The organism is Pseudoalteromonas sp. MIP2626, from assembly GCF_013414205.1.
Lineage (GTDB): Bacteria > Pseudomonadota > Gammaproteobacteria > Enterobacterales > Alteromonadaceae > Pseudoalteromonas > Pseudoalteromonas nigrifaciens.
Genome location: NZ_JAATTW010000018.1, coordinates 1 through 57,671, shown reverse-complemented (window position 1 = coordinate 57,671; position 57,671 = coordinate 1). Strand labels below are relative to the sequence as shown.

At 40.9% G+C, this 57,671-nt stretch carries 50 protein-coding genes, 1 other RNA gene and 1 pseudogene (1 of these 52 running past the window's edge); 17 read left to right on the top strand and 35 right to left on the bottom strand.

Annotation, left to right across the window (positions count from 1 at the left end; translation table 11 throughout):
* The 4 genes from HC000_RS09715 to HC000_RS09700 form a co-directional block, all read right to left on the bottom strand.
* Positions 1–1,425 carry the 5' portion of a Mu transposase C-terminal domain-containing protein gene (locus HC000_RS09715; RefSeq protein ID WP_087530672.1) on the bottom strand. 399 nt of this gene lie to the left of the window's left edge, so the window shows 1,425 of its 1,824 coding nt (coding positions 1–1,425); the start codon lies at positions 1,423–1,425; its stop codon lies off the left edge, out of view.
* Positions 1,418–2,047 (bottom strand): TnsA endonuclease N-terminal domain-containing protein, encoded by a 630-nt coding sequence (locus HC000_RS09710; RefSeq protein ID WP_087530673.1) that lies wholly within the window; start codon positions 2,045–2,047, stop codon positions 1,418–1,420. Before HC000_RS09710 ends, HC000_RS09715 begins: the two co-directional genes overlap by 8 nt.
* A 133-nt stretch (positions 2,048–2,180) precedes the next feature.
* Positions 2,181–2,277: signal recognition particle sRNA small type (gene ffs / locus HC000_RS09705), an RNA gene on the bottom strand.
* A gap of 138 nt (positions 2,278–2,415) precedes the next feature.
* Positions 2,416–3,285: a DUF3014 domain-containing protein gene (locus HC000_RS09700; RefSeq protein WP_179807551.1), complete on the bottom strand. Its 870-nt coding sequence runs from the start codon at positions 3,283–3,285 to the stop codon at positions 2,416–2,418.
* A 172-nt stretch (positions 3,286–3,457) separates the two neighbouring features.
* Here HC000_RS09700 and HC000_RS09695 point away from each other — a divergent pair, with 172 nt between their 5' ends.
* On the top strand, positions 3,458–4,603 hold the full coding sequence (locus HC000_RS09695; RefSeq protein ID WP_011328667.1) for a patatin-like phospholipase family protein: 1,146 nt from the start codon (positions 3,458–3,460) through the stop codon (positions 4,601–4,603).
* Between the two features lie 38 nt (positions 4,604–4,641).
* Here the strand turns inward: HC000_RS09695 and HC000_RS09690 are convergent, their stop codons facing one another.
* On the bottom strand, positions 4,642–6,615 hold the full coding sequence (locus HC000_RS09690) for a cation:proton antiporter (RefSeq protein ID WP_179807550.1): 1,974 nt from the start codon (positions 6,613–6,615) through the stop codon (positions 4,642–4,644).
* A gap of 129 nt (positions 6,616–6,744) precedes the next feature.
* On the opposite strand from HC000_RS09690, the gene HC000_RS09685 reads away from it, so the two are divergent.
* The gene (locus HC000_RS09685; RefSeq protein WP_179807549.1) at positions 6,745–7,641 is read left to right on the top strand and encodes a GGDEF domain-containing protein; all 897 of its coding nucleotides are present in this window, start codon (positions 6,745–6,747) and stop codon (positions 7,639–7,641) included.
* Positions 7,642–7,731: 90 nt separating this feature from the next.
* Here HC000_RS09685 and HC000_RS09680 read toward each other — a convergent pair whose 3' ends face one another.
* The 6 genes from HC000_RS09680 to lpxB all read right to left on the bottom strand — a co-directional run bounded on the left by HC000_RS09680 (position 7,732) and on the right by lpxB (position 15,747).
* Positions 7,732–8,082 (bottom strand): hypothetical protein, encoded by a 351-nt coding sequence (locus tag HC000_RS09680; RefSeq protein WP_179807548.1) that lies wholly within the window; start codon positions 8,080–8,082, stop codon positions 7,732–7,734.
* Positions 8,082–9,389, bottom strand: coding sequence for a tRNA lysidine(34) synthetase TilS (gene tilS, locus HC000_RS09675; RefSeq protein ID WP_179807547.1), 1,308 nt, complete (start codon positions 9,387–9,389; stop codon positions 8,082–8,084). The genes HC000_RS09680 and tilS overlap by 1 nt, the downstream gene beginning before the upstream one ends.
* A 138-nt stretch (positions 9,390–9,527) precedes the next feature.
* Positions 9,528–10,487, bottom strand: coding sequence for an acetyl-CoA carboxylase carboxyl transferase subunit alpha (gene accA / locus HC000_RS09670; protein ID WP_011328672.1), 960 nt, complete (start codon positions 10,485–10,487; stop codon positions 9,528–9,530).
* A 16-nt stretch (positions 10,488–10,503) separates the two neighbouring features.
* A complete protein-coding gene (gene dnaE, locus HC000_RS09665; protein ID WP_179807546.1) occupies positions 10,504–13,995 on the bottom strand; it encodes a DNA polymerase III subunit alpha in 3,492 nt (1,163 codons plus the stop codon).
* 2 nt (positions 13,996–13,997) lie between these two features.
* Complete coding sequence (rnhB, locus tag HC000_RS09660; protein ID WP_179807545.1) at positions 13,998–14,600, bottom strand: ribonuclease HII; 603 nt, start codon at positions 14,598–14,600, stop codon at positions 13,998–14,000.
* Positions 14,590–15,747, bottom strand: coding sequence for a lipid-A-disaccharide synthase (gene lpxB / locus HC000_RS09655; protein WP_179807544.1), 1,158 nt, complete (start codon positions 15,745–15,747; stop codon positions 14,590–14,592). Before lpxB ends, rnhB begins: the two co-directional genes overlap by 11 nt.
* 335 nt (positions 15,748–16,082) lie before the next feature.
* Here lpxB and HC000_RS09650 point away from each other — a divergent pair, with 335 nt between their 5' ends.
* Genes HC000_RS09650 through cydC form a run of 5 tightly spaced genes read left to right on the top strand, consistent with a single transcriptional unit; the run spans position 16,083 to position 22,476 of the window.
* Positions 16,083–17,666, top strand: a complete 1,584-nt coding sequence (locus HC000_RS09650) for a cytochrome ubiquinol oxidase subunit I (RefSeq protein WP_011328676.1) — start codon at positions 16,083–16,085, stop codon at positions 17,664–17,666.
* Positions 17,663–18,802, top strand: a complete 1,140-nt coding sequence (gene cydB, locus HC000_RS09645; protein WP_089368552.1) for a cytochrome d ubiquinol oxidase subunit II — start codon at positions 17,663–17,665, stop codon at positions 18,800–18,802. Before HC000_RS09650 ends, cydB begins: the two co-directional genes overlap by 4 nt.
* Positions 18,803–18,814: 12 nt before the next feature.
* The gene (gene cydX / locus HC000_RS09640; protein ID WP_011328678.1) at positions 18,815–18,979 is read left to right on the top strand and encodes a cytochrome bd-I oxidase subunit CydX; all 165 of its coding nucleotides are present in this window, start codon (positions 18,815–18,817) and stop codon (positions 18,977–18,979) included.
* Positions 18,969–20,744, top strand: a complete 1,776-nt coding sequence (gene cydD / locus HC000_RS09635) for a thiol reductant ABC exporter subunit CydD (RefSeq protein WP_179807543.1) — start codon at positions 18,969–18,971, stop codon at positions 20,742–20,744. The genes cydX and cydD overlap by 11 nt, the downstream gene beginning before the upstream one ends.
* Complete coding sequence (cydC, locus tag HC000_RS09630; protein WP_179807542.1) at positions 20,737–22,476, top strand: thiol reductant ABC exporter subunit CydC; 1,740 nt, start codon at positions 20,737–20,739, stop codon at positions 22,474–22,476. The genes cydD and cydC overlap by 8 nt, the downstream gene beginning before the upstream one ends.
* Here the strand turns inward: cydC and HC000_RS09625 are convergent.
* The 14 genes from HC000_RS09625 to rpsB all read right to left on the bottom strand — a co-directional run bounded on the left by HC000_RS09625 (position 22,473) and on the right by rpsB (position 35,953).
* Positions 22,473–22,862, bottom strand: a complete 390-nt coding sequence (locus tag HC000_RS09625) for a septal ring lytic transglycosylase RlpA family protein (RefSeq protein WP_179807541.1) — start codon at positions 22,860–22,862, stop codon at positions 22,473–22,475. The genes cydC and HC000_RS09625 overlap by 4 nt on opposite strands.
* Before the next feature lie 153 nt (positions 22,863–23,015).
* Positions 23,016–23,786: an acyl-ACP--UDP-N-acetylglucosamine O-acyltransferase gene (gene lpxA / locus HC000_RS09620; protein WP_011328682.1), complete on the bottom strand. Its 771-nt coding sequence runs from the start codon at positions 23,784–23,786 to the stop codon at positions 23,016–23,018.
* A 2-nt stretch (positions 23,787–23,788) separates the two neighbouring features.
* Entirely contained in the window at positions 23,789–24,241 is a 453-nt protein-coding gene (gene fabZ, locus HC000_RS09615; RefSeq protein ID WP_011328683.1) for a 3-hydroxyacyl-ACP dehydratase FabZ, read from the bottom strand.
* Between the two features lie 27 nt (positions 24,242–24,268).
* On the bottom strand, positions 24,269–25,291 hold the full coding sequence (gene lpxD / locus HC000_RS09610; RefSeq protein WP_011328684.1) for a UDP-3-O-(3-hydroxymyristoyl)glucosamine N-acyltransferase: 1,023 nt from the start codon (positions 25,289–25,291) through the stop codon (positions 24,269–24,271).
* Between the two features lie 7 nt (positions 25,292–25,298).
* On the bottom strand, positions 25,299–25,817 hold the full coding sequence (locus tag HC000_RS09605) for an OmpH family outer membrane protein (protein WP_041454497.1): 519 nt from the start codon (positions 25,815–25,817) through the stop codon (positions 25,299–25,301).
* 11 nt (positions 25,818–25,828) lie between these two features.
* A complete protein-coding gene (gene bamA, locus HC000_RS09600) occupies positions 25,829–28,300 on the bottom strand; it encodes an outer membrane protein assembly factor BamA (protein ID WP_179807540.1) in 2,472 nt (823 codons plus the stop codon).
* 96 nt (positions 28,301–28,396) lie between these two features.
* Positions 28,397–29,755 carry a sigma E protease regulator RseP gene (gene rseP, locus HC000_RS09595; protein WP_011328687.1) on the bottom strand — a complete coding sequence of 453 codons (1,359 nt, stop codon included), beginning with the start codon at positions 29,753–29,755 and terminating at the stop codon, positions 28,397–28,399.
* A gap of 1 nt (position 29,756) precedes the next feature.
* Complete coding sequence (gene ispC / locus HC000_RS09590) at positions 29,757–30,962, bottom strand: 1-deoxy-D-xylulose-5-phosphate reductoisomerase (RefSeq protein ID WP_179807539.1); 1,206 nt, start codon at positions 30,960–30,962, stop codon at positions 29,757–29,759.
* Positions 30,959–31,825 carry a phosphatidate cytidylyltransferase gene (locus tag HC000_RS09585; protein WP_011328689.1) on the bottom strand — a complete coding sequence of 289 codons (867 nt, stop codon included), beginning with the start codon at positions 31,823–31,825 and terminating at the stop codon, positions 30,959–30,961. The genes ispC and HC000_RS09585 overlap by 4 nt, the downstream gene beginning before the upstream one ends.
* 20 nt (positions 31,826–31,845) lie before the next feature.
* The gene (locus HC000_RS09580; RefSeq protein WP_179807538.1) at positions 31,846–32,625 is read right to left on the bottom strand and encodes an isoprenyl transferase; all 780 of its coding nucleotides are present in this window, start codon (positions 32,623–32,625) and stop codon (positions 31,846–31,848) included.
* A 165-nt stretch (positions 32,626–32,790) separates the two neighbouring features.
* Entirely contained in the window at positions 32,791–33,348 is a 558-nt protein-coding gene (gene frr, locus HC000_RS09575; protein WP_041454498.1) for a ribosome recycling factor, read from the bottom strand.
* A 14-nt stretch (positions 33,349–33,362) separates the two neighbouring features.
* Entirely contained in the window at positions 33,363–34,112 is a 750-nt protein-coding gene (pyrH, locus tag HC000_RS09570; protein WP_011328692.1) for a UMP kinase, read from the bottom strand.
* 157 nt (positions 34,113–34,269) lie between these two features.
* Positions 34,270–35,121, bottom strand: a complete 852-nt coding sequence (gene tsf, locus HC000_RS09565) for a translation elongation factor Ts (protein ID WP_011328693.1) — start codon at positions 35,119–35,121, stop codon at positions 34,270–34,272.
* Positions 35,122–35,224: 103 nt separating this feature from the next.
* On the bottom strand, positions 35,225–35,953 hold the full coding sequence (rpsB, locus tag HC000_RS09560) for a 30S ribosomal protein S2 (protein WP_011328694.1): 729 nt from the start codon (positions 35,951–35,953) through the stop codon (positions 35,225–35,227).
* A gap of 271 nt (positions 35,954–36,224) precedes the next feature.
* Between rpsB and map the strand changes: the two genes are divergently transcribed.
* From map to dapD, 3 genes are all read left to right on the top strand, one after another.
* The gene (map, locus tag HC000_RS09555) at positions 36,225–37,010 is read left to right on the top strand and encodes a type I methionyl aminopeptidase (RefSeq protein ID WP_179807537.1); all 786 of its coding nucleotides are present in this window, start codon (positions 36,225–36,227) and stop codon (positions 37,008–37,010) included.
* A 68-nt stretch (positions 37,011–37,078) separates the two neighbouring features.
* Positions 37,079–39,697 carry a [protein-PII] uridylyltransferase gene (glnD, locus tag HC000_RS09550; protein ID WP_011328696.1) on the top strand — a complete coding sequence of 873 codons (2,619 nt, stop codon included), beginning with the start codon at positions 37,079–37,081 and terminating at the stop codon, positions 39,695–39,697.
* A gap of 9 nt (positions 39,698–39,706) precedes the next feature.
* Positions 39,707–40,537, top strand: a complete 831-nt coding sequence (dapD, locus tag HC000_RS09545) for a 2,3,4,5-tetrahydropyridine-2,6-dicarboxylate N-succinyltransferase (RefSeq protein WP_179807536.1) — start codon at positions 39,707–39,709, stop codon at positions 40,535–40,537.
* A gap of 141 nt (positions 40,538–40,678) precedes the next feature.
* On the opposite strand, the gene HC000_RS09540 is transcribed toward dapD, so the two are convergent.
* Positions 40,679–41,254: a hypothetical protein gene (locus HC000_RS09540; protein WP_179807535.1), complete on the bottom strand. Its 576-nt coding sequence runs from the start codon at positions 41,252–41,254 to the stop codon at positions 40,679–40,681.
* Between the two features lie 199 nt (positions 41,255–41,453).
* Here HC000_RS09540 and HC000_RS09535 point away from each other — a divergent pair, with 199 nt between their 5' ends.
* Entirely contained in the window at positions 41,454–43,481 is a 2,028-nt protein-coding gene (locus tag HC000_RS09535; protein ID WP_089368559.1) for a BCCT family transporter, read from the top strand.
* Between the two features lie 168 nt (positions 43,482–43,649).
* On the opposite strand, the gene HC000_RS09530 is transcribed toward HC000_RS09535, so the two are convergent.
* The 8 genes from HC000_RS09530 to pspA form a co-directional block, all read right to left on the bottom strand.
* The gene (locus HC000_RS09530) at positions 43,650–43,994 is read right to left on the bottom strand and encodes a 4a-hydroxytetrahydrobiopterin dehydratase (protein ID WP_011328700.1); all 345 of its coding nucleotides are present in this window, start codon (positions 43,992–43,994) and stop codon (positions 43,650–43,652) included.
* Positions 43,995–44,033: 39 nt separating this feature from the next.
* Entirely contained in the window at positions 44,034–44,831 is a 798-nt protein-coding gene (phhA, locus tag HC000_RS09525; RefSeq protein WP_011328701.1) for a phenylalanine 4-monooxygenase, read from the bottom strand.
* 238 nt (positions 44,832–45,069) lie between these two features.
* Positions 45,070–46,251 (bottom strand): methionine gamma-lyase, encoded by a 1,182-nt coding sequence (megL, locus tag HC000_RS09520; protein WP_011328702.1) that lies wholly within the window; start codon positions 46,249–46,251, stop codon positions 45,070–45,072.
* A gap of 158 nt (positions 46,252–46,409) precedes the next feature.
* On the bottom strand, positions 46,410–47,435 hold the full coding sequence (locus HC000_RS09515; RefSeq protein ID WP_179807534.1) for a YcjF family protein: 1,026 nt from the start codon (positions 47,433–47,435) through the stop codon (positions 46,410–46,412).
* Entirely contained in the window at positions 47,432–48,853 is a 1,422-nt protein-coding gene (locus HC000_RS09510; protein ID WP_179807533.1) for a YcjX family protein, read from the bottom strand. The genes HC000_RS09515 and HC000_RS09510 overlap by 4 nt, the downstream gene beginning before the upstream one ends.
* Positions 48,854–48,916: 63 nt before the next feature.
* The gene (gene pspC, locus HC000_RS09505) at positions 48,917–49,318 is read right to left on the bottom strand and encodes an envelope stress response membrane protein PspC (RefSeq protein WP_011328705.1); all 402 of its coding nucleotides are present in this window, start codon (positions 49,316–49,318) and stop codon (positions 48,917–48,919) included.
* Positions 49,315–49,548 (bottom strand): envelope stress response membrane protein PspB, encoded by a 234-nt coding sequence (gene pspB / locus HC000_RS09500; protein WP_011328706.1) that lies wholly within the window; start codon positions 49,546–49,548, stop codon positions 49,315–49,317. Before pspB ends, pspC begins: the two co-directional genes overlap by 4 nt.
* An 85-nt stretch (positions 49,549–49,633) precedes the next feature.
* On the bottom strand, positions 49,634–50,293 hold the full coding sequence (pspA, locus tag HC000_RS09495) for a phage shock protein PspA (RefSeq protein WP_179807532.1): 660 nt from the start codon (positions 50,291–50,293) through the stop codon (positions 49,634–49,636).
* 185 nt (positions 50,294–50,478) lie between these two features.
* Between pspA and pspF the strand changes: the two genes are divergently transcribed.
* From pspF to HC000_RS09465, 6 genes are read left to right on the top strand one after another with little or no spacing between them, the layout of a single operon-like run.
* Complete coding sequence (pspF, locus tag HC000_RS09490; RefSeq protein ID WP_179807531.1) at positions 50,479–51,564, top strand: phage shock protein operon transcriptional activator; 1,086 nt, start codon at positions 50,479–50,481, stop codon at positions 51,562–51,564.
* 48 nt (positions 51,565–51,612) lie between these two features.
* Positions 51,613–53,220: an ABC transporter substrate-binding protein gene (locus tag HC000_RS09485; protein ID WP_179807530.1), complete on the top strand. Its 1,608-nt coding sequence runs from the start codon at positions 51,613–51,615 to the stop codon at positions 53,218–53,220.
* On the top strand, positions 53,220–54,254 hold the full coding sequence (locus tag HC000_RS09480) for an ABC transporter permease (RefSeq protein WP_011328710.1): 1,035 nt from the start codon (positions 53,220–53,222) through the stop codon (positions 54,252–54,254). The genes HC000_RS09485 and HC000_RS09480 overlap by 1 nt, the downstream gene beginning before the upstream one ends.
* A complete protein-coding gene (locus HC000_RS09475; protein ID WP_011328711.1) occupies positions 54,241–55,134 on the top strand; it encodes an ABC transporter permease subunit in 894 nt (297 codons plus the stop codon). Before HC000_RS09480 ends, HC000_RS09475 begins: the two co-directional genes overlap by 14 nt.
* Complete coding sequence (locus tag HC000_RS09470) at positions 55,135–56,127, top strand: oligopeptide/dipeptide ABC transporter ATP-binding protein (RefSeq protein WP_011328712.1); 993 nt, start codon at positions 55,135–55,137, stop codon at positions 56,125–56,127.
* Positions 56,127–56,888 (top strand): ABC transporter ATP-binding protein, encoded by a 762-nt coding sequence (locus HC000_RS09465; protein ID WP_011328713.1) that lies wholly within the window; start codon positions 56,127–56,129, stop codon positions 56,886–56,888. The genes HC000_RS09470 and HC000_RS09465 overlap by 1 nt, the downstream gene beginning before the upstream one ends.
* A gap of 314 nt (positions 56,889–57,202) precedes the next feature.
* Here the strand turns inward: HC000_RS09465 and HC000_RS09460 are convergent.
* A pseudogene (locus HC000_RS09460) lies at positions 57,203–57,671 on the bottom strand (transposase); the annotation flags it as partial.

Genomic DNA, 57,671 nt, shown 5'->3' with positions numbered 1-57,671 from the left:
ATCATCGGGGTTTAATTTAATTAAAACTTCTTGAGATACCTTGTGGCTAAATTGCTTTCTATAATTGGCCAGTTCAGTACTGTCGTAGCTTAAGTTTTCTAGCCGTATCCCACCTTTACGAAGCACCCTATGATTTGAAATACTGAGCACAACATCCAGTTGTTGAAGATCATCATTACTCAGCACTGTTGGTGGTAACGTATTAAAGCCTTGATCCCATTGTTGGCTTGGTATGTACTTAAATCGGCTGTCGGCATCTTGATGGTAAACGTCTACTACCCATTTATGAAATAACTGCATAAAGGTCGTAAAGCGCATGATTGCATCTTTTTTGGGATTGTATTCATGCTTTTGTAAAATGTTAGAAAAGGTTTTACCGGGAACAGGGTCTAATAATTCAGTGTTAATTGTGCCGAACATGCGTTCTACAAATGGTTTTAACCAAGGCTTTGCGACAGGGTTATATTGAGTATTAATGCCTATCTCTTCACAAGCAAGTTCAAGGCTGTTACTCCAAAATTCAGCGCCATTATCAACAACGAGAGTTTCAATTTTGCCAGCACACTTCCACTCATTTAGCGTATCTGGGTATAGTTTTGCCACTTCACTTTTAGGTTTCATCGCATTTAGCATTGCTCGCCTTACTGCATCATAGCTGGGTTCGCTGAAACTAAAGTAATAGCCAACAATACAATGGCTATACACATCTACTAACATAGTGAGTGTTGGCCGACCAAGTGGGATATGCAGCTCATCATCTAATAGAATAAGATCAAGCGGTGTATGGTCAATTTCAACTTTTTCGAGTACTCGGGTAGGCCGTGTATGCCCTTCTACTTTATTAAAAGCAATATCAGCAAGGCGCTTACCATAACGAGCAATCATTACTTCGTATTGTGGTAAGTTATCTATTCTGTTTTTAAACGCTTTGTATGTTAAAGGCTTTAAAACACTGCCCACAACACTGTCGTTTTCAATAATAACTAAATCTGCATAATACTTATAAGCAGAAGCCACTGATGGTTTTTCTTTTACTAAGTAACGCTCAAGCGCTTTTTCAAAAAACTTATCGGTGGCTGTATCGCGCTCCCTGTTACCCTTTTTTTGATGGCTTGGAATTAGCGCCATGATATTTTTATCTGCATTGGTATAAGCGCTATACCATCGTGCAGCGGTTCTCCAGCTAGGCTTCTTTTCTCCCTCAACTTCGGGCATTACTTTTAATAAAGGCTCAAGGTTTTTTTGTGTCCAACCGCCTTGAATATTAGCCTCAAGCCATTGAATATATTTAAGCTTAGCAAATGTTGTAGTTTTAATTTTTTCAGGAAGGGCTTGTAAATCTTTGGCGTAATTTTGAGGTAGTTTGGTTTCTGCTTTTGGTAATGGCTGGTTAAATTCATCATCAAACAAACCGTCATTAAACATTGTTAGACCAAATTGCTGTTTCTATTGATATTTCATTTGTAGTTAAGTCGGCAAATAACTGCCCTAGTGATAATAAGCGTAGCACCGTAGCAAGTAGCTCACCGGCAGTTACTTTTAAAAAGTTAACTAACTGGCCCACTTTAATAGAGCCGTATTGCTTAACAAGTTCTAGCACCGATGCTTGCAGCTCTGTTAAAGACTGAAAACCAGAGTAGCGATGCAAAAGCTTTAAGTTATTGAGTGTTGGGTATACACGGATTTGCTTATCAGTAACCAGTATTAAATCGCGTCCATCTTGCTTAGCGATGGCTTGCTTTTCAATAAAACGTGCACGAAAGTCTTCATCGGCAATTTTGCTTTGTGGTTTTACTTCGATAAATTTTTGCGTGCCGTCTGTGTGGATAAGTAAAAAGTCAGGCGTGTAACGACAAATACGGTTATCAAACTGATATTCGTAACCGAGTGGTTGTGCTTCAAATGCGGCTATTGATGGTGAAAATTCAAAATGGAAACAAGCATCAAACTCTAAAGAGGATTCAACTAAACAGGTAGATTTATTTTTTTGACTAGCAAATTTATGGAGGTTTTTAACACGGGAGTGTTTGAGTTTTCTTCTGTACATGTGAGTCAACCATCTAACCATTTGGTTAAATACTAGACTATGCCACCTTATACTTCCAATTTATGCCATCTTTTAGTACAAATATGTCAACTTATACTTCAAACAACACCCAAATGAGGAATTTGGGTGGCAGTCTTACCAGCCACATCTCGGCACACACGTCACAAACTGTGGCTGCTCCCTTCCGGGCCTGACCAGGTTCGCCTGCTAGTGTTGCGAGAGGACCAATAAGACTACCATTGAGGGCCTTGGTTGGCGCGGGAGGGATTATCTCTACTTTTGCTACGTTATTCAAGGGATAATCGAAAAAGAAAGTGCGATTGCATACTTCATATACAATCGCGGCCTTTTAAACTGTTTTATGTTTACTATTTGCTCTCTAACTGCGCTTTAATATTACGCAGTGCCGCTTTTACTTTTTTCATGTTCTCTGGGCCCATACGTAAAAGCTGTTTTTGTGCAGCGGGTAATTGCTCCCACTCTGCAAATGCATATTGGTAGGTTACTGAATCGCGCAGTAATGGTAAGTTACCTTCTGGCTCTGGTGTATCGAGTAATAAGTCGATTGCATCTTCAAGCGTTTGCGTAAACTCATTATCGCCGTAACCAATTTCTGTATAGGCATTATTAATAAGCGGTTTATATTCTTCAAATAAACGCACGGCTTGGGCGGCGCTCATACTAGTAAATATTTTTACATACGGGGTGTAACGTTCATAACTATTAGGATCGATAGTTAAAATATCACCTTCTGTGACACTAAATTTTTCTTCTGGCTTTATTACTGGTGTATGTTTTGTAGCAACTTTGCCCTTTGCTAAATTATCAACAAACACGACACCACGGCGAATAACATCATCGGTAATCATTAGCTTCATTACCGAATCACTTAAGTATTCATCCATTTTTGCCACAACGACTGCATCACTTTCATCAAGTGGTGGTAATTGCACGGCTGCTGGCTCGGCATCACGCTGCGCTGGCATTTCATAATCTTGCGGTTTATCTGGCAATACTGATGGAACATCTAAAACAGGATCATTCTCTGGCTTTAACTCCATCATAGGCTGCTCTACTGGTGCTGGCTCAACCTCAGTAAGCACTTCTGCCTCGTTGCTTGGCTTAAGCAATACAAATGCAGCGGCGCATACGAGTACCACTAAAATAATAATGGCAAAAAGTAGATTGTTATTAGGTGGACGTTTTTGAACATCTGACGCTGATGGTTTATCTGACATACGAACTCCATTAAAATTAAAATGCAATATCACTTAGAGTATTCTAAATGAGTTTAATTCATAGCTTACAGTAAATAATATTAAAAGCAGCTAAGGTATCCTTTGATTCTTCTAGCTTAAAGACTTAAAGTAAATAAATAAAGTAAAGACGTAGAACAGTTTAGTCCCTTATATGAAAATCAAGCAAGTTGATCCTAACAAACCCAAAGTTGCCCTTCTATTAACAGGGGGTGGCGCACGCGCTGCTTATCAAGTAGGCGTACTTAAAGCATTAGCTCATAGCATGCCTAGAACAGCGCCTCTGCCATTTAGAGTAATAAATGGTACATCTGCTGGGGCTATAAACTCTGCGGCGCTAGCTTGCTATGCCTCCTGCGCGCACTTAGCAGTTAGAAAGCTCGAGTCTGTATGGAAGAACTTTTCTACTTCTATGGTGTATAAAAGTGATTTTTTAAGTGTATTTGGTCATATTACTCGTAATATTTTAACCAGTTTTCAGTCAGAACATATAAATCATCCGCCTGCGAGTTTATTAAACAATCGGCCACTGCGTAAATTATTAAACGAAATATTAGATTTACATCGCATTGAACGCAACTTACATCACAATTACTTAGAAGCGCTTTCGATTACCGCCTCTAGTTATACTACTGGTGATTCGGTGGCGTTTTATCAATCTAATACACGCCTACCATGGCAACGCGCTAAACGTGAGGGCCGCGCTACGCGTATTAATGTTGAGCATTTAATGGCTTCGAGCGCCATTCCTATGGTGTTTCCTAGTGTAAATATTTATAACCATTACTTTGGTGATGGCTCTATACATCAGTTATCGCCTCTAAGCCCATCAATACATTTAGGCGCTGAAAAAATATTCATTATTGGTGTTGAGCAGCCTAAAGAGTTACACCCTGTGGGTTACTCTGCTCATTACCCTGGGCTGTCTTCGGTTGCAGGGCATTTACTCGACAGCGTGTTTACCGACACTATGCAATCTGACTTAGAACGGCTAGAGCGAATTAACCGCACCTTAGGCTTGCTGCCAGCTCGCGATAAACACCAAGAACTTAAGCGCATAGAAACCTGCGTGATCAACCCATCACAAAACTTTAATGCTATTGCCGCGCAGTACTACGACGATATGCCATGGGCAATTAAAGTGTTGCTTAGGATCATAGGGGTTAAAAAACATTCGCAATCGAGTTTAACCAGCTATTTATTATTTGAAAAACGTTATACCCAACATTTAATACAAATTGGTTATGAGGATGGCATGAAAAAGCTGCCTGAAATACGTAAGTTTTTAGAGCTAGATTAGGGCGCTGATGCATGCTCGCCCTGCATCATCTAAGTAACTTACTCAATACCATCAAATAAGTAATGCTCTACTCGCTCTACGCGCCTTGGTTTACCTTGCAGTATTAAAATATCGTTGGCTAGTAATATAGTGTGATCTGATGGATTGTCTATTTCATTATTTTGTCTGCGCAGTGCTTTTATAGACACTTTTCGTTTTGCTAAATTAAGCGCCGCAATACTTTTATTAACCGCAAAAGCTTTATCGGGTAGCGCTATTACATGCAAGTATTCAAGGCGTTCATGCGCGTCTTCGTCTACATCAAGGTACTCACCGGTAAAAAAGCGTTGCAATAATTGATAGCGGTTATGCCTTTCGGTGCTAACACGGCGAATAATACGGCTCATTGGTACCCCCGACATAGACAAAACATGCGAAACCAACATTAAGCTAGCTTCAAGGGTTTCTGGCACAACTTCGGTAACCCCCAGTTCTTTTAAACGCTCCAGCTGACTGTCGTCTTTGGTTCTTATTAGTATTTTTACCTCTGGGGCAACTTGCTTGATTGCATCTATTACTATTTGCGTTTGCTCAAACTCAGTAAAGGTAATAATGACTAAACGTGCTCGCTCTACTCCCGCACATTTTAAAATATCTTTTTGTTTAACATGGCCAAATAATATAGGCTCACCAGCCGCTTTACCTTCTTGAACTAAAATCGGATTACTTTCTATTGCTATATAATCAATGGCTTCTGGTTTTAAAAAACGTGCAACCGTTTGCCCCACCCGTGAAAAGCCACAAATAATGACATGATCACTATACAGTGTGCTGCTTTTAGGTTCACTTTCCCACGCTTGGCTTGCACGATCTAGCACGCCAATACGCTTTAAAATAAAAGGTGTTTTATCAATTAAAAAGGGCGTAAGCGCCATAGAAAGCACCCCTAAAGCAATTAAAAACGATACTTGCTGATTAGTTAGTAACTGATGCTGAGCGCCTAGCGCTATAAGTACAAAACCAAACTCCCCCATTTGCCATAGCATAAATGCACATGCTAGCGCGTCTTGTTTTCGCTCGCCCATTAGCTGAGCACTTATTGCCATTACCGCTATTTTTAATACTAATAACCCAACTAATGCGCCAATAATAAGTAAGCTATTATTAAGCACATACATTACATTGAGCTGCATGCCGACAGTGACAAAAAACAACCCCATTAAAATATCTCTAAATGGCCTAATATCTGCCTCAAGCTGATGCCGGTAATGGCTTTCTCCTAGCATCATGCCTGCTAAAAAAGCGCCCAGCGCCATAGATAAACCAAATGAGTAGGTGAGTAAGGCAGCAAATAAAGCCACCAGCAAAGTGGTAAGCATAAATAGCTCGTCGGTTCGTACCAGCGCAATTTCATTAAATACTTTAGGCAAAATCCATTTACCTATAGCCCAAAGTAGTAAACAAACAAACGCCCCTTTAGTGAGCGCAACCGCTAACGCCCAGCTAATACTTTGCGACCCGGTAGCGGCTAATAAAGGTAAAATAATCAGTAAAGGCACAACCGCAATGTCTTGCAATAAAAGTACCCCAATGGCGAGCTGCCCACGGCGTTTATTTAACTCCCCGTTTTCTTTTAATAGCTTAACAACCACAGCAGTTGAGGACAGCATCATAATAACGCCAATTGTAAAACTGGTGAGCAAACTAAAGTTTAGGCAATATAAAATCACAATAAGCACTGTACTGGTTACTACAACCTGCAATGATCCTAAGCCAAATACTATATTGCGCATTGCCATTAATCGCGAAATAGAAAACTCGAGCCCCAAACTAAATAATAAAAATACTATACCTAGTTCAGCTACTAAATCCATTTCGTGAGTTTGCGTCATCCAGCCAACACTGTGACTACCCGCTAAAACCCCTGTTGCTAAATAAGCCAATATAGGGGGTAGCCCTACGCGCTTAAAAATCCATACAAATAAGACAGCAGCGACTAATAAAGTAAAAATTTGAGTATTAATATTTTGCAAATATTACCTCGTTACTTATAAAAACAGCCATGCTTAACTATAGCAATCACCAATTTATCGGCCAGTTTTTAAATGTGGCATAAAATTCGCTTAGTATTATGAGATCATATACTCGGGGGAAATAAATCAATGGAAAATGTGCATATATTGACACAACGTATTGCTGGACGCGGAGAGTTTTTGCCGTTTTCGGCTGAGCATTATCGTAAAAATGAACCGGCAGCAACGCAAGAGCTAGCTGCAAAATTACAAACCAGTTTAATACTCGAAGATATATTAGCTATTTATGCAAAATTTGCAAAACAACTGCTAAATTTTTCAGGTATACAGTTCAAGTCTGCGCTAGGTACAGTGCAAACACCTGATTGCGATATTGATACGCTTTCTTATACTTTTGATTTAATTGTCGAAAATGATAATTTAGGGCAACTAATATACTTTAGTAAATATCCTCTGAGTGTTGCCATAGAACAAAAACTACAATATTTTCATAGTGCGCTGCTCTACCCTTTACGTAATGCGATAATGTATAACAGGGTATTAAAACTTGCCACAAAAGATGCATTAACGGGACTAAGCAATAGAAGTCAATTTAATGACACCTTACTGCAAAAGCTTGAAAACTGCCGCCGTTACCAGCGTCCATTTAGTTTAATGTTGCTTGATTTAGACAGTTTTAAACAAGTAAACGATAACTTTGGTCATAAAGTGGGTGACGATGTACTTAAAGAGTTTGCCTTAGTACTTAATGGCTCTATTCGAGGCACTGACTCTGTATTTAGATTTGGTGGCGATGAATTTGCAATACTAATTGAAGATCCTGAGTTTACTACTAATAAAGTAATAGCTGAGCGCATTATGCAACGCGTTAAAAACTCAAAGATAATGGCGCAGTACTTAGTTACTACCAGTATTGGCTTTACTTTAGCGAGTAGCCAAGACACCGAAAACGATGTTTTTTCGCGAGCTGATAAAGGTTTATATAAAGCCAAAGCAGCGGGACGAAATTGCGCCAAAGCATATTAAGTACAGCAATTAATATTGTTGTAAATAAAAAAGCCTAGCTTCCCCCGCTAGGCTTTTTTATTGCTGCCTAAGTAGTTTTAATAAGTCTACCTACTTAGGGAGCCACTTTGCCGATAAAAACTTATACATAACCAACGCAATGCAAAAACCAAAAAAGAAACCACTGAGTAAATTAAGTAATGCAGCAATGCTAGCAAGTGGCGTAAATAACACTAACAACAGCGGTACACTCACTCCTAAAATAAAAAACAACCCACCTTTACCTAACCAATAAGCCAGTAAAATACTAGCGCACACTATTCCACCCGCTATAGCGCAGCCTAATGTCACTATATCAAGCGTTAAAAAATAATTAGCAAGCACAGCAATAACCGCTGTAATTAGCATACCTTGTGGTGCTTTATTTACTAACGATAAGCCTGCATGCGGCTCCTTACTCATTATTTACACTCCCAATAAATACCGTTTTCATCACTATGGTTAGCACTTATAAAATAGCCTACCACTTGTACTAGGTCATCATTATAAAAAATTAACGGCACATTAGCACGCAGCCAAGGAGCCACTTTTGCATCTTTAAACCAATGCTTGAGCGTATTACTTCCTGGTTTTTTTAAAGGTTTGATGCGCGCACTATTACAATTAAAACGCACGCTTACTTGCTCATCTGCAGTTGGCGCTCTGACTCCTACGCCACTGTGTTTTTTTAGTAAGCGACCATCGGCAAGCTTTAGCTCACTGCGAGTAATTAGTGTGTTGTTTAATATTTGCGTACTTGGTACAACAAAATATAAATGCCCTTGATGGCGGCGTATTTGTCCATCACTAAGCTCAATAAGCATTTGTGCATCGCTTTTAGCTGCAATAGCCTGATTAATTATTTGCTCCAGCTGCTTTTGCGATGGTAATACATGAGTAAATAGCTCTAGCCATGCACGTACTACATTGGCTGTTCTAATAGGAGTAAATTTGGCAATAGCACTTATACTTAACGCCTGCTGAGAATTAACGCATTGCGTTAAATCAATGTGAGTATATTCGTTGAGTAAAGCGTGTTGCTGCTGCAGTAAACTAATACTGCGAGCGGTACATTGTTCAAAACCATTAAAGCGCGCTGCTAATATTGGCACAACTTGCTGGCGCATAAAGTTACGCTCAAAGCGCTCATCAGTATTAGAATCATCGGTAACATGGTTAAGTGCATATTGCGCCGCAAAGGCTTCTATATCACTGCGTTTTACCGCTAACAGCGGCCTGAAACATAATCGGCCGCTGGTTAAAGTGCGCTCGCGCTGCATTGCACCTAAACCTTTTAAACCCGAGCCACGTTTTAAGCGCAGTAAAAAGGTTTCTATTTGGTCGTTTAAATGTTGCCCAAGTAAAATAATGCTGCCATGTGGACTTAGCTCATCTAATGCTTGGTAACGAGCATCGCGCGCTTGCGCCTCTAGGCTCGTGCGTGACTGCTGCTCTATATTTACTTTAGCCGTTTGAAATGGCACATTTAGCTCATTGCACAGGGTTTGACAAAAAACCTGCCAGTCGTCGGCATACTGGCTCAAACCATGGTGTATATAAATAGCAGAAACTTGCAGTGCAGGATCCTGCACTCGTAAAGCATGCATTAAATGCAGTAACACCACAGAATCAACGCCACCAGAAAGTGCCACAGTAAACACCCTATGACCTTGCTCAATATATTGACCCAATGATTGTTTTACTTGTTGATAAATAAGCGATGTGTGCATTAATTTAACCTGAGCTCCAGATAATTTAGCCAATAATTTTAAAATACTAAGTTTTAGGTACTTGATTTTAGCCATTTTAAAACAAAAAAACCGCATAAGCGGCTTTTTTAAATATTTATTGCTAATTAGTAAAAGAATTTAAGAGCAATAACCAAACGACATTAAGCGTTTGTAGCGCTGATCAAGCATCTCTTCAAGCGAAAGTGCTTGTAGGTCGGCTAAGTCACGCTTTAATCGCACTTTTAAATTACGTGCCATAGCATCATAATTACGGTGCGCTCCACCTAATGGCTCATCTACTAAGTTGTTAATTAGGTCTAACTCTTTAACTCGCTTAGCAGTTACACCCATAGCTTCAGCAGCAAGTGGGGCTTTATCGGCGCTTTTCCATAAAATAGACGCACACCCTTCAGGAGAAATTACTGAGTAAGTACTGTATTGCAACATGTTAACACGATCGCCAACACCAATTGCTAACGCACCACCCGATCCACCTTCACCAATAACCGTACAAATAGTTGGCACTTTTAAAGAGGCCATTACTTTAAGGTTACGGGCGATAGCTTCTGACTGGCCACGCTCTTCAGCACCCACACCAGGATAAGCTCCAGGGGTGTCGATAAAGGTCATAATTGGCATTTTAAAACGCTCAGCCATTTCCATTAAGCGCAATGCTTTACGGTATCCTTCAGGCTTTGGCATACCAAAGTTACGTTTAATTTTTTCAGCGGTACCACGGCCTTTTTGTTGGCCAATAACCATTACTGGTTCGCCATCTAAACGCGCTATACCACCTAAAATTGCCGGATCATTAGCAAAAGTACGATCACCTGCAAACTCGTCAAACTCCGTAAAAATACGCTCGATATAATCTCGAGTATAAGGACGCAACGGATGACGTGCCAGCTGTGATACTTGCCAAGCGCCAAGTTCAGAGAATATTTTCTCTTTTAATCGGTCGCTTTTCTCTTTTAGCTTGCTGACTTCCTCTTCTAATTCAAGGTCTAATTCGCCAGCGCGGCTTACATTTTGTAATTCTTCAATTTTCACTTCTAATTCTGCAATCGGAAGCTCAAAATCAAGATAATTGAGGCTCATGCTCTAAACTACCTAATTAGTTAAATTCTAGTTCTACATCTTGCGCTGCCATTAGCGATAACTTATGAATTAAGTCGTCACTTGGCGTAACACACCATTCGATCCCTAGGGTTAATTGCGCCAATGCATCTGGGCGTTGGTAATAAACCTTGATCGGACACGTTCCCATTTTATATGGTTCGAGTACTTTTTGTAATTTATCGAAGAAACCTGCCTCGACTTGCACCATGTTCAGCGTCATTTTAATCGCTTTAATACGTTTTTCACGCGCTTGAGCAATGGTGTTTATTTCTCTGGCGGTCATTGTAATACCACCAGAGAAGTTATCAAAGCTGACCTGTCCAGATATCACCAAAATATTATTAACTTGGAGCATATCTTGGTATTTTTCAAACTCATCTGAATATAAGCGTACATCAATGCGGGCGCTCTTGTCATCTAAAGTTATTAATGCCCACCTATTTCCTTTTTTATTAATAAGCACTCTGGCCGAAATTACAAGCCCTGCAGCTGTAGATACTACATCGCGATTAGTAGGCTGTAAATCGACCAATTTACCACTGGTATAATATTTTAGCTCGCGGCGATATTGATTTATTGGATGACCGGTTAAATAAAGACCAAGGGTTTCTTTTTCGCCATCGAGCCATTCGTTATCGGTGAGTCCTGTGGCTTTAATAAAGGCTTGCTCTACTTCATCGGGTTCAGTGGCTAATAAGCCAAATAAATCACTTTGCCCTAATAACTCTGCTTTATTGTGCTGATCGGCGGCGCGCATGGCACTTTTTAAGCTTGCCAATAACGTGGCGCGCCCTGATTGAGTTTTTTCAGGGCCTAGCTGATCAAGTGCCCCTGAATAAATAAGTTTTTCGGTTACACGTTTATTTAAGCGTTTTAAATCAACACGGGCACAAAAATCAAATAAATCTTTAAATGGTCCGCCCTTAGCGCGTGCTTCTAAAATTGCATCTACAGGTGCTTCACCTACTCCTTTAATAGCGCCAATACCGTAAACAATTTCGCCTTGCAGGTTTACTGTAAATTTGAACTCGCCTGCATTCACATCAGGCGGGAGCAAGGTGAGTTTCATGTTTTCACATTCATCCACCAAAATAACTATTTTGTCGGTATTATCCATATCGGCCGACATTACCGCAGCCATAAACTCTGCTGGATGATGGGTTTTCATCCACAGTGTTTGATACGACACTAATGCATACGCAGCGGAGTGCGATTTATTAAAACCATAACCTGCGAACTTTTCTACCAGATCGAAGATCTTAATTGCTAGTTCGCCGTCAATGCCGTTATTTCGCGCACCATCTTCAAATGTTGAACGCTGTTTTGCCATTTCTTCGGGCTTTTTCTTACCCATAGCACGGCGCAGCATATCGGCGCCGCCTAGTGTATAGCCTGCTAATACTTGGGCTATTTGCATTACTTGTTCTTGATACAAAATAATGCCGTAGGTTGGCTCTAAAATAGGTTTTAAGCTTTCGTGCTGATACTGCGCATCGGGGTATGAGATTTCTTCGCGACCTAATTTTCGGTCGATAAAGTTATCTACCATGCCCGATTGCAGCGGACCGGGTCGAAACAAGGCTACTAAAGCAATCATATCTTCAAAGCTGTCGGGCTTTAAGCGCCTTACTAAGTCTTTCATGCCCTTTGATTCTAGCTGAAACACCGCAGTCGTTTCGGCGCGCAGTAGTAAGTCAATACTCTTTTTATCATCCAACGGAATAGTATTAATATCTACTGGTTCTTTACCGGTGCGCGCTAAGCGCTCGTTGGTCATGTCGAGCGCCCACTGTAATATAGTCAGCGTTCGTAAGCCTAAAAAGTCAAACTTAACTAAACCGGCAGTTTCTACATCGTTTTTATCAAACTGAGTAACCGGAAACTTACCTTCGTCATCGCAATAAAGAGCAGCAAAGTCGGTAATTGTGGTGGGCGATATTACTACCCCACCCGCATGTTTACCGGCGTTACGTGTACACCCTTCGAGAATACGACACATGTCGATTAAATCTTTTACTTCATTGTCGCCATCGTAGGCTTCTTGCAAGCGTGGCTCTATATCAAATGCCTTGGCAAGTGTCATCCCAGGATCGCCTGGGATCATTTTTGAAATACGATCAACAAAACCGTACGGGTGACCTAATACTCGGCCAACATCGCGTATTACCGCTTTTGCCGCCATGGTTCCAAAGGTAATAATTTGCGATACCGCGTTACGCCCATACAAGGCCGATACATGATCAATCACCTCATCGCGCCTATCCATACAAAAATCGACGTCGAAATCGGGCATTGAAATACGTTCTGGGTTCAAAAACCGCTCAAACAGCAAGTCAAATTCCAATGGATCAAGGTCGGTAATTTTAAGCGCGTAGGCTACCAGTGATCCTGCACCTGACCCACGCCCAGGGCCAACTGGAATATTGTTATCTTTGCTCCACTGAATAAATTCCATTACGATTAAGAAATAACCTGGGAATCCCATTTCGTTAATTACACCAAGCTCTATATCTAGACGCTCATCGTATTCAACGCGTTTTTCTTTACGCTCTTGTTCATCAGGAAATAAAAACTGCAATCGCTCTTCAAGACCGTCTTGTGACACCTTAACTAAAAAGTCTTCAATTTTAAGTGAGCCGGTCGGATAATCTGGCAAAAAGTAAGTGCCAAGCTGCACCGTTACATTACAGCGTTTGGCTATTTCTACGGTGTTTTGTAATGCCTCTGGAATGTCGCTAAATAACTCAGCCATTTGCTCTGGCGTTTTTAAGTATTGCTCTTCTGAAAATCGTTTAGGGCGGCGTTTATCATCCAGTGTATAACCATCAAAAATAGCCACGCGAATTTCGTGTGCTTCAAAGTTTTCTGGTTTTAAAAACACCACTTCGTTAGTGGCCACAACGGGTAATTGCTCTTTAGCAGCAAGCTCTACCGCCATGTGCAAGTAATCTTCTTCAAGCGGTCGATTAGTTCGCACCAGCTCAAGGTAGTAGTTATCACTAAAATGCTGTTTATAAAAACTAACAACCGATTCAATAACACTCGGATTATTTTTTAATAACGCTTTACCTAAATCACCGTCTTTTGCACCAGAGAGTATTATTAACCCGGCTTTAAGTTCTATTAGCCAATCACGATCAATCACCGGGCGATGAAATACATGCCCGCGCTGATATGCTTTAGATATTAATAAAGTGAGGTTTTTATAACCTTGATTATCTTTTGCTAAAATAGTAATGCGGCTTGGCTCGTTTTCAAACTCAGGGCTGCGTAGCCAAAAGTCAGCACCCACTATAGGTTTTATACCTGTGCTGTGGGCTGTTTCGTAAAAACGCACTAAGCCACATAAGTTCATTTGGTCGGTAATAGCAATTGCCGGCATTTGTAGTTCTTGTGCTTTGGCTACAATTGGCTTGGTTTTGGCAAGGCCATCAACCATCGAAAAATCAGAGTGAACTCTTAAGTGAACAAAATCTGGAGCTGCCATGTTTACGCCTCACCCTTGGCTTGCGCTAATACACGTTGCACTGGTTTAAAGCTTTTACGATGCTCCTTTATTGCGCCATATTGCTCAAGTGCTGCAAAATGCGCTTTGGTTGGATAGCCTTTATGCCCTGCAAAACCATATTCTGGGTGGCGTTTATCTAGCTCGACCATTTCGTTGTCGCGCGCTACTTTAGCTAAAATAGAAGCGGCTGAAATTTCGGCTACTAAGCTGTCGCCTTTTACTATTGCTTGCGCTGGTATGGTTAACTTAGGTAGGCGGTTGCCATCTATAAATACAAATTCAGGTTGCGTGCTTAGCCCCTCTACTGCGCGAGTCATGGCAAGCATAGTGGCGTGCAGAATATTTAGTTCATCAATCTCTGTTGGGCTGCAACGACCATACGCGTAACACAATGCTTTTTCTTGAATTTCAATGGCAAGCGCTTGGCGTTTTTTATCCGTTAATTTTTTTGAATCTGCTAAACCTGCAATAGGCTTTGAGGGATCTAAAATAACGGCAGCAGTAACTACGTCGCCAACAAGGGGGCCACGCCCTACTTCGTCAACACCGGCAATAAGGGCTACATTGGGTCGTTCAATTTGCATTTATTAACTCCGCTACAGCATTGGCTGCTTGTTCGCTGGCATTTAACCTAATTTTTTTGTGGATCGCTAAAAAGCGTGCTTTTAATGCTTGGTTATCGGTATTTAGCATAGGCGTAAGTGCTTGCGTTAAATTAGCTACATTGCACTCACTTTGCAAAAACTCGGGTACGAGTTCTTCATCGGCCAATAAATTCGGCAATGAAAAATACTTTATATTAAAGGTAAATAAGGTTTTAAAAATCCAATAGCTCAGTGGTTTAATTTTATAACCCACTACCATGGGCTTTTTATACAGCATGCCCTCAAGCGTGGCAGTACCCGACGCTAATAAAATAGCATCGGCTGCTTGCATAGCTTGTTTTGATTGCCCATCCAGCAAACTAATTTTAAGCGTTGGCGCAGTAGCATTTAAAATTTCAGTAAACTGCGCTTTGCGTTTGGCGTTAACCAATGGCACCACAATTTTAAGTGCTGGGTTTTGCGCTTGTAACTGCACGGCTGTTTTAATATAGGTTTCGCTTAATAAGCCTACTTCTGAGCCGCGACTACCAGGTAGCAGGGCAAGTACTTTATCATCAGGGCTTAAACCTAGCTCTTTGCGGGCTTTGCTATCGTCGTGCTCAAGCGCTATATCGTCTGCTAATGTGTGCCCTACAAATGTACAAGGTACTTGGTGCTTGTCGTAAAATTCTTTTTCAAACGGTAATAATGCAAGCACTAAGTTAGTAGCAGCACTTATGGTATGAATGCGTTTTTCTCGCCATGCCCAAACCGAGGGGCTTACGTATTGTACTGTTTTAACTCCGGCGTCTTTAAGGGGTTTTTCTACGCGCAAGTTAAAATCGGGCGCATCTATGCCAATAAATACATCAGGTGGGTTATCAATAAAATGTTGCACCAGTTGTTTACGTATTTTAAGCAAGCGCGGTAGGCGCCCTAATACTTCAACCAACCCCATTACCGACAACTCATCCATGTCGTAAAGCGTGTTACAGCCTTGCGCCTGCATTTTAGGGCCCGCTATACCTTCAAAAATCGCATCGGGAAAATGCTTTTTAAGTGCTTTAATTAAGCCTTCACCTAAAATATCGCCCGACAGTTCACCTGCCACAATACCAATTCGTAGTTGTTTTTGATCTTTATTCATTTGATTTTTTCACACGTAAACTAGGGCCTGTTTGCCTTTATGGGTTAACAGGCTCTGGGCGTTAATTGAAACTAGTTTACCGCGTTTTCGTATTGGATTAAATGCTTAAAACTAAGTGCTTAAATTTGCTAAAAATAGCCCAGGTACTGTATGCTTTTGATACTGATTAAGCACTAACCGCTTATATTGCGTTTTGCTAATATAAATGTTGACTTCAAATGGTCAAAAGTAAATACTAATGTAACTTTCAGTAATTACTGAAACCTTATAAAATCAACGCACCCGTCAAATTATTGCTTTGTGCTGTAACTACATCACATATTTAGGAGCTAAACATGATAGATGAAACCTTTGTGGATCTATCGCGATTGCAGTTCGCTGTTACCGCCCTCTTTCACTTCTTATTTGTACCTTTAACTATAGGTATGACTTGGATCTTAGTTATTATGGAATCGGTTTACGTTATGACCGGTCGTGAAATTTATCGCGATATGACTAAGTTTTGGGGGAAATTGTTTGGTATTAACTTTGCAATTGGTGTGGCTACGGGTCTTACCATGGAGTTTGAGTTTGGTACCAACTGGTCTTATTATTCCCATTACGTAGGTGATGTTTTTGGGGCTCCCCTAGCAATTGAAGGGTTAATGGCATTCTTTTTAGAATCAACTTTTGTGGGTATGTTCTTTTTAGGTTGGGACCGGCTCTCTAAACGCCAGCACTTAGGTGCTACCTTTTTAATGGCAATTGGTACTAACATGTCGGCGTTATGGATTTTAATTGCCAACGGCTGGATGCAAAACCCAGTAGGTGCCGAGTTTAATTACCAAACCATGCGCATGGAAATGACCAGCTTTGCAGAGCTGGTATTTAACCCTGTAGCACAGGTTAAATTTATTCATACCGTATCTGCAGGTTATGTTGCTGCATCTATGTTTGTGCTCGGTATTAGTGGTTATTATATTTTAAAAGGACGCGACTTAGCCTTTGCTAAACGCTCGTTTTCAGTCGCCTCTGGCTTTGGTTTAGCCTCTATTTTTTGTGTTATTTTGCTCGGCGATGAATCGGGTTATGAAGTAGGAGAAGTGCAAAAAGTAAAACTGGCCACCATTGAAGCAGAATGGCATACCGAAGAAGCTCCAGCAGCGTTTACACTTATAGGTTTCCCAGATTCAGAAAAGCAGGTAACTCACGGCGCTGTAAAAATCCCGTATGCATTAGGGCTTATTGCAACTCGCTCGCTCGATGAGCAAGTGACCGGTATTAACGATCTAGAAAAACAACACGAAGTGCGAATTCGTAACGGTATGATTGCGTACGAATACCTAGTAAAACTGCGCGCTGGTGATGACACGCCTGAAAACGTCGCTAAATTTAACACCCTAAAAGACGATTTAGGCTACGGCCTATTACTGAAGCGTTATACATCTGATGTAGTAGATGCCACAGAAGAGCAAATTCAAAAAGCAGTTAAAGACTCTTTTCCTAAAGTGGGCCCAATGTTTTGGTCTTTTCGTATTATGGTTGGCTGTGGCGTATTAATGCTGGGTGTGTTTATTCTTGCTTTTTACTATAACGCGCAGCGAGTTATTGAGCAAAAACGTTGGCTGTTATGGGCTACTGTTTTAAGTATTCCACTGCCGTGGATAGCCATTGAATTTGGTTGGATTGTGGCTGAATATGGTCGCCAGCCTTGGGCTATTTCTGAAATATTACCAACCTTTTTAGCAACTTCTACGCTAACGGTAAACGATATTTTAATTAGCTTAACTGGGTTTATTGTATTTTATACCGGCTTAGCCATTGTTGAAGGTTGGTTAATGCTACGCTTTATTAAGCAAGGCCCAAGCTCACTACATACCGGTAAGTATCACTTTGAACTACCTAATAACACCACTGAAGGTAGAGGAGAGCAATCATGATTTTTGATTATGAAACATTAAAAATGCTGTGGTGGTTGATCATAGGCATACTGCTAATTGGCTTTGCAATTACCGACGGCATGGATATGGGCGTTGCTATGCTGCTGCGCCTAGTGGGTAAAACTGATTCAGAGCGCCGCACCGTTATTAATACTATTGGCCCGCATTGGGATGGCAACCAAGTATGGTTTATTACCGCCGGTGGTGCACTATTTGCCGCGTGGCCTATGGTATATGCAGCGGCTTTTTCAGGCTTTTATTTTGCTATGATGCTGGTATTGTTTGCATTATTTTTTAGACCACTTGGGTTTGATTACCGCAGTAAAGTAGATTCAAAACGCTGGCGTAATAACTGGGACTGGGGCCTATTTGCTGGCAGTGCCATTCCTGCATTAGTATTTGGTGTGGCCTTTGGTAACCTCTTTTTAGGTGTGCCTTTTAGCATTGATAATTTTTTACGAGTAAGTTACCAAGGTTCGTTCTTTGCACTACTCAACCCATTTGCACTGTTAGTAGGTGTAATTAGTATTACTATGTTAATAGCTCATGCAGGTATGTGGCTACAACTGCGTACTGCTAGCTTAGTTGCAGAGCGCTCAGGGCAATATGGTCGTTATGCACTTATTCTATTTATTGTGCTATTTGCAGCAGCTGGTTTTTGGGTTGCTAATTTAACGGGTTATCAAATTGTATCTATGCCGGATACACAAAGCCATGCCGACCCACTGGCAAAAGTAGTTACAACTGCGCAAGGGGCTTGGCTAACTAATTACAGTGAGCGCCCTTGGACTATGACCTTCCCTATTTTAGCGTTTGCAATGGCACTCAGTGCATTGTTGTTCTCTAAATTAAATAAACCCGCATTAGGGCTTGCTTCAACAAGCTTAATGTTAATAGGCATTATTATGACGGCAGGCGTATCACTGTTCCCCTTTATTATGCCATCGAGTAATAACCCAAATATTAGTTTAACTATTTGGGATGCGGTGTCGAGCCATATGACGCTTAACGTTATGTTTGTTGCCGTAGTTATTTTTGTGCCAATTATTTTATCTTACACCATCTGGTGTTACGTAAAAATGTGGCGCCGCGTTACGGTAGAAGAAATAGAAAACAACCCTCACGGTAGCTACTAAGGAGACTAAACTATGTGGTATTTCGCTTGGATTTTAGGTGTACTTTTAGCCTGTACCTTAGGTGTAATAAATGTAATGTGGTATGAGTTTCAGCAAAATAAAGACAGTATTGCTGATGACGAGCAAGTAATGCATGATTTATTAAAAGAGACTAACACAACTAAAAATGACGACTAACACCCGCCCTGATCGCGCGCAACAGCAGTCTTTGCGCGCTTTTTTAAAGCGTCGAAGTAAACCCGCTGCAATGCTATTAAAGCTTAGCATTGCACTGGGTACTGTTAACGCATTACTCATGATTGCAGGGGCTTATTTACTTGCTCAGGCTATTCATAATGTAATTTTTGAACAGCAAAGCTTGGCTGAAATCACTTACTTATTATGGCCTTTGGCCGGTATTATTTTGCTTCGCGCGGTATTTTTAGCACTAAGTGAACGCTTTAGCGCTTATGCTGCACTTAAAATAAAGTCGGCAATGCGCCAAACCCTACTTAATAAGCTCAGTCTACTTGGGCCAAGCTATGTAGAGCAACATGGCCAAGGTGCTACCCTCAATACATTGCACAATGGTGTAGAAGCGCTACACGATTATTATGCTAAGTACCTACCTGGCGTTGCCTACAGTGCGCTTATTCCGCTGGCTATATTAATCGTTATTTTTCCGACAGATTACAAAGCTGGGCTAATATTTTTATTAACTGCCCCGCTCATTCCTTTTTTTATGATTTTAGTTGGCTCAAAAGCCGAAGCGCTTAATCAACAACGTTGGCAACAACTGGCGGTATTAGGGAATTACTTTTTTGATCGCGTACAAGGGCTTACCCAACTTAAACTATTTAACGCCACTCGCTTAGAGCTAAAACAAATTGCTAAAATATCTGATGACTTTAGACACGCAACACTTAGCGTATTAAAAATTGCTTTTTTATCATCATTTGCATTGGAATTTTTGGCAACCATTAGTGTGGCATTAGTGGCGGTTATTATTGGTTTTAGATTGTTTTTTGGCACACTTGATTTTGCCACTGGTTTTGTGGTTTTACTGTTAGCGCCTGAATTTTATTTGCCGCTGCGTCAATTAGGCAGCCACTATCATGCGCGCTTGCAAGGTATAAGTGCCGCCGCCGACATGCTAATAATTTTAAATGCCCCATTGCCTGAGCAACAAAGCGAACACACCACAGACAAAATTAGCGCTACTATTAGCTCAATTACAGTTAATAACCTTAGCTTTACCTACCCAAATAGTGACGAAGGAATAAAAAATATAAACTTATCTCTACCCAACAAAGGGTTAATTGCCGTTGTTGGTGCCAGTGGCTCGGGTAAAAGTACCCTATTTGATTGCTTATTAGGGTTTCACCCTGAGGTAATTAAGCATATAAGTATTAATAATCAAATTTTAAGTACTGCACATATTGGGCAATTACAAAATCGCATTGCGTGGATACCGCAATCAGCCACGTTATTTTACGACACTATTGCTGCCAATATTAAATTAGCTAAGCCTAATGCAACACTACAAGAGCTTGAACATGCAGCAAAGCAAGCAGGTGCTTTGGATTTTATAAAGGCACTGCCTGATGGTTTTAATACTTTAATTGGCGAGCAAGGTGAGGGGCTTTCTGGTGGTCAAAAGCAACGTATTGCCCTTGCCCGTGCTTTTATAAAACAAGCACCTATATTGGTACTTGACGAGCCTACCGCGCACCTTGATAGCGAAACAGAGCAAGTTATTCAACATGCTATAGCTGATTATGCAAAACATAATTTAGTGCTGGTTATTGCGCACCGGCTCAATACGGTCAAAAATGCTGAGCAACTTATTGTAATGCACAATGGCAAAATAGCTCAGCAAGGTTGCTTTAATAGCTTAGCGGCTGAAGCTGGTGAATTTGCCACTTTACTGCAAACAGCCCAGCAAGGAGCAGTTAATGCATAACTTTATTCGTTTACTAAAACTGTGCCGGCCTCACTACAAAGCCATGTTGTTGGGTACCTTTTTAGCCACTATTACAGTACTTGCTAATGTGGGGTTACTGGCTATATCGGGCTGGTTTTTAGCCTCAATGGCAGCAGCCGGTCTTGCCGGTACACAAATGAATTACTTTACTCCTGCGGGTACTATTCGCTTTTTAGCGATTGTACGCACCGCATCACGGTATGGAGAACGCTTAGTAACTCACAATGCTACTTTTTTAATGCTAAGTGAAATTCGCGTTAGTGTGTTCTCTACCCTCAGTAAACTCAATAATGTTGACTTAGCAATGAGCCGCAGCGCCGATTTAGTTAATCGGCTACAAAACGATGTAGACGCGCTAGATAAGTTTTACTTAAACGTATTATTACCTATGTTAGTTGCGCTATTAAGTGTACCTATTATTATGCTGTTTATGTCGGCATACAACGCCGATGTCGCACTTATTTGTTTTACTGGCATTGTTCTGATTGGCGTCGTTTTACCCGCTTTTCTTAGCGCTAAATTAAATAAAAACAGCCACAAAGAAACACAGTTAAGTGCACAGCTGCGCTCTGAGCTTTCCGACACTTTATCCGGCCTTAGAGAACTAAGTATTTACCAAGCTCGGGAGCAGCAAATTGCTAAGTGCGATGATTTAAGCGAGCAGTATAATCAGCAACTGTTTATTCGCCACAAGGCGCTGGCTAATACCGATGGTTTAAGCTTATTAGTTGTACAACTGGCCATGATCGCAAGTATTGTGACCATAGCGCCCCTGGTTTACAGTAATGCCATGGTTAATGTTGAGCTGGCAATGCTAAGCCTATTTGTGCTCGCCAGCTTTGAGAGTGTGTTACTCCTGCCAAATGCGTTTATTGAATTACCAAATGTGTTAAAAGCAGCTGAACGTTTATTTACGCTTGAAGATAAAGCCGCAAATGCTAATACGCAATATGATGCCGCTATAAATAATAATTTGGCTTTGCAAAATCCCTCACTAACACTTAAGAACATTAGTTATTGTTACGATAAACCCCCAGCATTAAATGACGTGAGTTTTGAGCTAAAGCCGCAGCAAAAAGTGGCCATTGTTGGTAGAAGCGGCAGCGGTAAAACCACCTTAGTTAACTTACTCACCGGTTTATGGCCACAGCAACAAGGCAATATTACCTTGAGTGAGCAAGGCAACTGCGTTGATTTGCATTTATTAAGTAATGATAATCGAGCAAGGTTAATTAATATTTTGGCTCAACAGCATCATATTTTTGATGGCACTTTAAAAGAAAACCTATGCTATGCAGCGCCTAATGCAACTAAAGCGCAAATGCTAGATGCACTAGCGCATGCACAACTTAGCCCGTGGTTTACTGAGTTAAAATCGGGGTTAGATACCCGCTTAGGTACCGGTGGGCGTAATGTGTCACAAGGTCAGTCGAGGCGGATTGCGGTTGCGCAGGCTTTATTGCAAAACCCCGCTATTTTAGTGCTTGATGAGCCAACAGAAGGGCTAGATAATCAATCTAAACAAAGTGTAATGCATGCCATTATGCAAGTTATGAGTAACGCCAGTGTACTTACTATTACCCATGATCCAGCCCTGCTTGAGCATATGGATAATATTATTTGGTTAGAGGATGGGCGCGTAATAGCACAAGGCACCCATCAGCAATTACTTAGCGATCCTGCTTACACGTCACTTACTATCCGTTTTTAATTCGCTTTATCTATTACGGTAACTTGCACATCAATAACGCCGACTTTAGGGTCGGCTATCTTTTTAAACATACTGCTCGATAAATCTATAATACGCCCGCGTATATAAGGACCTCGGTCGTTAATTCTCACTATTACCGACTTATTATTTGCTAGGTTTGTTACTTTCACTTTAGTACCAAAGGCCAGCTTAAGATGCGCTGCCGTTGCTGCTTGCTGATCAAAGCGTTCGCCATTTGCGGTGGTTCTTCCTTGGTCTTTATCGGCATAAAATGATGCTTTGCCAAGCTGTGTCAGCTCCCCTGAGCTTGATTTTACAAGTGGTTGACTACTACAACCTGCAAGGATAATAGCAATAAAAGTAACAGTGAGTTTTTTAAGTATCATTTAATAGCTTATGTAATTGATATAATTAGCAACTAGCCTACAGCTACTTGCCTGAGCTGATCCTGAATTACTCACTAATAATTATAAATAATAAGCAATAAAAAACCACCATCGATTACTCTTAGGTGGTTTTTTATATAAGCTAAAAGGCGTTTATCGTACGATACCGCGCTCTGAGCTTTTAACAAAATCTATCATTAACTGTACTGCTGGATACTTTTGCGCATCTTCGCTAAGTGACTCAATTGCTTCATCTACACCTAGGCTTTTACGATAAAATACTTTATAAGCACGGCGTACAGCCATTATCTCATCGCTTTGAAAACCACGGCGTTTCATGCCCTCAGTATTAATTGCAACTGGACCTGCAGGTATACCTATAGTGGTAACAAATGGTGGTACATCTTTATTAATAGCTGAATACATGCCTACAAATGCATGTGCGCCTACCTTACAAAACTGATGTATACCTGAGTTGCCCGCAAGAATAACCCAGTCACCAATATGTACATGCCCTGCTACACTGGCGTTATTAGCAAATATAACATTATCGCCAATCACTGCATCGTGAGCAACATGGGTATAGGCCATAAACAGGTTATTACTACCTATAATGGTTACGCCCTGATCTTGAATTGTGCCACGGTGAATTGTAACGCATTCACGAATAATATTATTGTCACCAATAGTGAGCGATGTTGGTTCGTTGTTGTACTTTTTGTCTTGGCATGCTTCACCAACCGACGCAAACTGAAAAATATGATTTCCAGAACCGATAGTTGATGGGCCTTTAACTACAACATGAGACTCAATAATACAGTTATCACCAATGACAACATCATTGCCAATATAACTATATGGTCCCACTGAAACATTGCTGCCTAGTGTCGCGCCTGGTTCGATTATTGCCGTTGGATGAATCACAATTAAAACTCTCTTCTCGCACACATAATTTCGGCGCTACATACTAGCTTGCCATCGACTTTTGCTTCTGCTGCAAACTTCCATAAATTACGACGTTCTTTTAAAAACTCAACATGTAAATGCATAGTATCACCAGGAAGTACTGGTTTTTTAAAACGTGCATTATCTACAGCTGCAAACAAATACAATTCATTTTCGCTACGGTTTTCAACCGTTTTAAAGCCAAGTAACCCAGTTGCTTGAGCCATGGCTTCTAATATTAATACACCCGGAAAAATTGGCTGATTTGGGAAATGCCCGGTAAAAATGGGTTCGTTTATAGTCACATTTTTAATAGCATGCAAAGATTTGCCAGGTGTAAAGTCAATTACTCTATCAACTAATAACATCGGGTAGCGATGCGGTAATAAACTTAAAATTTCTTGAATATCAAGGCTATTTAATTCGTTTGCCAAAATAGCATCCTCATTAGTGTTCAACGTTTATGGCTTATTTAATTGCTCAAGTGCTTTAATACGGCTTTTCATTTCAGAAAGGTTACGCAAGTGAGCGATTGATTTACGCCATTCTTTGTTTGTAGTATGAGGTATACCAGATGAATAGATACCTGGCTCGGTGATTGATTTTGTCACCATACTCATACCCGTAATTATAACACCATCACAGACGCTCATGTGACCATTAATTGCTGTCATGCCGCCAATTTGGCAGTTTTTACCTATGGTGACGCTACCAGCAAGTACAGTACAACCAGCAATAGCTGTGCCTGAGTTAACTTCAACGTTATGTGCTATTTGGCATTGGTTATCAATAATTACATTACTATGGATAATAGTATCGTCAAGTGCACCACGATCAATTGTAGTACTTGCGCCAATTTCAACTTTATCACCAATAATAACAGAGCCAAGCTGAGGAATTTTAATCCATTGCCCACGCTCATTAGCATAACCAAAACCATCACTACCTATAACGCTATTGGCTTGCAACAAACAATCTGAGCCAATTTCAACATTATGATAAATAGTTACATTCGACCAAAGCTTAGTGCCTGAGCCTATTTTAACACCTTCACCAATAAAACTGTTCGGACCAATTTGTACGTTATCGTTAATTATTGCATTGCTTTCAATTACCGTATTAGCGCCAATAGCGGCACTTTTACTTACTGTCGCATTTGGGTGAACAACCGCGCTTGGATGAATGCCTGTTGCGGCAGAGCGTGGCGTCGTATCCATTAATTGCGCAAGCTTGGCGTAACTTACATACGGATTTGCAACTATTAGTTTATTGCCGTTAAAGTAAGGAGCATCTGCTTCACTAACAATGACAGCACTGGCTTGAGTCACTTCAAGTTGCGAGCGATATTTCTTATTCGCTAAAAATGCAATATGCCCTGAGCGGGCATGTGCAAGTGTTGCTATTTTTGTTATTTCTAAAGCGCCATCACCTTGCAGCTCGGCGCTTAGAAGTTCCGCTATTTGCGAAAGCGTATAATTTTGCATAACTTAATTATTTCTTACTCACTGCAGCAACTACTTTATTAGAAAGATCAGTTACTTTTTTAGGGTTAAAGTAAATAGTTGTATCTTTAACTTTAACTTCATCAAAGTCGCCATCTTTAGCAATGTCTTCAATTGTTTTGATAATTAAACCCTGCACTTTTGCAAGCTCTTGGTTTTGGCGTGCTTTAATTTCTTGCTCAAGAGGACGACCTACTTCAGCAAGGTTTTTTTGCATACCCTGAATTTTGTCACGCAGTTTATCTTTTTGCGCTTGGCTCATAGTGGTACTTTCACGCTTGAACTTTTCAGCTTCAAAGCGAATATCGCCTTGTAGCTTTTCTAACTCTTGACGGCGCTCTGCAAACTCAGTTTGTAGAGATTGCTCAATTTTAGCCATTTGTGGTATTTGCTTGTAGATTTCTTGCATGTCTACAATACCTACTTTATGTGCAAATGCACTTACCGAGGTGCCCATCATAAGTGTTGCTAAAACAGCTACTGCCGTTGATTTAAATAATTTATTCACAAAAAACTCCTTTAAAAGCTGTTACTAATATTAAAACTGATAGTCTTCGTATCGTCATCTTCTTCTTTTTGCAATGGATACGCAAAACTAATCAGCATTGGACCCATTGGAGAGATCCACTGTAATGATAAACCGGTTGAAACCCTAAAACGCATTGGATCAGAGTAATCATCTAATTTAGCTCGCTCATCGGCTGCTAAATTTTGGTAACGGTCTACGTTAAACTCGGTATCCCATACGTTAGCAGCATCAACAAAGAAACTGGTACGTACTGAGCTGGTATTTTCTTCATCTAAAAACGGTGTAGGTACAATTAATTCCATACCTGCTACCGCTTTAGCATTACCACCAATTCGACCTTGTGGTACTAGCACATCAAATTCAGATGAGCCGCCTATATTACCTGTGGTTGAGCCGTCTGGTAAAGGTGTACCCGGAATTGATTGCGGTATACGTGCAATTGCGCGTGGTAAAATTGTATTTCGGTCAAAACCACGTAGTTCCATTTCAGTAATACGGAAGTATTCTTGGAATGGCAGTACTTGGTCGTAGCCGTTAGTTGAGCCATAACCATTACCGTAACCTAACGCCGCACGGGTTGAGAACACCCAGCGATGGTCGTTCGATATTGGCCAGTAAAAACGCGAATCATAGTTTAACTTAAAGTATTTTAAGTCAGAATTCGGCGTTGTTGCTGTTAAGTTTAGCGTTTGACGTGAGCCCGCTGTTGGGAATAAACCACGGTTTACCGTAACGCGAGACCAGCCAGCACTTAACTCATATTTAGTAAAGTCAAAACCAGCATCTGGGTTGTCTTGGTCTAAGAAGGTTTCACGCAGTACACGCGTTTGCTCGTACTCTGCAATATCTGAAAGCTCTTCTTGAATCCAACGAACACCAAAGTTAATGCGGTTAACCGCATCAATTGGGAAGCCTATATTAGTCCCCAATCCATAGCTTTTCGACTTATAGTCGATCAAACTAAACTTACTTGCATCGTAGTTACTGTAAAAAATACTGCTACCTTGCGATACGCCATCTGGCGTGAAGTATGGGTCGGTATAAGACACGCTCACACGCTCAGAACCACGCGAGGTATTAATATTAAAGCCTATTTGATTACCAGTACCTAAAAAGTTAGATTCTGTTACACCAATATTAAACTGTAAACCTAGGTATGAGCCGTACGCTAAGCCGGCATTAAAGCTACCAGCCGACTGCTCTTTTACAGTAAAATCAACATCTACTTGGTCATCAACACCTGGGACTGGCACAACGTTAAAATCAACTTTTTCCATATAAGGTAAACGCTGAATTTGTAATTTTGAACGCTCCAAGCTTTGGTTAGATAACCATGCGCCTTCAAGCTGTGTCATTTCGCGGCGTAGCACTTCATCTGCAGTACTTTGGTTACCACCAACAATAATCCGGCGCACATAAACACGCTTACCAGGGTTAACCGATAAGGTTAGTTGTACTTCTTGATTTTCGTCATCAATTTGCGGAATTGTGCGTACTTCAGCATTGGCATAACCAAAACGCGCTAAGTAGCTTTTTATAAATTCTTCTGAAGAGGTAACCACTGAGCCGTTATATAACTCACCCGCTCGTAGTGGAATAACACTTTTAATTAAGTCTTCGCGACCAAGTAAGTCACCAATAAAGTCAAAACCTTTAACTTTATATTTAACCCCTTCTGTTACGTTAGCTGTAACGTATACAGACTCACGCTCTGGGCTAACCGACACTTGGGTCGAGTCTATGTTAAAACGTAGGTAACCACGGTCTAAATAAAAGCTACGAATTTTTTCTAAATCGCCTTCAATGGTTTGTTTTTGGTAGCGGTCGCTGCCCATAAACTGCCACCAAGCTAAGTCTTGTTGCGACTCAGCCAGTTGTAATAGCTCTTCATTAGAAAAAAGTTCATTACCTACCAAGTTAATTTGACGAATTGATGCAGCATCACCTTCATCAAATTTTAATTTAAGTTTAACCCGGTTACGCGGCAGTTTAGTGATACTAATATCAACTTTAGCGTTGTATTTACCAATACTGTGGAAAAATTCAGTTAAGCCTTTTTCTATATTATCAATAACGGTTTTATCTAGTGGCTCGCCTTGGCGAATATTTTGCTGATCAAGTGACTGATTAAGCTGCTCATCTTTAATATCTTTATTGCCATCAAACTCAATAAAGCTAATTGTTGGGCGTTCAGTTACTTTAAAAACAACGTTATTACCGTCGCGTAGCGCTTTTATATTGTCAAAGTGACCTGAGCGGTAGAGAGACTTGATTGTTTTTGAAATCGTGTACTCATCAACATTATCGCCCACGTTAATAGGAATATGCGTTAATGCAGCACCCAGTGCTACACGCTGTAAACCCTCAACTTTGAGATCTTCAACAATAAAGGAGTTTTGGCCTAGGGCTGCAAAGCTTGCACCCAATAAACTTGAAACTACCAAATGTTTTTTTATAGCCATTTTATTATATTTATCCTTTACAACTGTATTACCGCTTAGCATCGAAAAGTAAATTTACGAGCTGTACAATCGTGGTTCTAATTAGTCATTGTCACGTTAAAACGACAAACGCGATACATCATTGAACAAAGCGAAACATGTTAAAAAAATGAGTAGTAACGCACCCACTTTAAAACCAAACTCTTGTGTCTTTTCAGAGACTGGCTTTTTACGAAAAAGTTCAATTATGTAATACATTAAGTGTCCGCCATCAAGCACTGGCAAGGGCAATAAATTAAATACACCCAAGTTAACACTGATCAGTGCTAAAAAGCTTAAAAACGCAACGAAACCGTAGCTTACGCTAGTCCCCGCGCCTACGGCAATGCCTACTGGGCCACTTAAATTTTTAACCGAAATCTGGCCTGTAATTAAATTACCTATCATATCAAAGCTAAGGGTAATTAATCGCCACGTTTCTTTACTACCTCGCACAATACTATCGAGCGGGCCATAATGTCTAGTTTCTATATAACCTTGCGGCCATTTTTCTACTATTGGTGCAACCCCTAAAAAGCCTTGCTCTATGCCCTGAGCGTTAACCCTAGCTTGAGGTATTACCGATATTATTTTTATAGTGTCTTGTCTTTTTACACTAAATTGTAATGATTTGTTAGCCGATTGGGTAATAAGATTAACTAATTGCTGCCAATTGCTTATTGTTTCGCCATTTACAGCCACAATAGTATCATTTATTTTTAACCCTGCCAGCTCTGCAGCAGAGCTTTTAGTAACCGCAGCAATACTAAGTGTTGCTTGTGGCCTAAATGGTACTATGCCTAGAGAGCTCAATGGTGGCACGTCTTGCTGATCAAGTTTCCAGCCGTCTAAATTGAGCATTTTTGTTTGCTGCTGATAGTTTTCGTTACGTACAGTTACTGCAACGCTTTTATCACCTAAACTCGACATAAGCGCAAAGGTTGCGTCTTGCCAGGTGGTAATTTCATCATCACCAATTTTAATAATTTGTTGGCTAGGCATTAATCCCGCTTGCGCTGCACGACTGCCTTCAACCACACTGCCAACAACAGGTTTTACTGATTGCACACCCACCATATACATAACGGCAAGTGCAAATATAGCAAATATAAAGTTAGCAACGGGCCCCGCAGCAACAATCGCTATACGCGCTTGTACCGACTTAGCATTAAACGACAAATGACGCTGATTTGCAGGTACTTCATCAACCCGCTCATCGAGCATTTTTACATAACCACCCAAAGGTATGGCTGCTATAACGTACTCGGTATCGTATTTATCACGCCATTTTAGCAATGGTTTACCAAAGCCGATAGAAAAGCGCAGCACTTTAACGCCGGCTTTACGCGCCACCCAAAAGTGGCCGTATTCATGTACTGTAACTAAAATGCCCAGCGCTAAAATAAATGAGCCGAGATTCCAAAAAAAATCGAACATATTAATACGTCACTTTTGTTATAAACTGCGATGCGCTTAAACGCGCTAATCTATCGCACTCTAAAATTTCATCTAAGCTTTGCACATTGGTGTACGTGGCCGCTTCGAGAGTCTGTGCATTTATTGTGTATATATCGGTAAAACCAATTTCACCATTTAAAAATGCACTTACCGCGATCTCGTTTGCGGCATTCACTGTCGTTGTTGCGCCTTGCCCTGCGCTACACGCATCAATCGCTAGTTGTAAATTAGGGTAACGAGAAAAGTCAGGTTTAGTGAACGAAAAGTCACTAATATCTGAAAAGTTTAACGGCTTAACCCCTGCATTTATGCGCTCAGGGTAAGCTAATGCATGGGCAATTGGGGTACGCATATCAGGGTTACCCATTTGCGCTAAAATTGAGCCGTCGTGATATTGCACCATAGAATGAATTATACTCTGTGGATGAATAACCACATCAATATCACTCGGGTCGCAGTTAAACAGCCATTTAGCTTCAATAAACTCAAGCCCTTTGTTCATCATGGTGGCTGAATCTACCGATATTTTTTGTCCCATAGACCAATTAGGGTGCGCCACGGCTTCTGCTATGGTTACATCTTTAAGGGTATTTATATCACGGGTTAAAAATGGGCCGCCTGAGCCGGTAAGTAATATTTTACTTACGCCATGAGATTGCAGGTGTTGATCGCCTTGCGCATTTTGTAGAGAGTACGGTAAACATTGAAAAATAGCGTTATGTTCACTGTCTATTGGTAGCAATGTCGCTTTGTGTTGTTTTACTTTATCAATAAACAACTGACCCGACATTACCAAAGATTCTTTATTGGCGAGCAGTACTTTTTTTCCGGCTTCTACTGCGCTTAACGTCGGCAATAACCCTGCAGCACCGACAATTGCCGACATGACAGCATCAACCTCTGGATGCCCACACAGCTCGCTCATAGCCTGCTCACCATGCATTACCCGCGTTTTACATGGCGTATTACTTAAATATAACGACAATTGCTTAGCAGCGCTTTGTGTTGCCATAACGCCATAGCGTGGCTGATGCGCAATGCATAGCTCAGCCATTTTTTTAGCATTTTTCCCAGCAGCTAATGCAAAAACACTAAACTGCTGAGTATTTCTTGCCACAACATCTAAGGTATTAAGGCCAATAGAGCCTGTAGCCCCTAGAATTACCAGTTGCTGCTTTTCACTCATAAACTCAAAGTCCACGCATAACACATTACAAACATAGGTGCGGCTGCGGTTAGGCTATCAATACGATCTAAAATCCCGCCATGTCCTGGCAAGCAATTACCGCTGTCTTTAAGTCCTGCTTCGCGTTTAAACATGCTTTCAAGCAAATCACCCACCGCTGAAAACAAGGCAATAAACACAGTCATAATGGCGTAAATTGGCCATACAATTAAATCTACGTCGGTAAAATGACAAAATGTAAGCACAAATATAACTGCAGCGACAACGCCACCGGCTAAACCTTCAATAGTTTTATTTGGGCTTACTTTTGGCATGAGCTTACGCTTACCAAAGCTTTTACCTGTAAAGTAGGCACCAATATCGGCGCTCCATACGATTCCTAAAACCACTAAAATAAGCATAGAGCCAAAATGACTAGATTCGGTATATTGCGCACTGCGCAGCGTATTTAGGGCTAACCATAAAGGCACTAACGTTAGTAATCCGGCAATACCGCGCATTACTATGCCTTCGTTCCATGCTTTAGCCATTTCTGGGTAGCGCCATACTAAATAACTAGCAACAATCCACCATGCAAACGACAGCGTAAATAAGTAATTTGCATCACCAACTAATTTGCCATCTTGCCAAAGTGATTCGATTGGCCAGTGCAGGTTTAGTAACGCTAGCAAAGCGGCAACTAAAAGTACAAAAGCGCTGCGCTTAAGTTTATTGCACAGCCCCATAAAAGCAGACCATTCCCATGCGCCCATTAATACAATTGCACCCGCAAAATAACTAAATAATGTCAGTGGGGTGTAAAAAACCAAAGCAAGCGCTAATGGTGCTAGCACGAGTGAGGTTAGAATGCGTTGTTTTAACAAAATTATGACCCTTATTCTATTTAGGTTTGAGCGAGTAATTGTTTTATTTGTTCGCCCGTACAACCAAATCGTCGCTCTCTGGCAACGTAACACGCTATGGCCTCAGCAAATGCTGCTTCATTAAAATCAGGCCACAGTGTGTCGGTAAAGTAAAGTTCAGCGTAAGCTGCTTGCCAGAGTAAAAAGTTACTAATTCTGACATCGCCACCAGTACGAATTAGTAAATCAGGCTCGGCCTGATCTGCCATACTCATGTACTGTGATATACGCTCTTCTGTAATATCGGCTGGGTCTAATTGCCCCTGTGCAACTTGCTCTGCAAGTTGTTTAGCAGCATTAGCCATATCCCAACGTCCACCGTAATTTGCAGCAACATTTAAATGCAGCCCGGTATTATTTGCTGTAAGCTTTTGAGCAGTATCTACTTTACTGCGTAAGCTTTCAGAAAACCGCGATAAGTCTCCAATAATGGTCAGTTTTACATTGTTTTTATGCAGCTTTTTAACTTCTTTACTAAGTACAAATAAAAAAAGCTCCATTAACGTTTTTACTTCGTCTTCAGGTCGACGCCAGTTCTCACTACTAAAAGCAAATAAGGTTAACGATTGTATCCCTAATTTAGTACAAAACTGTACAGATTGACGAACTGCGTCCACACCTTTTTTATGCCCAAACACACGCGGTCTATTTCTGGCTTGCGCCCAACGCCCGTTACCATCCATGATGATAGCTACATGTTTAGGTAAACATTGCTGTGAAATTGTGTCAGCATCTAGAACCATAAATATTGAGTATTCCATAAAAAAACGCCGCCTAGTATACCCCAGCCGGCGTTTCAAAACTAATAAATTTAACCTGTACTCGGGATAATAAATCTATTTCAAGTGGCTATTTTTAACGCTAACTGCGTTGAATTTACTTGCAATAGGTTCAATCTATTACCCCAAGTGCAGCGTATTAGTTTTTTAGATTTCCATCAACTCAGCTTCTTTAGCTGCTAATTGAGTATCCATTTCTTTAATGAATTTATCGGTCATCTTTTGAATTGCTTCTTCAGCTTGACGCGCTTCATCTTCAGAAATATCTTTATCTTTCAATAAGTTTTTAAAATCGCCATTCGCGTCACGACGAATGTTACGTACTGCAACACGACCGCCTTCAACTTCACCACGAACAATTTTAATTAAGTTTTTACGACGTTCTTCAGTCAATGCTGGCAATGGTACACGAATAACTGAACCTGCTGACATAGGGTTTAAACCTAAGTCAGATGCCATTATTGCTTTTTCTACCGCTTGCGCAAGTGACTTATCAAATACACCAATAGCCAGTGTACGTGAATCTTCAATTGTTACGTTAGCAACTTGGTTTAACGGTGTTGGCGAGCCATAATACGACACCATAATACCATCTAGCAATGCAGGATGAGCACGACCAGTACGAATCTTAGATAACTGGCTGCCCAGTGCTGCTACACTCTTTTGCATGCGCTCTTGCGCATCTTTTTGAATATCGTTAATCACAGTTTAATCCTAATCTATTTAATTACTTCATCTGAGGCTTGTGAAGAAATAAGGGTTCCCTCTTCTTCACCCATAATAACACGTTTTAATGCGCCTGATTTATTCATATTAAATACGCTCAATGGCATATTATGATCGCGTGCTAATGTAAATGCCGCTAAATCCATTACTTTCAATTCTTTCTCAATTATCTCATTGTAACTTAAATGACGATAAAGTGTCGCATCTGGATTTTTAACTGGGTCATCACTGTAAACGCCATCTACTTTAGTCGCTTTAATTACCGTATCGGCTTCAATTTCGATACCACGTAAACAGGCTGCTGAGTCGGTAGTGAAAAATGGGTTACCCGTACCGGCTGCAAAAATAACTACGCGGCCCGTTTTTAATAAACTAATTGCTTCAGCCCAATTGTACGCATCACACATACCATGAAGTGGAATAGCCGACATTAAACGACAGTTTACAAATGCACGATGCAGCGCATCACGCATTGCCAAACCATTCATTACGGTTGCAAGCATACCCATGTGATCGCCAACAACACGATTCATGCCTGCTTCTGCTAACGAGCCACCGCGTAAAAAATTTCCACCGCCAATAACTAAACCCACTTCTACGTCGAGCTCTACGAGCTCTTTAATTTCTTGAGCCATGCGGTCTAACACTTTAGGGTCGATGCCAAAGCCTTCATCTCCCATTAAAGCTTCACCGCTTAATTTGAGAAGAACGCGTCTAAAAATAGGTTTACGATTGATAGTCATAGTATTGGGGCCAACTTTTATAAAAAATGGATAAAAAATAACCGCGCTTATGTTAAACATAAAAGCGCGGTTATTTTAAAGAATTTCTAGCTGTGAAGCAAAAGCAAATAACACATTAATTGCATGTCTTTTTTACTCCCTACACAAATAGTTAATCTTATTTAGCTTTAGCAGCAGCGATTTGTGCAGCAACTTCAGCAGCAAAATCTTCTTCTTTTCTTTCGATACCTTCACCAACTTCTACACGTACGAAGCTAGTAACTGTTGCGTTTTTCTCTTTAAGAATTTCGCCAACAGTTTTCTTAGGTTCCATGATGAAAGCTTGACCAGTAAGAGAAACCTCACCAGTGAATTTTTTCATGCGGCCAACAACCATCTTCTCAGCGATTTCAGCAGATTTGCCTTCATTCATCGCGATTTCGATTTGTACTTGTTGTTCTTTAGCTACAACATCAGCAGGAACGTCTGAAGGAGTTAAGTACTCAGGGCTTGATGCAGCAACGTGCATTGCAACGTGCTTAAGTGTTTCTTCATCAGCAACACCAGCAACAACAACACCAATACGATCACCATGACGGTACTCAACTAGGTTTTCACCCGTGATGTACTGTAGACGACGTACGTTAATGTTTTCACCAATTTTAGTTACTAGCTCAACGCGTGCTTCTTCAAACTTAGCTTGTAAGTCTTCGATAGTCACAGTGTCTGCAATTGCAGCTTCTGCTACTTTATCAGCAAACGCTAAAAAGCTTACGTCTTTAGCTACGAAGTCTGTTTGACAGTTAACTTCAACTAGCACTGCAACATTACCATTTTTCTTGATAATGATAGCGCCTTCAGCAGCGATATTGCCTGCTTTTTTAGCTGCTTTAGCCGCGCCACTTTTACGCATGTTTTCAATCGCTAACTCGATGTCGCCATCAGTTTCAGTTAACGCTTTTTTACAATCCATCATGCCAGCGCCAGTACGCTCGCGTAATTCTTTAACTAGGGCAGTAGTTACAGCCATTAGTAATTCCTCAAATCTGAATCAGGTTTAGATAAGCGGGTTACCCGCTCTACAAGAATAGCAAGTCTTCACCTTTAAAAGATGAAGACTTGAAGACAGCTAATTACTCAGCTTCTACGAAATCGTCTTTTTCAGCTTGAGCAACAAGTGTGTTCTCACGGCCTTCAGTGATCGCAGTTGCAACAGCGTTAGTGTAAAGACTTACCGCACGGATAGCATCATCGTTACCAGGTACGATGAAATCAACGCCATCTGGGTTCGAGTTAGTATCAACAATTGCAACAACCGGAATACCTAGGTTGTTAGCTTCACGGATAGCAATGTGCTCGTGGTCAGCATCAATAACGAAAAGCGCGTCTGGAAGACCGCCCATGTTCTTGATTCCGCCAAGGCTCTTCTCAAGCTTTTCCATTTCGCGGTTAAGCATTAACGTTTCTTTCTTAGTTAACTTCTCGAAAGTACCGTCTTGGCTTTGTATTTCAAGGTCTTTAAGACGCTTGATTGATTGACGAACTGTTTTCCAGTTAGTCAACATGCCACCTAACCAACGGTGGTTTACATAGTACTGGTCGCTTGCGATTGCAGATTCTTTCACTGCTTCGCTTGCTGCACGCTTAGTACCAACGAAAAGAACTTTACCTTTGTTTGCAGCAGCACCAGATAAAAACTTAAGTGCAGTGTTGAACATTGGTACAGTTTGCTCAAGGTTGATGATATGTACACGGTTACGTGTGCCGAAGATGAAAGGCTTCATCTTAGGGTTCCAGTAACGTGCTTGGTGACCAAAGTGAACACCAGCTTGAAGCATATCGCGCATTGAAACGTTTGCCATTTTATAGATCCTCTATAGTTGTTTAGGGTTAGGCCTCCACATATCCCATAGCACCAACACCGAAATATTTAAACTTCTAATGCACCCAAGTGTATGTGACGATACGTGTGTGTGTTAAAATAAAATTGTGTTTGCCTTAAATACAAAAAATCATTAAAGAATTTATTTGTAAAAAGACGGCGCGCTTTATACCATATTAAAATTAAATACTCAACATCGCGTGCAAAAATTGTGCGACGATAAATGTTAAAAACTCAACTTTGGAGCTTCAATGAGCGCTATTATTAAGACCCCTGAAGAAATAGAGAAAATGCGCGTAGCTGGGCGCTTAGCGGCAGATGTACTTGAAATGATCGGCCCATATGTAGTGCCGGGCGTGACCACCGATGAGCTAAATACAATTTGTCATGATTATATTGTTAATGTGCAACAAGCAATCCCTGCTCCATTAAATTATCATGGTTTTCCAAAATCAGTTTGTATCTCTGTAAACCATGTTATTTGCCATGGTATTCCAAACGAAAAGCCATTAAAAGATGGCGACAGTATTAATATTGACGTTACCATAATTAAAGATGGCTACCACGGCGACACTTCTAAAATGTTCCATGTTGGTACCCCTAACATTCAAGGTAAACGCCTTGCAGAAGTAACACAAGAAAGCCTCTACCTTGCCATTAAAATGGTAAAACCAGGTGTGCGTTTAGGCGATATTGGCGAAGCAATTCAAAAATATGCTGAAAGCTTCAACTACTCAATTGTTCGTGAATACTGTGGCCATGGTATTGGCGCAGGGTTTCACGAAGAGCCACAAGTAATGCACTATGGCAAAGCAGGTACTGGCGAAGTATTAAAAGCCGGCATGTGTTTAACTATTGAGCCTATGGTCAATGCGGGCAAACGCCAATGTAAACTACTTAAAGATGATTGGACTGTGGTTACACGTGACCGTAGCTTGTCAGCCCAGTGGGAACATACTTTGTTAGTAACTGAAAATGGTGTTGAAATTTTAACGCTACGATCAGATGATACAATCGACAGGATCATTGAGCATTAAAATACCCGTTCAACTTGATAGCTATTTATTTATCAAAATGAACTCGTATAAATAAGGAATCAGCCCCGGTGGCATTACCCAACAAAGTAAAAAAGTTGCTTAGCGACGCAGAGCAACTTAGTGATTATCGCGATTGTTCTAGCTATTTTTATAAATGGCTTTTTAATGAGTTTTCTAAACAACCGGTTGGTAATTTAATTAATGCCAGGGCTGAATTCATAGATCGTTTGCTGATCAAACTGTTTCATGTTTATGATTTAGCGCACGAACCCGACCTAGCACTTATAGCCGTAGGTGGTTATGGACGAGGTGAATTACACCCCTATTCCGACATCGACTTTTTGCTACTAGTAACACAACAACCAAACGCTGAAATCAGCGAAAAAATAGGTCAGTTTGTTACCATGCTTTGGGATCTCAATTTAGAGATTGGGCACAGTGTTCGCACTATAGCGCAAGCCATAGAGCAAAAGCGTGAAGACGTTACCTTTGCCACCAGCTTATTAGAAAGCCGGCTTATTTTTGGTAATCATATAGAATTTGAAAAGCTAAAAAACCACATAATTGACACGCCAGTGTGGCGCTCAAATGAGTTTTTTTTAGCCAAAGTACAAGAGCAACATTTACGCCACCGAAAATGCCACGGCACAGCGTATAATCTCGAACCTAACATAAAAGAAAACCCCGGTGGCCTGCGCGATCTGCAAACCATTATTTGGGTTGCTAAAAAACACTTTAGAGCAGAAACCCTACAAGAGCTTATTAGCCATGGCTACCTTACTCACGAAGAGTTTCAAGAGCTTTCAGAGTGCCTAGAAAACTTATGGAATATTCGTTTTGCGCTGCATTTGGCTGCTGGGCGTTCAGAAAACCGCTTACTGTTTGATCACCAACCGCAAGCCGCCGAAATTCTGGGGTTTGGTAGCGATGGTAAATCGTCAGTTGAGCGCATGATGAAGCGTTTGTTTAGAATAATGAGCCGCGTACGCGAACTAAACCTGATGCTACTGGCGTACTTTGAACAAAGTATTTCGCCAAAACACCATCAACCTATTATTCAAGAGCTTGATCGCAATTTTGAGCGTATTGGCAATCAAATTAAAGTAAAAAGCCCATCGGTATTTTTTAGGCGCGATCAGCTTTTTATGTTATTTGAGCATATTGCCGACAACCCAGAAATAACGCACATTTATCCCAGCACTATTCGCACTATTCGCCAAGTGCGCCGCCGTTTACTAGGCGACTTACAAGATTACGCTGCCTGTCGCGAAGCTTTTTTACGTCTTATAAAGCACCCCAATGGTATGGGCCGTGCGTTTACCTTAATGCATAAACACGGCATGCTGGCTGCTTATTTACCGCAGTGGCGAAACATATTTGGGCAAATGCAATTTGACTTATTTCATGCCTACACAGTAGATGAGCACACCCACAGATTAATAAATAATATTTATCAGTACTTTGATAAAACCGGTGTCAGCGAATTTCCTATTTGTAGTGAAATAGTCACTCGTATGGATAAACCTGAGCTACTTTATTTAGCGGGTATATTTCATGACATAGCCAAAGGCCGTGGTGGCGACCACTCAGAGCTGGGCGCTGTTGACGCACTAGCCTTTGCAAAGTTACATGCCTTTTCTGTCGCCGATGGTAAACTAATCGCATGGCTGGTTAGTAATCATTTACTTATGTCGGTTACCGCACAACGTAAAGATATAAACGACCCTGGAGTTATTAAAGACTTTGCCACACGAGTAAAAACAGAGCGCCAACTTGATTATTTATATTGCTTAACCGTTGCCGATATACGTGCCACCAACGACAATTTATGGAACGATTGGAAAAACACCCTGCTGCGTGAGCTTTACTTACATACGCAACACGCACTGCGTTTAGGGCTTGAAAATCCAATGGATCAACGCGACCAAATTCGCGACAAAAAGCATCAAGCTAAACAGCGATTACTCAACTTAGGCTACATGGAAGACCAAATTGATTTAATTTGGAGCCGCTTTAAAGCCAATTACTTTACCGCTTTTAGCGAACAGCAAATTTCATGGCACAGCCAGCATTTAGTTAATAGCGAAGATTTAAGTCAACCGAGTGTTATCGTATCAAATAAAGCGATGCACGGTGGCACCCAAGTATTTGTATACAGCCCTTACTCTGGGCCTTTATTTGCCCGCTTAGTGAGTGTTATTGGTTCTAAAAAGGCGCAAATACAGCACGCGCAAGTACTTACCACCAAAGATGGCTACGTACTATTTAACTTTGTTATTTTAGAAGTAAATGGCGAGCCAATTGCCAGTGGCAGAGCACAATCAATTAAACGCGCCCTAGAGCAAGCCTTGTTTGAGCCGCGTAAAAAAATTCGCTTCAAAAAGAATCGCTCGCAACGCTTTAAAGACTTTAATATAAAACCTAAAATTGTGCTGCGCCCGCATCCGCGTAAAGATCGCAGCCTAATTGAAATCCAAGCAATTGATATACCCGGTTTATTGACTAAAATAGCCGAAGTTTTTCAAGCACACTTATTACACATACACGCTGCGCGTATCACCACAGTGGGGCAGCGCGCAGAAGATTTCTTCGTGGTCTCTAATAACGAGTACCAAGCACTTACAGACGAAGAACAAGCCAAAATTCATCAAGCATTGCGTAAAAAACTCAACGCAGAAACCGAATAAGAGGACACTATGTCAGATTTAAAAACGATGATCGAAAACGCCTGGGATAACCGCGATAGCATTAGCCCAAGCACAGTATCTGTTGAAGTAAAGCAAGCCATTATTGACGCGCTTGACCTGCTAGACACTGGCGCAGCACGCGTTGCTGAAAAAATATCGGGTGAATGGGTAGTACATCAATGGCTTAAAAAAGCGGTTTTACTGTCGTTCCGTATTCGCGAAAACCAAGCAATGGACGATGGCGTAAATCAGTTTTACGACAAAGTACCACTTAAATTTAGCGACTACACGCCGGAGCAATTTAAACAAGGCGGCATGCGCGTAGTGCCTAATGCTGTTGCGCGTAAAGGCAGCTTTGTAGGTAAAAACGTGGTACTTATGCCATCGTATGTAAACATTGGCGCATACGTTGACGACGGCACCATGGTTGATACATGGGCTACTGTAGGCTCGTGTGCACAAATTGGTAAGAACGTACACTTATCGGGTGGCGTAGGCATAGGCGGCGTTTTAGAGCCATTACAAGCCAACCCAACCATCATCGAAGACAACTGTTTTATTGGCGCACGCTCTGAAATAGTAGAAGGTGTAATTGTTGAAGAAGGCGCGGTAATTTCAATGGGCGTTTACATCAGCCAAAGTACCCGTATTTATGACCGTGAAACCGGTGAAATTCACTACGGCCGCGTACCAGCAGGCGCAGTAGTAGTCCCTGGCGCACTACCATCAAAAGACGGTAGCCACAGCCTGTACGCTGCAATTATAGTGAAAAAAGTAGATCAGCAAACACGCGAAAAAGTAGGCATCAACGCCCTGCTTCGCTCAATTGATGATGAATAGTTAAGTAGGTTGGGTAGAGCGCAGCGAAACCCAACGACACTTTAAAGTTAAGTGTTTTAGCTGAACTTTAATTGTATATTTAAAAGCGCTAAGCCCTTGTGGGTTTAGCGCTTTTTATTTAGCCGGCATTGTGTATTACAATCACCCATTACAACTCAAGCCATGTAAGTCTATTTGTTTTACCTGCTGATTTTTCGTTTTAAAATCATAATAACGAATAATTAGCTGATTGTTTTTCTCATAAAATGACATGTCCCGTAACCAATCGATAGTGGCTATTGGCATGTATGTATAAAAACCATATTCACCCACACACTGATAACCAAAGTGATGATACGCACTGCCAAATGCACCTACATCGCTGGTATACGCTACTATATTTTCCTGCTGCTGATAAAATTGCGCTTGACTGCCAACAATGGCATACCAAATACATGTAAGCCCAAGTGCTACAATTTGTAACCCTGCCATTATAAACAATAGCAAGCTAACTAATTTTTCTTGAACAGTATGTTTGCTTGTTTTACTAATGCTTTTTATCAACACATAAGTAGCAATACTTACCAATATCAGCTTTATCCAAACTAGGTAAGTAGACAACTCATAGGTAAATTTTTGGCTGTGCCACTGTATGCCAAATACAGGCGGAATAAACATCGAGTCTATAAAGGTCACTGTAATAATTAGCGCTGCAAGGTGATAACGAGATAGGGTCATTAAGGCTGTTTTTTTAATTGTTTTAACCATGCTATTAAATATGTAATAAAAAAGCAAAAAGGTACTTTGAATAAATAATGCTTAGACCAGTTTACTTTACTTGAAGTAGCTAAAAGTAATTAAATTAGCCAAGCACACCCAGAATATAATAAGGTAGTTAAGCATACATTAAAGTTAGCAATAAATATTAAGGACTAATATGACAACAAAAGCTTTACGCTCAACTATTTTACTCCCCGTATTTTTGCCTGCCGTATTCATCATTCTCCTTTTAGTGATAGGTACGAGCAGTAACCCTGAACTTGCTGGTAAAGCATTCAGTATCGCCCTTACTTGGATAACAGAAACCTTTGGCTGGTTTTATATGTTATCTGTCGCTATATTTTTAGTATTTATAGTCTCTGTTGCCGCCTCTAGTTGGGGAAACATAAAACTAGGGCCCGATCACTCAGAGCCGCAATATAGCTTTGCAGAGTGGTTTGCTATGTTATTTTCTGCAGGCTACGGTGTTGCACTGCTCTACTTTGGTGTTGCTGAGCCTGTACTGCATTATGCATCTCCACCTTCGGGTGCGGCAGAAACAGTTAACGCTGCTAAACAAGCAATGCAAATTGCATTTTTCCATTGGGGATTTCATATATGGGCAATATACGGAATTGTAGGTTTAGTACTTGCCTACTTTGCTTTTCGTCATGGTTTGCCCCTATCAATTCGCTCAGCGTTATATCCTTTAATTGGCGATAGAATTTATGGCCCAATTGGTCACGCGGTCGATATATTTGCTATTTTAGGTACTCTATTTGGTATAGCCACGACCTTGGGGTTATCGGTAACGCAAATAAATGCGGGCCTACATTATTTATGGCCAAGCATTCCTATAAATACCACAGTGCAAATATCAGCCATTGCTATTATAACCGCAGCAGCAACCATCTCTGTGGTAGCAGGTATGGATAAAGGCGTTAAGCGCTTATCTATTTTGAATATGACCTTGGCAATATCTTTAATGATGTTTGTATTTTTTATTGGTCCTAGCATTCATATTTTAGAATCTTTTTTACAAAATACTGGCAGTTACTTAAGCGGTATTGTTGAGCGTACCTTTAACTTGCAAGCTTATAGTCGCAGCGACTGGATAGGTAACTGGACCTTATTTATATTTGGCTGGACAATTGCCTGGGCACCTTTTGTGGGTATGTTTATCGCAAAAATTAGCCGTGGTCGCACCATCAGGCAATTTGTTGTTGGGGTAATGTTAGTGCCCACCATATTCACATTTTTATGGTTTTCGATATTTGGTGATACGGCTCTCAATTTAATCATGAATGAAGGCTTAGACACTTTAATTACTGATGTGCAAGCGAACCATGCCGTAGCGCTATTTCAATTATTTGAAGTATTACCTTGGTCATTCTTTATTTCGCTATTAACGGTATTCTTAATTATCACCTTCTTTGTTACCTCGTCTGACTCTGGCTCACTCGTTATTGATTCATTAGCTTCAGGTGGTAATGCAAACACTCCTGCATGGCAGCGGGTATTTTGGGCGGTTCTTGAAGGTGCGGTTGCTGCAGCTTTATTACTAGCAGGCGGGCTCAGCGCACTGCAAACTATGACAATAGCCAGTGCATTACCCTTTGCTATTATTATGCTAATTGCCACTGTTGGCCTATGGCGTGCGCTTGTAATTGAAGGGCATCGCGATACCAGTTTACAAGCACATACTTTAAACGGCAGAAACTTAAATTTATCGCATTGGAAGCGCCGTTTAGCAGCCATGATCGACTACCCAAACAAAAGCAAAGTACATAACTTTATTGACCAAGTAGTGACTAAAGCGATGAAAGAAGTGCAAGCCGAATTAAAATCTCGACAATGGCATGCTGAAGTAGTATTTGATGCCGACTTATGTCGCGCGCACTTAACTGTTTTACGCCATGAACATATGGACTTTGTATACGACATAAGGTTAACAGAGCATGCAATGCCAAGTTTTGTTCACTCTGAGCTAAAACCTGAAACAGATAACACTGAAACGTATTGTCGTGCAGAGGTATACTTGCGCCGTGGTGGTTTGTCGTATGATATTTTTGGCTATAGCGAAGATGATATTGTGAAAGATATTCTCGACCAATTTGAAAACTATTTGCACTTTTTAGATAACAGCCCAGGCGAGCTTCCTTGGGATATGACTGAGCATGACGAAATGCTAAACACCGACAAATAATTTGCGCTAACCCAATTTAGCCCTTATCTGCATCACATAGTTAAGGGCTAAATAATCCATATCGGCCTCCTAGCCTAAGCTCCCTGTGTTTGGCCTTTTATTTTCCCTAAAAAGCAAAAAGGCACTTAAAAATAAGTGCCTTTGTTGGTTTGCTCAATTAGTTTGGTATTACAGCGCGTTAAATACGTCATCTGTTTTAGCGGCGCAAATAAAATCGTTTTTGTGTAGTCCCTTAATTGAATGGCTCCACCAAGTAACTGTTACTTTGCCCCACTCGGTTAATAAACCTGGGTGATGGCCTTCGTCTTCAGCCATGTCGCCTACTTTGTTAGTAAACGCAATAGCTTGTTTAAAGTTTTTAAATTTGTAAACACGCTCAAGCTGCATAATGCCATCGCGTACTTCAGGTACCCAATCAGGGATTTTGGTAATTAATTGCGCTAGCTCTTCGTCTGATACTTTTGGCGCATCGGCATGACAGGCTTCGCATTTTTGTGCACTTAATGAAGACATTTTAAATCCTTATCTTTAGCGTTACTTTTTATATTAAAGTTAACTAGCTAATTTTTCTTTTGGTGAAAATTTTGGGTCGTGCAAGCCAAGTTCTTTTGCTTGTTCAACCAAAGCCATTATATCCATTTGCGATATATCAAACAGATCATGAATCGAATTTATGGTGTAGTACTGCGGTTGCATAATATCAATTCGGTACGGGGTACGCAGCACATCTAATACACTCATTGGCGTAATTTCTGGCGTGCTTGAGTATACGTACTGGGTTTCTCCTGGGCTTGATAAAATACCACCGCCGTATATACGCAAACCATTATCGGTTTGCATTAAACCAAATTCAACGGTAAACCAGTACATGCGCGCTAGGTATACACGATCTTTTTTCTCTGCCGCGTAGCCAAGTTTTCCGTATTTATGCGTAAACTCTGCAAAATCAGGGTTAGTAAGCATAGCGCAGTGACCAAATATTTCATGAAACACATCGGGTTCTTGTAGGTAATCAAACTCATCCCGGCTACGAATAAAAGTCGCCACCGGAAATTGCTTATTGGCCAGTAACCGAAAAAACTCATCAAAGTCGATAAGTGCCGGCACTGGCGCTACTTGCCAACCGGTAGTGGCTAGCAGTACTTCGTTTAGCTCACTAAGTTGCGGAATACGATCGTGTGGCAGGTTTATTTTTTTTAAACCTTCCATATATTCGTTACAGGCTTTGCCTTCAATGCACGCAAGTTGGCGCGCTACGAGCTCAGACCAAATTTTATTTTCTTCATCGCTCCAATGTATAACGCCATTTTCATCTGGTGTTTTGGAGGTGTATTTACTTGCTTTAGCCATTAGTACCTTCTTTGGGATTAACCCGAAACCGGTGTCAGGGTGATACCCAAGTAACTTGGATACCGATTGCAGACATACTATGCAAAAGTGAACAAAAGTTTAATAGCTTGGGCTACATCTGTATTAGCCACGATCAGCCATCTTGTACACTTAAAATTACACGCAAGTAAATAATTTAAAACAACCTAGCAATTACAAGCTTTAAAGATGTAAAATATCGTATACAATTAAATACACTCTAATTTATTTGAGTAAATGCCTGATGAAGATCAGCAATAATATCGTTAACATCTTCAAGTCCAACCGAAAGCCTAATTAATCCATCGCTAATACCTGCAGCGAGTCTTTCCTCTGGTGTGTAAGGTGAATGGGTCATAGAGGCTGGATGTTGAATAAGTGTTTCAGCGTCGCCTAAACTTACGGCAATTGTACAAAGCCGCATACTATCAATGAATTGCGCCCCCTGCTGCAAACTACCTTTTAGCTCAAAAGCAATAACACCGCCTGCCGCTTTCATTTGTTTGCCAATAAATTTATATCCAGGGTGCGATTTAAGCCCAGGATAGTAAACTTTACTTACTTGTGGGTGCGCTTCTAAGTATTCGGCAATTGTTTGTGCGCTGATACAGTGGCGCTCAATTCTTATGGCGAGGGTTTTTAAACCTCTATTAATAAGCCAAGCATCGTGCGGGCTTATAGTGGCGCCAATGTCTTTAAGCACCGTCATTTTTATTAGCGTTATATGCTCCATAGATCCACATACAATGCCCGCTACCACATCGCCATGGCCGTTTAAATATTTGGTAGCACTGTGTACTATAATATCGATACCGTACTGCTTAGGTGATTGTAGTAATGGCGTTAAAAAGGTGTTGTCGACCACGCTAATTAAGTTGTGCTGCTTTGCAACGGCGCCAATTAATGCTAAATCGATAACCGCCATAGTGGGGTTAATGGGCGTTTCTACAAATATCATTTTTGAATTGGGTTTAATTGCAGCGCGTAGTTCATCCTCGTTGGTCATATCAACAAAGGTGACTTCTATTCCCCAGCGCGGCAACATGTGCGAGAAAAACGCAAAGGTACACCCATATAAAGCACTCGATGCAATTAAATGATCCCCTTGCGATAAAAAGCTAAGTACTGAGGCCGATACCGCCCCCATACCAGTTGCCGTTGCTGCAGCCGCTTCACAGCCCTCTAATTGCGCTACTTTTTGTTCAAGCTCGGTAGTAGTTGGGTTGCCTAGGCGGGTATAAATATAGCCCGGCTCATCGCCAGCAAAACGTGCTGCACCTTGCGCTGCATTTTCAAAATGAAAAGTTGAGGTTTGATACAAAGGAGAAGTGAGTGCGCCGTGAGGGTCGTTTGCTTTTTGCGGGCCGTGAATACATTGGGTGTTTATATGATGCTTGCTCATTGAATACTCTCTTATTTTGATTGTTATTGGGTATTAGCCTTCAATCAAAACGTATGGGCATTCAAAGCACAAGCATCCCGGATGCTCAGATGGCTACTTGTGCAATATTTATTGCTTTTAGCTGTACATAAATATTGCCAAGTATTTCTTAATACTGCTTATTCCGTTGTCTCGGGCTTTTTACGGCTAATAATTTTACTAGCAATATTTTGTACCGTACTTTTTAATAAATTGCGTTTATTTTCAAGCCGAGGTAATGGGCGGCTTAGTTCCATTGCTTTGTAGCCAATGCGCGCGGTAAATATACCGGCACTTAAGCCCTGTGCTGCTCGCCCTGAAAGCTTACCTAATAACTCGGCGCTTAGCGCGGTTGCAGCTAAATCAGAAATAAGCTCGGCACTGCCCACAAACATTACTTGCTTTATTAGCATGCGATACAGTTTTATGCGACTTGCGTAACCAAAACCAATCCCGTAAATTTTTCCTATTTGCTCTATTAACTTAGTACCACGCCACAGCACAGCCATCATATCCACCAGCGCCAGCGGGCTAAGCGCAACTAGTAACGCCGACTCGGTTGCAAAGCGATTAATTAGCTTTTTAGCTTGGGTATCTTGCGTTATTAATAAACTATTGGCGTACAGCGTCATTATTTCTTTATCGCTGTGATGCGTTGCCACTTGATTTTTAAAAGTTTCAAAGTTATCAAGTTGCTGATGTTTATTTAGTTTTTCAAGCCAAGGTAATGCGCCGCCTACTTGCTCGCTATTTAACAGCCTGTCGGCTTCATGGCGATGTAACTGGTTACGTTTTAAACTGCGCAGCATTCGGTATTCGCGCCATAATAAGCGCCCTATTAGCAACACCCCACTCACTACAGCGGTTAAATATATACTGCCTAAAATAATCGACTGTTGAAAAGCCAGTACCAATGAAAAAGCAAACTCTAACAACACCAGCACCATAAGACTAACAACAAAAATGCCTTTGAGCGTTTGCCATTTTGACTTTTTATATACTGGCGCTAGGTCAATTTCTGGCTCTAGCGCTTCGTCATTATCTTCTTGGTAATCACTTTGTCCATGTTCAATTATTTTTGCAGGCGCCAATTCAGGTTCGTTTTGCTCCATACTCTGGGTATTTATACGACGTCCTGCTTGAAACTCTTGGTTTGATTCACTCATGCTAACTTGTCTCCTAACAGGTACTGCATCACATGATCTAATCGAATATGTTTTAACTGCTTATCTGGGCTTGGCATTGGCGAAAACGATAAAAACTCAAACCCTTGCGCTGGCCATTCACTTTTATTAAGCATTCTATTAGGCGGCTGTGGCGGTAAGTAGGTTAGCCAATCAGGCTCGTTAAGTGGCTTGCCATAAACGCAGTCTAGCGTTTGGCCTTTGTCGGTTACTTGGCGCGGCTGTGTTGCGGTAATTGACGACATAGCCATGGTTTCTATTTGCACACCATCAAACTTTAAATGATTACTTTGCTCGTGCACTAATGAGTCAAGTAATAGTGCTAAATCTTTATGATGCTTAGCGGTTATATGATCTGATTTATTAGCGGCAAATAATATTTTATCTATATTAGGTTTAAATAAGCGTTTAAAAAAGCCCGATTCACCATAACTAAAGTGCGCCAATAACTGATTAATAACACTACTTTGCTCTTGCAAGGTTGCATGCCCTTCGTTTAAGGCACTAAGCACATCCACTAACACTATTTGGCGATCAAAATGGCGAAAGTGTTCGTTATAAAAGGGCTTTACAACCTCTTTAACGTAGGCGTTAAAGCGTTTAATTAAATGCGCTAAGTTAGAGCCTGCAACTAGGTTATTACTATTTATCTCACCCGATACTGGAAAAAACAATAGCAATGGCGCGCCTTGTAAATCGCCTGGCATTAACATGCGCCCAGGTTGCAGCATAGCTAATTTAGTGTCTTTTTTAAGCCCTACCAACATGCTTTGATAAAGCTGTGCAATATGCGCAAGTGCGCTTTCATCTACCGGCGCATTTAGGTCGAGTTGCTCAACGGCTGTTAAAAACTCACTTGAGGTATGCACCCGCAAATGCTGCGTTAATAGCGGATATTGCAGCTCGCACCACTGTGCATAACTTTGCTCCAGCATAGGTAAATCAAGCAACCACTCGCCGGGGTAGTCAATAATATCTAAATAAAGTGTTGATTGCGGTGAAAAATGGCCACGCAGCCCAGCGTTACTTTGATACTTAATAGCTAAACGCAGCGTATTTATGCGCTCGGTTGAAGGCGGCCATGTTGGCTCGCCGTCACTGGGGAGTAACGCATTTAATGCTCGAGTATAATTAAATGTGGGCACTTTAAGCGCCTCTTGCGGCACTACTTTAGTGGCAATGTGACGGCGCTCGCGCATTACATCAAAAAAAGGCAGGTTTTTATCACTGGCTTGGCTTGTTAAGTGTTTAACTAATGCGGTAATAAACGCTGTTTTGCCGCTGCCACTCAAACCTGTTACAGCCAGTTTTACATGCTGATCTAAGCTTCGATGCAATGCTTTTTGTGCTTTGCCTTTAATACTGGTAAAGGTCTTTTTTGCAAATGAAGTACGACTCATAATGGTTTAGCACTTAGCACTTCACTTACTGTTTAATGTGTAGTTGCCGTGCTATTAAATCCTTTAAAGTTTGTTAATTTCACGGCTCACCGTAAATTCAGTAGAAGTAACATAGCGTTCTATATTTTGTAGGCGCGTATCTACGCGTGTTAAACGCTCTTTTAAGTCTTGCAATGCGCGGCGCGGTGGCTCGCCTTTTTGCCATACTTTAAATTTCACTTCTAGCGGATCGCCATAGTTAGTTGAATTTGTTTTATAGGCGCTAGTGGGTTCTTTTTTATCTAAAATAAACCAGGCTGCAATATACGCTACCACAAATAAAGGGCCGCCAGTTAGTAATACCGCACTAACAAATATAATACGAACTAACCATAATTCCATATTAAAATAATCGCTTAGCCCAGCGCATACGCCGGCTATTTTTCCGCGCTGCGGATCTCTTAATAATTCACGTTTGGTACTCATACTTTACGCCTCCACTGTGGCGACTCTTGATCAAGTAATGCTTCGAGTGTTTCGACTCGGTCTGCCATTTTTTCGGCTTTTTGAGCAAGCTCTAATAACTGGCGATGCTCGTGTTCACTTAACCCTTGGCTTACTTGTTTTTTGCTACGGTAGTGCAATATTAACCACAATGGCGCTACAAAAATCATAAATAAAATAAATGGTGCTACGAGTATTTCTGGATCAAACATAACCCTCTCCTGACTATCCGTATTAGTGTTTTAAGTAGGGGCACATGGGCCCCTTATATTATTATTGGTATGCGTTAGCTATACGTTACTTATCTGCTAGCTTCTTTTTAAGCTCAGCTAACTCATCGTCTACCTTTTCGTTTTTTTGCAGTTCGGCAATTTCATCTGCTAAGGTTTTTTTGCCTAAATCGTACGACTCTATTTGAGATTCTAGTCCATCTATTTTAGTTTCGTAACGCTCAAAACGATTAAGTGCATCTTCTACCTTTGAGCTATCAAGTGCTTTTTTAACTTCAAGGCGCGACTCAGCCGAACGCTGACGTAATATAATCGCTTTTTGACGAGCTTTAGCATCTGCTAGCTTTTCTTGTAGCGTGGTTACTTCTTGTTGTAACTTTTCGATGTGTGAGCCTACATGCTCAAGTTCACCCTCGACTGAGGCTACAGCTTCAGCTGACTTTTGCTTTTCGAGTAAAGCGGCACGTGCTAAATCGTCACGATCTTTGCTTAGCGCTAGTTCAGCTTTGTTTTGCCAATCATTCATTTGCGCTTTAAGTGTATCAACGCGACGTACTAATTCTTTTCGCTCAGCGAGTGTTTTAGCTGACGTAGAGCGAACCTCTACCAAGGTGTCTTCCATTTCTTGAATAATCAGACGAACCATTTTTTCTGGGTCTTCTGCTTTATCTAAAATGGCATTGATATTAGAATTAACAATGTCTGCAAAACGTGAAAAAATTCCCATAACATTTACCTCTATAATTTAAACTTAGTTTGTCTGCTATAACTGTATCAATATGCTTGCCAACTTTATAAAAGTTAAAATACATAATTTATTCATAGAGTTAAACTCAAATTACAAATTACTTTAGTTATCTCCCATTATGAAATACACTAACTGTTAGTAAAAATGACTAAGAGTTAGGAAATATGAGCCAATATCGCCAACAAGATAACTTACTCGGCCAATCTGATAGCTTTTTATCGGTACTTGATCAGGTATCGCAGTTAGCTAACCTAGATAAACCAGTGCTTATTATTGGTGAGCGTGGCACAGGTAAAGAGTTAATTGCAGCGCGTTTACACTTTTTATCTAAACGTTGGGATCAAAGCTATGTAAAACTCAACTGTGCGGCGCTTAACGAAAACCTGCTCGAAAGTGAACTATTTGGCCATGAAAGTGGTGCTTTTACTGGCGCTAGCAAACGCCACGAAGGCCGCTTTGAACGTGCAAACAGCGGAACTTTATTTTTAGATGAGCTAGCAAACACCTCCGAAATGGTACAAGAAAAATTGCTACGCGTAATAGAGTACGGTGAATTTGAGCGTGTAGGCGGTAAACAAACAATAAAAGTAGATACGCGTTTAGTGTGCGCTACTAACGAAGATTTACCTTATTTAGCACAGCAAGGTGAGTTTAGAAGCGATTTGCTCGACCGCCTGGCTTTTGATGTAATAACCCTTCCCCCACTGCGTGAACGCCAAGGCGATATAATGCTGCTTGCAGAGCAGTTTGCAATGAATATGGCGCGCGATTTAGAGTGGCAATTGTTTAGCGGTTTTACCCGTAGTGCCACAGAAACACTGCTTAGTTATGATTGGCCTGGTAATATTCGAGAGCTAAAAAATGTGGTTGAGCGCAGTTTGTATCGCCATGGGAGTGAACAGATCCCCGTTCATCAGATTATTTTAGACCCATTTGAAAGCCGTTTTAGGCCAAAACCACGAGTAAAGCCTACTGCTTTTGTTAATAATAACATTAATACTCCTGAGCCAGCGGTTGCCGCAGCGCCGGTTGCTCAAGCACTACCAAGTGTAGCGCCTATTAATACTGAGTTTCCATGTAGCTTAAAAAAACTCTCTAACGACTTTGAAATTTTAATGATTAATAAAGCTTTAGAGCATAGCCAATTTAATCAAAAGAAAACTGCAGAAGTACTGGGTTTGACGTATCATCAATTACGTGGCTATCTGAAAAAATATAACTTGCTATACCCAAGCGACACCAAGGGGTGAGTTTCAGTTTACTTAGTTATAGTTCAATAATAGTTAGAGGTTACGCAGGTGCATAAATTATTACTTGCTTTGCTATCAACCAGCCTTATAGGGTGTATAGATAGTAAAGAAGAAATCTTAAAAGAAAAAAACCAAGGCTTAGTTTATTGCGCTGAAGCAAACCCTGTGTCGTTTAATCCGCAGGTAACTACAACAGGCTCAACTATAGATATTATTGCCAATCAATTATACGACCGCCTAATTAGTATTGACCCTGTTACAGCTGAATTTCAAAGTGAATTAGCCACCGATTGGAAAACGAGTAAAGACGGTAAATCGATTACTTTTACCTTACGTAAAGACGTAAAATTTCATACCACAGCTTATTTTACGCCTAGCCGTGACCTTAACGCTGACGATGTTATTTTTACTTTTAGCCGCTTATTTGATGTTTATAATCCGTATCACTTTGTTGGCGATGCTAATTATCCTTACTTTCAGAGTGTAGGAATTGATCAGCTTATTCGTAAAATTGTACGTGTGTCTGACTATCAAGTACGGTTTGAGTTGTTTAATGCCGAAAGTAGCTTTTTAGCCAATATGGCCACCGATTTTGCTGTTGTATTGTCACAAGAATATGCCATGCAACTAAAAGCCAGCGAACAAACCAATTTGTTTGATCACTACCCAGTAGGCACAGGCCCGTATATTTATAAAGAGTATAGGCGCGACCATTTAGTGCGCTTTTATAAAAACCCAGTTTATTGGAAACACGACGTGGTACTGGATCAATTGGTTTACGACATTACCCCTAACGGCACCACGCGTATAGCTAAAATGCTCACCAAAGAATGTGATGTCACTGCTCATCCAAGTAGCGCGCAATTGAGTATTTTAGCCCAGCGCGACGACATTAATGTAGAAAAAGAAACTAACTTAAATATTGGCTACTGGGCATTTAATACTGAGCGCCCCCCTTTTGACGATATACGAGTACGACAAGCACTCGCTCATGCAATTGACGTAGATAAAATAATGCAGGCTGTGTATTACGGCAATGGTATTCGCGCTCAATCAATTTTACCACCCACCTCGTGGGCGTTTGAACCACAAGCTAACATTCCAAATTTTGACCCTGCTTTAGCCAAAAAATTACTTATTGAAGCTGGCTTACCTAATGGCTTTAACATGAACATTTGGGCCATGCCAGTCAGTCGTATTTATAATCCTAATGCCCGTAAAATGGCCGAACTAATGCAAAGTGATTTACGTAAAATAGGGGTTAAAGTGAGTATTATAGAATACGAATGGAATACCTTTATTCAGCGTGTTGGCGAGCACCGACACGACAGCGTACTGCTTGGCTGGGCTGCCGATACGCCCGACCCTGATAACTTTTTTAGCCCTTTGCTAAGTTGCACGGCCACCTTTAGTGGTAAAAATGCCGCAAATTGGTGTAACCCACAATTTGACTCTTTACTTAACCAAGCGCTTAGTACAACCGATATAGCACTGCGTAAACAATATTATGACGCTGCACAAAGCATGATTATTAATGAGCTACCTTTAATACCAATAGCCCACGGCATGCGTTTTCAGGCAAGCAGTGCTGATGTAGAGGGCATAACGCTCGGCCCATTTGGTGCTATTTCGCTTGCTAATGCGAGGAAAAAATAATGCGCTTAGATTATATTTTACGCCGCATTGGTTTATTTGTTTTTATGGTATTAATGCTTAGCGTTTTTACTTTTTTACTGAGCTTTTTATTTCCTGGCGATGCATTAAGTAATTTAAGCGGTATTCCCAGTAATAACTTTGCGCAACACACCCAGTTAGAAGATAAGTATTTATATAATAGTAATTATTTTATGCAATATATCGCTTTTTTAGGGCGCATATTGCAAGGTGATTGGGGACTGTCGTTTGCCTCTGGAGATAGCGTATTTTCGCAAATACTCGACTTAATTCCTGCCACACTCGAGCTTAGTATATACGCGCTGTTTGTTTCGGTTGTTATTGGTGTTCCTACGGGCATATTAGCCTCTGCTTATTACAAACAATGGCCCGATAAGCTTATTTCTTCTACCACTATGATAGGCTATTCCATGCCTATTTTTTGGTTGGCATTATTGCTTATTATGCTATTTTCATTGCAACTGGGTTGGTTTCCAATGTCAGGAAGAATGAGCTTACTCTATGAAATACCACCCACTACAGGTTTTATTTTAATTGATATTAGCTTGGCAAGCTTTCCGTACCAGGGCATGGCTTTTATTGACGCCTTACACCACCTTACCTTGCCTACCATAGTATTGGCTATGTACCCCACTACGGTATTAATACGCTTTACTCGCGAATCTATGCTTAAAGTAATGGATCAAAACTTTATTAAAACAGCGCGCGCAAAAGGCCTTAATCGCAGGCAACTTATAATACACCATGCGCTGCGTAATGCATTGTTACCGGTAATTAAGCAAATTGGTTTACAATTTAGCACGCTTATTACGCTGGCAATGATCACTGAAATTATTTTTTCGTGGCCTGGGATTGGCCGCTGGTTAATTGATAGTATTTATCAGCGTGATTACCCCGCTATACAAGGTGGCTTAATGGCGGTTTCTTTATTTATTATTTTTGCCACCATAATCGCAGAGCTAATTTATACTCTATTCGACCCACTCTCACGGAACCAAGCTCATGGCAAAGTTTAACTTATTTTCTGAAGAGTCGAATAAATCGCCCCTAGCACGGCTGTGGCGAAAATTTAAAACCAACCACCCTGCACTCGTTGGTTTATGGGTGTTTATTGCTTTTGCTTTACTGGCCGCCAGTGCACCTTTTTTAGCCCCTTATGGGGTTAATCAGCAACATAGTGATGCCTTACTTATTCCGCCCTCGTGGCGCGAAATGGGTGACGTACGTTTTCTTTTAGGCACCGACGATTTAGGCCGCGATGTGCTCTCTAGATTAATGAACGGCGCAACGTATACATTTGGCTTATCAATTATTGCAGCGTTTTTAACCACTGTCATTGGCTTACTCGTAGGCACTTTTGCTGGTATTAGTCGCGGGCTTCGCTCCAGTTTTTTAAATCACTTACTGGATATAACGCTTTCTATTCCGTCGTTGTTGCTGGCAATTATTATTATAGCGATATTAGGCCCAGGTTTAATGAATACCGTATGGGCAATTATTTTGGCACTGCTGCCGCAATTTATTCACTCTATTCGCAACTTAATTGTAGATGAGCTGAGTAAAGATTACATCACCGCTTATCGGCTCGATGGCGCCTCTAATTGGCATATATTGTCGCGAGGGATTTACCCTAATATATATGAATATATAGTGGTTATTTTTACCATGGCGCTCTCTACTGCTATTTTAGATATAGCCGCTTTAGGTTTTTTAAAATTAGGCGCGCAACCACCTACAACCGAATGGGGTGCAATTTTAGCCGAAAACCTCGGGCTTATATATTTAGCCCCCTGGACTGTAGCCCTACCAGGCGTACTGTTGTTTTTAGCGGTACTGTCAACAAACTTAGTAGGCGATGGACTTCGCCAAGTTTTACAAGCGCGTAAGGCTGATTAAATGCAATTACTTGATGTTCGAAACTTAACCATTGAATTACATACCTCTGAAACCGTTATTAGAGCCGTAGACAGAGTGAGCTTTAGTTTAAAAGAAGGCGAAGTACATGCTTTAGTGGGTGAATCTGGTTCTGGGAAGAGCTTAATCGCCAAAGCAATTGTAGGAGTGCTTAATGAACGCTGGGTAATAACAGCTGATAGAGTGCATTGGCGCGGGGTAGACTTAATGCGTTTAACCCCAGAACAACGCCGTAAAGTAGTGAGCCAAGACATAGCAATGATCTATCAAGATCCGAGTCGCTGCCTTGACCCTACCGCTAAAATATTTGATCAAATAGCCGAAACCTTACCTGAGGTAGCAAGTAAAGGGTTTTTCTTAAAGCGTAATCGCGAGCGCAAAGACAGAGTAAAAGCACTTATTCATAAAGTCGGTATTAAAAACCACGAAGAAATACTTAGCAGCTACCCCCACGAGCTTTCAGAAGGGGTGTGCCAAAAAGTGATGATTGCTATGGCAATTGCGCGTACGCCAAAATTATTAATTGCAGATGAGCCCACCACCGCACTTGAAAGCACCACCCGTGCACAAGTATTTAGATTGTTAAAAAGCTTAAATCAGTTAAAAAACATGTCTATTTTAATGATTTCTCATGAGCTAGAAGAAATTGTTAACTGGTCGCATACTATTCATGTTTTATATTGTGGACAAATGGTTGAAGCAGGCCCAACGCATCGTATTTTTAGCCAACCACGCCACCCTTATACGCAAGCACTACTAAAAAGCCTCCCCGATTACGAACATGGTTTGGCGCATAAAGAGCCTTTTTACGCGCTTAAAGGCACCATTCCTACGCTGCAACATTTACCAATTGGTTGTCGGTTAGGGCCGCGTTGCCCGCAAGCACAAAGAGAATGTGTTATTGCGCCAAAGCTAACTAAACACCAAGGGCATAGTTATGCGTGTCATTTTCCGCTGATCAAGGAGATGAAATAGTGCAACCCTTACTAAAAGTACAAGCATTATCAAAAAGCTTTAATTTACGGGCTGGATTATTTAGCCGTAAAAAATTTGCAGTACTTAAAAATATTTCGTTTAGTGTTGGCAAAGGCGAAACCATAGCCATAATTGGTGAAACTGGTGCCGGAAAAAGTACCCTAGCAAAATTACTTGCCGGAGCCGATAGCGCTGATAGCGGGCAAATTTTACTCGAAAACAACATAATCGAAAATAACGGCATTCGCGATCCACAATGTCGCCATATCAGAATGATTTTTCAAGACTCAGCAACCTCGCTAAACCCGGCACTGACTATTGCCGACATGCTCGATGATTGCCTGCAATTTAATACCGATTTTGACAAACAACAACGCGCCGAAAAAATAGACAGCACCATGTTAAAAGTGGGGTTATTAGTAGATCATCAACAATATTATCCGCACATGTTCAGCATAGGGCAATTACAGCGTGTAGCGCTTGCTCGCGCACTTATATTAGATCCTAAGGTTGTTGTGCTCGATGAAGCACTTTCATCTCTAGACCCCTCTGTACGCGCACAAATAGTTAATTTATTACTAAAGCTACAACTAGAAACCGGATTAACCTATATATTAATAACCCATCACCTTAGTTTAGTCCGCCATATTAGCGACCAACTGGTAGTACTAGAACGAGGCGAAATTGTTGAATACGGCCCCACCGAAGCAATATTCCAAAATCCCCAATCGAAAATAACGCAAAAATTATTGAGTTGTTGATGAGACAATCCAAGAAAAAACTAACTTCAATACGTAAAAGTGTACGCGTTTAGGTTTGATTTAGAACATAATTAAACCTGAACGTCTGAAAAACTAAAATGTTAAAAAATTAAAATGACACCCACTCTAATAATTAATTCCTTTGGTGTTTATCTAAACAAACATTGCTAGGCTTAAAAGCATCCTTAATTTTTAAAATCCCTCTGCTTATTCAAATAACGCGTATTAAACTGCTTTTTTATTCATTTTTAGGCATGCGAAATACTGTGCTTTCACAGTGAAAGGGAATTACGGAGAGTTTTTGAAGTGAAATTTTAAGCCAGTAGCTTTTCGCAGTTACTAATGTTGGCGCGCCGCTTTCTGTTTAGGTGTTCGCAGTATCCTTCGTGCGACGCTGGGCGACCTACTGCGCCATGAAATACGCGACTAAATTGTGTGGTGAGTTTTAGCCAGTTTTCGGGGGTAATGTTGACTCTTTGTAACAGGGGTAAAGTGGTACTCTCAATATGGCCTTTCTTGCCTTCGCGTATACAACGCCCGGTTAATTCTACTAGTTCAAGGTAAGATTTAAGCGCAAAGGGTAATCCTTTCGCCATGTGCTTTTTTAATTTACCTGAAAAGCGCAGAGTTGCTTCGGTTGCTTACCCGCAGTGGCACTTTCAATGCGTATTTTTACACTGGTATGGTCTGATGTTTCAGGTGTTGCTGCTGCCTTTGCTCTTATTGGGTTTAAGTCAACATATGCCATACAGGCGATTAATGCGGCTTCATCTAAGAGGGCTT

Coding starts and splice junctions, on each gene's coding strand:
- HC000_RS09710 (WP_087530673.1), bottom strand. CDS start 2,047: ATGTACAGAAGAAAACTCAAACACTCCCGTGTTAAAAACCTCCATAAA.
- HC000_RS09700 (WP_179807551.1), bottom strand. CDS start 3,285: ATGTCAGATAAACCATCAGCGTCAGATGTTCAAAAACGTCCACCTAAT.
- HC000_RS09695 (WP_011328667.1), top strand. CDS start 3,458: ATGAAAATCAAGCAAGTTGATCCTAACAAACCCAAAGTTGCCCTTCTA.
- HC000_RS09685 (WP_179807549.1), top strand. CDS start 6,745: ATGGAAAATGTGCATATATTGACACAACGTATTGCTGGACGCGGAGAG.
- HC000_RS09680 (WP_179807548.1), bottom strand. CDS start 8,082: ATGAGTAAGGAGCCGCATGCAGGCTTATCGTTAGTAAATAAAGCACCA.
- tilS (WP_179807547.1), bottom strand. CDS start 9,389: ATGCACACATCGCTTATTTATCAACAAGTAAAACAATCATTGGGTCAA.
- accA (WP_011328672.1), bottom strand. CDS start 10,487: ATGAGCCTCAATTATCTTGATTTTGAGCTTCCGATTGCAGAATTAGAA.
- dnaE (WP_179807546.1), bottom strand. CDS start 13,995: ATGGCAGCTCCAGATTTTGTTCACTTAAGAGTTCACTCTGATTTTTCG.
- rnhB (WP_179807545.1), bottom strand. CDS start 14,600: ATGCAAATTGAACGACCCAATGTAGCCCTTATTGCCGGTGTTGACGAA.
- lpxB (WP_179807544.1), bottom strand. CDS start 15,747: ATGAATAAAGATCAAAAACAACTACGAATTGGTATTGTGGCAGGTGAA.
- HC000_RS09650 (WP_011328676.1), top strand. CDS start 16,083: ATGATAGATGAAACCTTTGTGGATCTATCGCGATTGCAGTTCGCTGTT.
- cydB (WP_089368552.1), top strand. CDS start 17,663: ATGATTTTTGATTATGAAACATTAAAAATGCTGTGGTGGTTGATCATA.
- cydX (WP_011328678.1), top strand. CDS start 18,815: ATGTGGTATTTCGCTTGGATTTTAGGTGTACTTTTAGCCTGTACCTTA.
- cydD (WP_179807543.1), top strand. CDS start 18,969: ATGACGACTAACACCCGCCCTGATCGCGCGCAACAGCAGTCTTTGCGC.
- cydC (WP_179807542.1), top strand. CDS start 20,737: ATGCATAACTTTATTCGTTTACTAAAACTGTGCCGGCCTCACTACAAA.
- HC000_RS09625 (WP_179807541.1), bottom strand. CDS start 22,862: ATGATACTTAAAAAACTCACTGTTACTTTTATTGCTATTATCCTTGCA.
- lpxD (WP_011328684.1), bottom strand. CDS start 25,291: ATGCAAAATTATACGCTTTCGCAAATAGCGGAACTTCTAAGCGCCGAG.
- bamA (WP_179807540.1), bottom strand. CDS start 28,300: ATGGCTATAAAAAAACATTTGGTAGTTTCAAGTTTATTGGGTGCAAGC.
- rseP (WP_011328687.1), bottom strand. CDS start 29,755: ATGTTCGATTTTTTTTGGAATCTCGGCTCATTTATTTTAGCGCTGGGC.
- ispC (WP_179807539.1), bottom strand. CDS start 30,962: ATGAGTGAAAAGCAGCAACTGGTAATTCTAGGGGCTACAGGCTCTATT.
- HC000_RS09580 (WP_179807538.1), bottom strand. CDS start 32,625: ATGGAATACTCAATATTTATGGTTCTAGATGCTGACACAATTTCACAG.
- pyrH (WP_011328692.1), bottom strand. CDS start 34,112: ATGACTATCAATCGTAAACCTATTTTTAGACGCGTTCTTCTCAAATTA.
- tsf (WP_011328693.1), bottom strand. CDS start 35,121: ATGGCTGTAACTACTGCCCTAGTTAAAGAATTACGCGAGCGTACTGGC.
- rpsB (WP_011328694.1), bottom strand. CDS start 35,953: ATGGCAAACGTTTCAATGCGCGATATGCTTCAAGCTGGTGTTCACTTT.
- map (WP_179807537.1), top strand. CDS start 36,225: ATGAGCGCTATTATTAAGACCCCTGAAGAAATAGAGAAAATGCGCGTA.
- dapD (WP_179807536.1), top strand. CDS start 39,707: ATGTCAGATTTAAAAACGATGATCGAAAACGCCTGGGATAACCGCGAT.
- HC000_RS09540 (WP_179807535.1), bottom strand. CDS start 41,254: ATGACCCTATCTCGTTATCACCTTGCAGCGCTAATTATTACAGTGACC.
- HC000_RS09535 (WP_089368559.1), top strand. CDS start 41,454: ATGACAACAAAAGCTTTACGCTCAACTATTTTACTCCCCGTATTTTTG.
- HC000_RS09530 (WP_011328700.1), bottom strand. CDS start 43,994: ATGTCTTCATTAAGTGCACAAAAATGCGAAGCCTGTCATGCCGATGCG.
- phhA (WP_011328701.1), bottom strand. CDS start 44,831: ATGGCTAAAGCAAGTAAATACACCTCCAAAACACCAGATGAAAATGGC.
- megL (WP_011328702.1), bottom strand. CDS start 46,251: ATGAGCAAGCATCATATAAACACCCAATGTATTCACGGCCCGCAAAAA.
- HC000_RS09515 (WP_179807534.1), bottom strand. CDS start 47,435: ATGAGTGAATCAAACCAAGAGTTTCAAGCAGGACGTCGTATAAATACC.
- HC000_RS09510 (WP_179807533.1), bottom strand. CDS start 48,853: ATGAGTCGTACTTCATTTGCAAAAAAGACCTTTACCAGTATTAAAGGC.
- pspC (WP_011328705.1), bottom strand. CDS start 49,318: ATGAGTACCAAACGTGAATTATTAAGAGATCCGCAGCGCGGAAAAATA.
- pspB (WP_011328706.1), bottom strand. CDS start 49,548: ATGTTTGATCCAGAAATACTCGTAGCACCATTTATTTTATTTATGATT.
- pspA (WP_179807532.1), bottom strand. CDS start 50,293: ATGGGAATTTTTTCACGTTTTGCAGACATTGTTAATTCTAATATCAAT.
- pspF (WP_179807531.1), top strand. CDS start 50,479: ATGAGCCAATATCGCCAACAAGATAACTTACTCGGCCAATCTGATAGC.
- HC000_RS09480 (WP_011328710.1), top strand. CDS start 53,220: ATGCGCTTAGATTATATTTTACGCCGCATTGGTTTATTTGTTTTTATG.
- HC000_RS09475 (WP_011328711.1), top strand. CDS start 54,241: ATGGCAAAGTTTAACTTATTTTCTGAAGAGTCGAATAAATCGCCCCTA.
- HC000_RS09470 (WP_011328712.1), top strand. CDS start 55,135: ATGCAATTACTTGATGTTCGAAACTTAACCATTGAATTACATACCTCT.